This window comes from Microcoleus sp. Pol10D4 (assembly GCF_036701555.1).
Taxonomy (GTDB): domain Bacteria; phylum Cyanobacteriota; class Cyanobacteriia; order Cyanobacteriales; family Microcoleaceae; genus Microcoleus.
The window spans coordinates 1-52,439 of sequence record NZ_JAUBRA010000050.1; the positions used below are offsets into that span (position 1 = coordinate 1).

Sequence of the window (52,439 nt, forward strand, 5' to 3'; positions counted from 1 at the left end):
TAGAGTTGAATTCCTTGACGGGGTAGATTCATATATCTCTTTTTTTGTCAACTTCTAATACTGTACCGACGCTCTAGGCGATCGGCAGAAAAACCCCAAGCAACAAAGTTTCAATCCCTGATAGGGTTTTAGGTTGTTTTCGGCCAAAATGGCAGAGGAAGTCGAGCTTTTTCCAGAGTTTCAATCCCTGATAGGGTTTTAGGTTGTTTTCGGCGTTTAGGCGATGATGAATTTAGCCCTTGGACAAATGTTTCAATCCCTGATAGGGTTTTAGGTTGTTTTCGGCCAGCACCCGGCAAAATCATAGGTCGCGCTTTCCGCGTTTCAATCCCTGATAGGGTTTTAGGTTGTTTTCGGCGCAAGCATTTACACTCGCTGAAAGCGTGATCATCCTAGTTTCAATCCCTGATAGGGTTTTAGGTTGTTTTCGGCTTGATCAGCGCTGAAACCCTTACACCGCTTGATTTCCAAAGTTTCAATCCCTGATAGGGTTTTAGGTTGTTTTCGGCACCTGGTGCAGATTCATCTACAACGGCTACGAACCTGTTTCAATCCCTGATAGGGTTTTAGGTTGTTTTCGGCTTGGTTAAACTCACTGAATTTCTACCAGTAAATGTTTCAATCCCTGATAGGGTTTTAGGTTGTTTTCGGCTCACAACAAGAGCTGATAACAGCTTTGATAACAACTCTGTTTCAATCCCTGATAGGGTTTTAGGTTGTTTTCGGCCGCAACCGGGGGAGGGAAGCCGACCCCGGCCAGAGGTTTCAATCCCTGATAGGGTTTTAGGTTGTTTTCGGCTTCGGCGAAGTCTTTGAATTGCCGTTTATACAAGCGGTTGCGTTTCAATCCCTGATAGGGTTTTAGGTTGTTTTCGGCATGGCCCGCCCTCCCGGCCACGACTAGCTCGCTCGCTCGCTTGTTTCAATCCCTGATAGGGTTTTAGGTTGTTTTCGGCTTACAAGTACCGCTAGTGAGGTCTGGGGGGCGATTGTTGTTTCAATCCCTGATAGGGTTTTAGGTTGTTTTCGGCAGGGCAATTACAAAGAGTTGGAAGAACTCGCCGAGTTTCAATCCCTGATAGGGTTTTAGGTTGTTTTCGGCCTATCATTTTGAGAAAGATATCTCGACTTGGCTTGACGTTTCAATCCCTGATAGGGTTTTAGGTTGTTTTCGGCCTTCTGGAAAAAACTCGATTTCCTCTGCCATTTTGCCGTTTCAATCCCTGATAGGGTTTTAGGTTGTTTTCGGCGTTGCTTCGGCTACTTCCTTAGTGCTGCTTTCTGTTGTTTCAATCCCTGATAGGGTTTTAGGTTGTTTTCGGCTTGACTACATTGCCTGGCATACCTTGTGTCGGCTTCTGTTTCAATCCCTGATAGGGTTTTAGGTTGTTTTCGGCTCGGCAGATGATTCAAACCAATACCACTGAAATGATTAGGTTTCAATCCCTGATAGGGTTTTAGGTTGTTTTCGGCTCACTGCTAGCCCGCCTTGCCAGCCCTTCAGCGTTGTTTCAATCCCTGATAGGGTTTTAGGTTGTTTTCGGCGCCCGGAGCTTGTTTTTCACCGGGGATTTTAAGGGTTTCAATCCCTGATAGGGTTTTAGGTTGTTTTCGGCGCTTCTGCTTCTAGCGCCTTTAAAGTATCTCTTTTGGGTTTCAATCCCTGATAGGGTTTTAGGTTGTTTTCGGCGCGACGATGTGACCAAGTGGCAGCGCGATCGCGTTTCAATCCCTGATAGGGTTTTAGGTTGTTTTCGGCATAATTGTGGATGGGGAAGTTTTACAAAATCTGCGTTTCAATCCCTGATAGGGTTTTAGGTTGTTTTCGGCCTTGTGTTCGTTCATTCATAAAGTTCTCTTATATATGTTTCAATCCCTGATAGGGTTTTAGGTTGTTTTCGGCAAAGCGAAATCTGCTAAGTCAGCAGCACCTAAAAGCGTTTCAATCCCTGATAGGGTTTTAGGTTGTTTTCGGCCCTTGGTTGACTCGATCGGGCCGGACGCGGGTGAGGTGGTTTCAATCCCTGATAGGGTTTTAGGTTGTTTTCGGCCCGAAAGGCATCTCATACTCTGCTGGTAGCAAGTCAGTTTCAATCCCTGATAGGGTTTTAGGTTGTTTTCGGCTCGATCGAACTTTTTTGAGTTCGTTATCAGCGACGTTTCAATCCCTGATAGGGTTTTAGGTTGTTTTCGGCCTGAAATTTAATATCCCGGTTTACGTCGCTACGGGAGTTTCAATCCCTGATAGGGTTTTAGGTTGTTTTCGGCAAAATAATTTATCCATGCCAGAATTCCCGGCAGTCGGTTTCAATCCCTGATAGGGTTTTAGGTTGTTTTCGGCCTGGCAAAGGCTGCCGACTGGGCAATCGACCAGAAAAAGATGTTTCAATCCCTGATAGGGTTTTAGGTTGTTTTCGGCGCAGATTTGAAACCGCTTCCCTGATGGATAAAAGTTTCAATCCCTGATAGGGTTTTAGGTTGTTTTCGGCCTTGGAAATTCTCGGCTATGGGTTCCCAGGTCTGGTTTCAATCCCTGATAGGGTTTTAGGTTGTTTTCGGCCAAGCGAGCAAAGAATGCCCTTCGACTATTTACGGCGTTTCAATCCCTGATAGGGTTTTAGGTTGTTTTCGGCTTCCCTCCCTCATCGCCGGAAGTTGAAGTGCTGGGTTTCAATCCCTGATAGGGTTTTAGGTTGTTTTCGGCAAATCGCTCATTCGCGGCCCGGCTCCTTGATTTGTTTCAATCCCTGATAGGGTTTTAGGTTGTTTTCGGCGTAAAAGATTAGAGTCACGAAGAGCAGCTTTGAATTTTCTGTTTCAATCCCTGATAGGGTTTTAGGTTGTTTTCGGCTAGTGTGCTTTTTTGGGGAGTATACCGGGTATCACTCGTTTCAATCCCTGATAGGGTTTTAGGTTGTTTTCGGCCTTTTTTGTTCTTCCTAGGCGTGTCGGGCTTAGTTTCAATCCCTGATAGGGTTTTAGGTTGTTTTCGGCATTTTTACTTGTGGACTATACCGGGTATCACTCGTTTCAATCCCTGATAGGGTTTTAGGTTGTTTTCGGCTATATGGCATGAGGGTTTCAGGCGTTATGGTTGAGTTTCAATCCCTGATAGGGTTTTAGGTTGTTTTCGGCCATATATCGCCTCAGCCTTTGTTATACTATCTACGTTTCAATCCCTGATAGGGTTTTAGGTTGTTTTCGGCTGTTCCCCAGTGGCGAATTCAAGGACTTTAAAATAGTTTCAATCCCTGATAGGGTTTTAGGTTGTTTTCGGCTTATTAGCGCCTGCTCCTCCGCCTTCGTATTCAATTTGGTTTCAATCCCTGATAGGGTTTTAGGTTGTTTTCGGCATTAAAAAGGCTGTGGTTTAGGGCTTTAGGCCAGGTTTCAATCCCTGATAGGGTTTTAGGTTGTTTTCGGCTGCTTAGATTGTGAATTTTGGCCGCTAGGTAACGCTTTTGTTTCAATCCCTGATAGGGTTTTAGGTTGTTTTCGGCTTGCTCAAGGGCTTATTCTTAACGATAAAGACGGTAGGTTTCAATCCCTGATAGGGTTTTAGGTTGTTTTCGGCCAGCAGCGCTGCGGGCTTGGTCAAGCTGCTTCTGTTGGTTTCAATCCCTGATAGGGTTTTAGGTTGTTTTCGGCACGATCGATGCTGGCGACGTTGTTAACCCGCACGGTTTCAATCCCTGATAGGGTTTTAGGTTGTTTTCGGCTATTGGTCGGGCATAGCTACCGAGGTAAACAGGTTACGTTTCAATCCCTGATAGGGTTTTAGGTTGTTTTCGGCTTTGGCAATCCGATTAGTGTTTTAAGAGTGCCGAGTTTCAATCCCTGATAGGGTTTTAGGTTGTTTTCGGCCCGATCGAGTTAAGCTAATAAAACATAGCTATTTGTTTCAATCCCTGATAGGGTTTTAGGTTGTTTTCGGCTAAATATTTTGCTTAGCTTCTTAATTGCTGTGATGTTTCAATCCCTGATAGGGTTTTAGGTTGTTTTCGGCCTCTAAAAAAGCTTGGTCTATAACTTGAAACTTGAGTTTCAATCCCTGATAGGGTTTTAGGTTGTTTTCGGCGTTATGGTGGCATCAAGATTCTCCTAAGCTTGTTAGCGTTTCAATCCCTGATAGGGTTTTAGGTTGTTTTCGGCTTGGTGCGATCGCCGGTGCCGGTGCCGCGTTATTGTTTCAATCCCTGATAGGGTTTTAGGTTGTTTTCGGCCTTATTTGGTGCAATTGGCTCAAATGGTAGGGATATTTGTTTCAATCCCTGATAGGGTTTTAGGTTGTTTTCGGCAGTCAAAGGTTTTAAATACAAGCGCTCCAGTTGCGTTTCAATCCCTGATAGGGTTTTAGGTTGTTTTCGGCCCACCGTAAAGTTAATTAACGCCGTTCCTTCGGGTTTCAATCCCTGATAGGGTTTTAGGTTGTTTTCGGCCAATCGTTCCTAGTTTTAAAGGCATTTCAAAAGACTCGTTTCAATCCCTGATAGGGTTTTAGGTTGTTTTCGGCATAAAGCTGAAGCAATCCGATCGGGGCGGATGTAATTTATGGTTTCAATCCCTGATAGGGTTTTAGGTTGTTTTCGGCACTGCGCCCATGCCAGTGTGATAAATACCTTCTACGTTTCAATCCCTGATAGGGTTTTAGGTTGTTTTCGGCAATACGCTTGTGGAATTAGCGGCGGGGCTTAATGTTTCAATCCCTGATAGGGTTTTAGGTTGTTTTCGGCTTACCGCTCAATAAGATCCTCAAATTTTGCTTTTGTTTCAATCCCTGATAGGGTTTTAGGTTGTTTTCGGCCGCCGGGGTCTGGGAGGCTTGAAATATAAGGTTTTCAAGGTTCAGTTGCGTCTGACTGCAATCAATATACCGTTTGGCCGATCGCCCTGTCAAGGGGGCAAATTTCAAATAGACCTCAAACTCTTTCCCAGTAAAGCTTTCAGCATTTGCGTCTGACCCGCATGAGGTACAAACCACTGCAAACCCAGTCCTAGTAAAGCTCTCAGCCATTAAAATTCACCTCCTCCGTTCAACACCTACAGCCAGACGCAAAATCAAACCATAAAGATCGTAGTATCGATCGGTGCCCGGCCGCCAATCCGCTCGATCTTGCCCTGACAGCAAGCGCACAAATAGTGAAACAGGATGCTGTCTTCTTCCGACTTAATCACCCTACTCAGACGTTGGCGCATCCGGGCATACTCGGTATCCGTCACGTCGCAATGAAACACCGAATACTGCTTCCATTCCCCATAAGACTTGAGAATCTTGTGAATCTTAGTGCGGCGCTTGTCCTCAGATATATCGTAGCAAACCAAAACAAACATAACTTAATTGCCTCCCTATTTCAGAATCAAAGGTGGATACTTATCAACTTCACCCATCAAATACTTAGCCATCAACCGCCCTTGAATTTCAAAAGCTTCTTGATAAGTACACAACTTTCCCATCACAGGATGCTTAAACTTTGACTGCTTCTTTTCTTCGTAAAGTCGCAAAAAATTGTGCAGCGCTTCTTTTGTTAAAGAAACCGCCCCGCTCAACGGTTCTGCAGTAAAATCATTAGGGGAAACTTTCTGCAAATTTATCGCTTTCAACACTACAGCATCAACTACCAAAGGTCGAAATTCTTCCATCAAATCCAGCGCTAAGGAAGGACGCCCATAGCGCTCAAAATGCAAATATCCCAAATACGGATCGAATCCCACAATATTCACTGCACTTTGAACATCGTGCCGCAGCAGAGAATATCCCAAACTTAACAGAGAATTTACCGGGTCAGTAGGCGGACGGCGGCGGCGAACTTCAAAGCTAAATTCCGGCACGCGAATCAGTTGATTGAAGCAGCCAAAATAAGTCGCACTACCCGCCCCCTCCAATCCTCGCAGAGAATTAATACTGGAAGTTTTGTCAATAGACGCGATGACTTGTTTCAATTGGGCAATGGGTTTTTCAAATTCCTGGGGAGAATATTTGCGCTGAAATTCTAACAAAGAATTGCGGTAATTCTTGAGCTTTCCCCGGACAAATCCCCTAACTAAATGCACGGCTTGTTCCGATTCCCCAGCCGCTTGCCACTGAGCTTTTCGCACAAAAATATTTTTCGTCATTTCCGGTTCCAACCTCCCCAAATAACGTCCGTTTACTGTCAAAAAACTCAAAGGAATGTGACGTTCCAAAAGTTCCAAAACCACAGCCGGCGAAACTGTAGCGCGTCCCAATGCAACAACGCCATCAATCTTAATTAATGGCACGTCCAACAGATTTTTTTTATCAGCTTTAACCGTCAGACGTTCATCGACTTTGCCGATAAAAGCATTCTCTTGAGTAATGTAAACTGTTCCCATTGTGAATTCTCCTATTTGCAGGTTAACTTGCTTCTTGGTAGCGGTTGACTTTGGCGGCAGCTTGGGGCAGACATTGGGTAAAAAGACTGCATCCGGTACACCGAGCGGTGTAAACTGGTAAAGGGATATTGCCCGATCGCCAAAGAGCACCGACTTTTTCAATAGTTGCGATCGCCTCCTGTCTCAAACCCTCAGAAATCTCCACTAATTGCCGCTGATGCGACTGCGCGTAATACACATATCCAGTGGCAATAGTTTTCCCCGTCATCTCCTCTAAACAAAGCGCTTGGGCGCAAACTTGCAACTCGTCGTTATCCCATTCTCCCTTTCGGCCCCGCTTGTATTCGACGGGATAAATCTCACCCTCAGCCGACTCAATCAAATCCGATTTACCAATCAGTCTGTAGCGCTCGGATTTCAGCCAAATCGCCCGCACCTGCCAAGTTTTATCTCGGTTAATCTCGCCCATCGTGTGAACGCGATCGTGCAAACTTGTGCCTTCAATGGTATACTGATTATCGGTGAATTCTCCAGCGCAAGACATTCGCCAACAGCGGTGAGGACAGTAAGAATACTGGTTGAGAGTTGCGATCGAAATGTAATCAAAATCGTTCATAATTTTGATGGTTTGTAGGAGATTAGTAATTGGGAATTAGTTATCCGCCAGTCGGCCAGGGGTTGAAAAATTTAATTCTGCCGTGGGAGCGAAATAATTTGAGGAATTAGTTATCCGCCACTGATCCGCCAGTTCGCCAGGGGTTGAAACCCCTGTCTCATAGCTAAAGTCGGTTGAAACCGACTGAAGAAGTAATTTAATTATTGATGATATTTTGAGCTTCTCGGTAACAGTAAGCGCAAAGGTTGAAACCGAATGAAGCAGTAATTTAATCATTCATTCTTGCAGTCCTCTTCAGAGGACTTTAGCTATTAGGCAGGGGTTTCAATCCCTGGCGGAATATGGGTTTTACGTTCAGTTATCAAGAACTTTTTTAACAACTATTCGTCTAGTCATTCCCATCCCCATCGGAGTTTTTCTCCCCACCCCGCAGTAAACCGCAAAATCAGCCAAAGCATTAATTTGCTTAATCACTAAAGGCTCCACATCTCCCAAAATCCGATAACTAACCTCCCCAACCATGCCAACAAAATCGCTTTGATAGTTAGTCAATTTTTCACTTCGGATATTGACAAATGTCGAAAAAAGTGCATCGAAGGAAAGATCGGGAAGTGCGATCGGGCTGTACTTATTCCAGCGACTGAGGAGACTATTAAAAACGCAATCTCTAGTAGGAATCACGGAATCAAATTTCCCCTGTCGAAAGGTTGTAGGAGTCGCAAAACTGAAGGCAATTAAACGATTAGTTTCGGAAGCGCGATCGTACAATTGAGAGTAATCGCAAGCATTAGCCCAAGGCTGATCTAGTTGGGGCGTGCCGAGAATCTTAGTAATCATCAAATCGGCGGGGCCGAGATGCCACGGCTTCGAGGGATTGAGATTCAGCCAAAGATTAGTTAACTTGCCGAATAAAGTGTCATCCAGCAGAGTAATTCGCCACCAACACAGCGTGTGTTCTGGAATCGATTCTGTATGTTCCCATTGCAGGGAATGGTGTTTTTTGAAAGGGCATTTTTTAGTTTGCAAAGGGCTGAGAGTGAAGGATTTTTGGGCTGTGGCATCGTGGAGGCGATCGCCGAGTTGTTTGTCAACGGAGCTCACGAGGGTGAGGAAGAGGGCGTGCAGGTGTCTTCCGGTGAGGTATCCGGGGGGAATTGGGGCCAGGGGAAGGATGTTGAGGACTAGGCTGTGTGGCATATTGGGTTAATGGTTGGTTGTGTGGATTAGGGTGCGATCACTGTTAAGTCGTCTCCTCTAATGCCTTGGTGTATGTAATAATTACTGATTTTTTCTGACCCGTGTTGCCATACTGATATAATAATTTTTCATCAAACCCATTTGTTTTCAGCTTGATGAAAACTCCCGGCAGTTCTACAAAACCTAGTTCTGGGTTATAGGAATATTCTGGATTGCCATCTGGCATAAATGCACCATCATTGCTTTGATTTATTTTGATGACAATTTCTTTTTGATAGGCAAAGCCCCAGCGTAAACCGCGCATTTCCCAGGATGTATTTTCTTGGTCATAGTAGCGTTCGCAAACATGAGTATTAGCATACTGATTGATATTGTCTTTTTTGATGGTTAAACGGTCAATTGGCACTGTCACTTGAGGCATATTTTCAATTTGGTCGCCATGAGTCCCATCGTCATAAACTAATGTTGCGGATGGTGTCCAACTCCGAGTAACGACTAGCCCTTTTTCGTGAGCGGGTTGACAAGTTAAGTCAGCACTGTAAACATAGTCATGGAGCATGGAGAATAGTTCGACTACTCGGTAATCATCAACGTAGTGCGATCGCACAATACATTCAGAGATTTGAGCAGTATTAAAATCAGTTAGCTGTTGTAGAGTATTTTGATATGTTTCCCATCCAGATTCATCCAGAGTATTAGCAAAATCTTGGATAGTATTCCCCACCAATATCACCTTAGCATCTGGAACATTACCCCGACGATTGCAGCGTCCAGCCCTCTGAATCAAGTTTTCTGGCGGACACATTTCAGAAATTAAGACCTCACTATTCAAATCGCAGCCAACTTCGATCGCACTCGTAGTTATCAAAATGTAAGGCCGATCGTTTTCATCGCGATTTTTGACGTTTTTGTAGCGAGTCGATCGAGAAAATTCTGAGTCCTTTGGAATATCAGAAATCCGACCATGATAAAGGAACAAAAATTGTCCTTGAGTATCAGTATTAAACCCCAACTCATCTTTAACCTGTGTGTAAATTTCGACTGCATCTGTGACAGTTTCAACTACAGCAATAATGCGGCGGTTAGGTTGAGATTTCCACTCTCTTAGAACAATTTGAGCAACTTGAGTTTGGAAATGCAAAGGATTAGTTGAATCGCGGTGAACTTCATTCAGCCATTCAAAAGCTTTTGTTTCATAGCTTTGTTGCTGAAATTCGCGCAGGGCATTAACATTTTCTGGATGATTGATGTAATCAATTACTTTCAGATAATCAAAGCGATCGAGATGTTGTTGTGGCATTGTAGCAGTCATTAAGACGATCGATCGTCCCGCTTCATAAAGCGACTGCACCAAGCTATGAAAGTTCGTGAAAGATATATTATCATAGCTATGAGCTTCATCAACACAGATCACAGTTTTTTCACTATGAGTTTTATCCCGATGAATCCTCAAAGGAAAGACAAATGACTTTTGCTTGTCTCCAAAAGCAAAATAGCGATAGAGAAACTTGTCCAGTGTTGTTAAAATGACATCTCCTTTGTAAAGATGACGGCGAGAATTGATTTTACGATCGACTCGCTCCCCTTTTTGGTAAATTAATCGTTCCATTTTGGAACCCGTATCTACTACTAACGAAAATTCCCGGTTTTGATTTTTAGGTAAGGCAGAAAATGTCTTGATATACTGCTCAATCCGTTGTTTTTGATCTTCTACTAAACTTCGAGCTGGCAAGGGTAAAATTAAGCGATAACCTTGAGCTAAACATGGGAATACAACAGCCTCCATTTTGCCAGAACCAGTTGGAGCTTTGAGTAAAAATGCTGGGTTAGGATTGGCGATCGCATCCCAGACATTTTGTTGCATGGGGTTGGGAATATACTTTCCTTTGCTGAGTGCTTGATACGCAGTCTCACAATTCCAATCCTGAGAACTATCTACTAACGAGTGAGATTTAATCTCAACCAACTTGGGCTGCTCTTTTTTCGCTTTTCCTTGATGAGATTGCCACCATTTTTTGACAATATCGTTGATTTTATCTTGCAGCTTATGAGGCTTATCTAACAAATTTTTTAGCTCTTCCTTGTCCTCTTCACTAAGTTTCAGCGACCAATAGGCAAAAGACAAGGGAATTGCGTCCTTATTAAAAGGAAAAGGATCTATCAGATAAGTTGAATTGTCTGATTTGAACGTGGTATAATCCATGAATGCACGAGACTCTGCTTGTTCATCATTTCCAATTACCCGACAAGCTAACTCGGCCTCAATCTGATCGCACATTTCCAAAATGTACAGTTCGCGGGCATAAGTCAGAGGTTCTTTGGTCAAAATTTCTTCATATTTGTGTGACTCTTTTTTCAACTTGTAAGCATCACGACTAATATCACCCACAGAGAAATCGTGATGTCCTATAGCCAGATACTTTGCCCAAATATCAGGACTATCAGCTAAGAATCTATGCCCCTTGAAGGAGTAAATATATTCTTTAAATTTACCTTCTTTCGTGGCTTTAGCCTCCAGTTTAAATTTAGGCGGTTTGCCAATATCATGAATTCTAGCAGCTTCATCAACTCGTGCTTTTGATTCTTCCCGTTCAGTTTCAGTGTTCCCTGGAAAATCCTCAATTTTCCAAGCTTTGACTAGCTTTCTGACATTACCAACATGATTGCCAAGAGGCTGAAAGTAAACTACATCAGGAATAGGATTAGTTTTGTCTGGGAAAAATACTCGACCGAAATCGAAACTGCGCTGGCGTTTTTGCTTAGACATTAACTTCACCTCTTAACAAGTTAACAAGGGATACGGGGATATGAATTTCTCCATCAGTGTAATAATCAAGAGTTGGAGTATAATCCCCTTGTTTTGGGTAATAGGCAGTAACAAAGGGAATAAATCCATCTACAGGAGTTCGAGTGTTATCTAAAAATCCTGCCTCTTCTGAATCTGTTTCATCATTAGTTTGCCAGTTGTAGCGGTACAAATTGTAGATATCACAGCCGATAAATTGACCGCTTTGCAATAAGGCTTCCATCGGTACAATGGTTGATGGATAAGCTTGAACTGTTTCGCGCCTTAACTCAATAATTTCCGAAACTTTTGTCACTACAGCAAAACCTTCTTTACCCAGTTTGCAACCATAGTTTTTTAATTTTGGGAAATGTTCTAATCCCTGCAAGGATTCGCTGACAACATATCCAACTAATTCCCCGACAATTAAATATTCCCAAGTGTGGAGTTGAAAGTTGGCTTTGTCTTTTTCCACATACAAGCGGGAAAATACATCGTGATTAAATTCGCGCATTCCTTTGCGATATGTTTTATGCACTCCCCGCCAAGTGTTTAAGCTAGGATAGGCTCCTAGCGCAACATAATGACGGGGTAAAGCATAAAATGGGGGGTCATCTTTGTTGATTCGAGTTTCAGGAATTTCTAAGCCTACACTGAGCATTCCTAGCCTTCGTAAAAATCCCGATAGAGTTGTTGGCGGTACAAAAGGATAGGTGGCAATATTGAGAATTGACCCCGGAAGAATGCGGAATGTCATTGCTGCGGTAGGTGTGATGGTGAGTTTTATGCAGTACATAGATCACGCCTGTAAAACGGTTTCAACAAAGTTGGCGGCGTATTCTTGTAATTTCTCTAATGCTGCATTTCCAATCCAGCGATCGAAGTTATGGTTATGGATATGATCCGAATCACTTTCTGGCGTTCTGGCTAGTTGAAGAAATTTATAGATAGCCTCTCCGGGATGAGTTTCTGAAGGGGAAATAATTGGACGTTTGCCTCTGGGAGAGAGATAGCGATCTAAGACTAATAATGGCATAGAAACATCAAAATTAATTTCTTGACCATTAGCTCGAATAATTTGCTCATCATTTTCAGCGATCGCAATTCCCTTGGGATTTCCTGAACCTATGCGCGGCAAAGAATCCAGAAAAGCATAGGCGACAGAGGAAAAATCTCGATCGGTAATACTCAACGCATGATTAGAAACCGGATAGAGAATACCAGGCTGATTGTACTGGCGCTTAAATGGTATAGGTGTTTCATCCTTTTGATTTACCAGACGTGCCGGGTGCATTGCCCGTTGCTTTTCTACTGGGTAGATATCTTGAACAGCAACACCGCCACCGTGAGTAACGCGACCAATTAAAGTGCTTTTTCCGGGGTCAAGTGCGCCATAGGGAGCGCAAATAGGACAGTCTGTTTTGGCGCAAGTTTTAGGAATGCCACATTGTTGTTTATCTCCTAGCAATTCTCCGCTTTTTACAGGTGCCCACAGCAAGCAGCGACGTTCAACTCCTCGCCGTTTGGTTGGAGAAATATAACATTTTTCGATGGATTTTCCATCCTTAGTAGTGAGCTTCACTATCTCCACCAAGTTGACATTGACTTGTACTTCATGTCCAAAATAAAGCTCCTGCGAACCTTCAAGAATGGCATAAATGTCAAAGTGCATACGAGGATTGTTTTCATCGGTTTTGGGTAATCCACTCGTTACTTTGGATTGCTTAACCGTCTCTGAAGTATTTTCAGATTCGTCATTAGTTGTTTGATTTTTTTTTGCAGGCATGATTAGTTTTTCTCCGTTGTAGATTTCAATTTGCGAACCAATTCAGGAAAACGAGTGTAGAGAGAAAGTTTTAAGTTATAAGTTAACTCATTCCACTCTCTGTCTTGACTGTAACCATTTTCAGCAAAGTAGGTATAAGCTCTCATCACATCATCAGCATAAAGAGTCAGCCAAGTCTGCTGTTTCTCTGCATCTTTTCCTTCTCTATTGGTAATTTTCAACTCCTCCAATAAGTTCTTTGTCTGTTCATAAACAAAGTAGTTTTCTGGGTTGCAGTAAAGCCGCGCTTGGACATTAATTTTTTTCTCATCCCCAAGGGTAGCGTAGTAGCAAAAAGCAACCGCGTCATCAACTTTTTCAATAATTTTGCTGACTTCTCTTTCTGCATCTTCTATTTTCATTGCCTTTTGAGCTGTACTTTCCAAAGATTGAGCAAAGGCATAGGTTAAGCCAGTTAAAGCTGTCACATCCCTATATAATTTTGCTCGTTTAGCTATTTGGTTTAATGAATCCATCTTTACTCCTTGTAATTTCAAGTCTTCTCGAATGATTTTCCAGTAGAGTTGGCGAACTTTCTCTAGTTGCAAATAGTTGACTTTAGCAGCAGTCTTGGTCACATCGTATTCAGCAAGAAAGGGTAAATCATCCTCTATATAGCGAACAGCATCGCCCAGAGTCATATTAATTTCCTTACCAGTAATTACAATTGATTGACTGTAACCTTCGATCATTCCCTTGATGAACACTAGATGTCTACTGGCTAGTTGTTTTGACTGACTTCCCTGAATAATTAGCGAGAATTTAAAATCAGCTAAAACCTCAAGAGGAAAGATTGATGCTACTTTGGCTAGTGCATATTGAAGCTGACCGAGTTTCTGGGATGCTAAATCACCGCCACCTGTTCGATCGGAGGCTAAAACTACATATCGACCTGCACTTAAATGTAACTCTTTATTGGTTAACATTCTAATGTAGTCTTTAACTTTGAGTTTAGCAGGTTCACTTTGATTGACAGGTTCAAGTTTCAAAATGATACTTTCATCAGTAACTTTCAGGGGTGAAGCAAAGGCCAAGGCCGAACAGGAAGCACAAATATAGGGTCGATCTTCGCTTGATGATGATTGACGACGCTGGGAGGGTCGCTCGAACATAAATCTGGCTACTTTCCATTTAGCATCTTGGAGACTAACGCCACAGGAGTAACAAAAATGTTTGCCGTCATCTCCCGCCGATCGCACTTCTTTGATACTTGGCTGTTCGCTCAGCAATGGTTCAGGGAATGGATCGCTTGGTGGATTTTCTAAAAGGCGATACATCTCTAGAATACACTGAGTAAAGATGTCTCCACGAGTTGCATTGATCTGGTCTGTAGCCGTTTTAGTGAAAGTTTTAGAAATGTTAACAATATCTTTGAACCGAGCAGAGTTTTGTTCGCGATCGCACTGAATAAACTTAAATGGTTCACCCTCTGACTCTGCAAATAAACGAATCTTTTGCTGGAGAGACTCTTGAGTAAAAATGATTTGAGTAACTAGCTTATCTTGCTGTTTTTGTAACTTGTTTCTCTGTGCTTTCGTTAATCCTGAGTCTGCCAATTCACTTTGGATTTGATTTAGCTCTTGCGTTATAGACTGTTGCTCTTTCAGGACTTTACCAAAGGACTTTTGAAAAGCTTCATTGTACTTTTTCGCTTCCTTTAACTGCATCTCCTCCTTGTCTTGTAACTTTTTTGCTGAAGATGTGCGGTCTTTTGCACTTACTTCGGGATTATCCAGTTCTTTTTTGAGATAGTCAATATCATTTTTACGCTTTGTTTGACGCTTTTCTACCTCCCTAACAACTGCCAAATACCAAGCGGCTAAAACATTAGATTGCTCTGGCGTCAAAATCGGAATTTCCAAGGTACTGAAACCGCGTCCGGCTAGAGTGACACTATTGAGCATGACAATGAATGTCTGTACTAATCCTGGTAAATTGTGCTTGGTATCCCCATAAGTTGAGAAAGCAATATTTTCGATAAACTCTCGCCAATATTGAGTAAAGTCTGCTGGTGCTTTTCGATGGGGAATAAAAACCTGTACGTGATAGTCACTTTCATGGAGTACCGCTATTTGATATTGCTTCTGCAAATACTCTAAAAATCTATCTATGGCGCTTTCAATAGATAATCTGGCTTGTAGCTCTCCTGGTAACGCCGATTTGTACAGAATCTGAGTTTTGCCAATTTCTTGATTTTGATAGATAACGCGATCGCCTGTGAAAGTGAGTTTTGGTAGCTGAGTTTTTTCTTGACTGCGCCTGAGTCTGAGTTCTCTAACTAGACCAGAGTCGCTGAAAGAATGCGCGATCGCTACCGCCTCTGACTGATTTGCTAATTTAGTAATTACTTCTGACCTTTGACGGTCAGAAATAACTTTAGCAGCTAAGGCACTCAAAAGAATGCTGATGTCAGAGTTAGTAATCTCATCCATAGCGTCTTCATTTGAGACTTTTTGAGGCTGTTCATCCAAATCATCAAACAAAGAGAGTTGCTTCCAATTCACAGTCATTTACCTCCAGTAGCTGAATATTAGGAGTAGTAGATACTACCCCCAATATCTGAGAAAGTTTATTTAAGAAGCGCTCGCTTTCGGACTCGTCACCAACCGATATTCGTGGTGCTGTCCTTCTATCCGTCGCTTATCAAACTTGTAACCCCGCTTCTTCAAAACGTGCTGCGTTGCGGAAAACCGATGACTGATTTTTGCCACCAATTCCTCTGTTGAGTGCCACTGCCCATCGGACATCAGTTGCAGTAGGCGATCAGTAAGACTTTCTTTCATGGCAGGCTGCCTTAAGCTGTCAGGCTTTCTTAAGTACAATAAGTAGAGTATTGCAGATTATTATGAATAATGCAAGTATATTTTACCGATGTCTAGGAAAAAAGAAACACTTACACTGTCAGTTCCGCCGGGAACTAAGGAGCAGCTAGAGGAGCTAGCTCGCCGCTTGAACATTTTCTGGGGCAAAAGTCCCAGTCCTTCGGGGTTGATCGTCGCGATCGCCCAACAAACGCCGGAAGTCCGCAAACTCTTTACCCTGAACCAGACTCAGGTGGAAGCGCTACTGCAAGCCACTAAAATCCTGACAGATTCAGGTCACGCCGGACAAGCTCAAACCCTTTTAAGTCTGCTGTTAGACCAAGGAGAGCTTGAAGCGCCGATGCGTCAATCGCTTTGGCAATTAGCTAATCAGCCTAGCGTGGCATGGCGAACTCACGTCGATCAACACCTCAATAACCAGCAACCTTTCCGCCTGCTCTACCTGAACGCTCAAGACGAGGAACTGGAGTTTACAGTGCGCTACGCGGAGATTTCCTTTGAAGAAAAGCGCTTTTACTTGGAAATCTGGTGCGAAGAGACTAACGATCTCAAAAATCCCGACTATCCCGAACTTGTTCACAATCGGTGTTTGCGGTTCGATCGCATCAAGGCTATTGAGCCAATGGACGGAGAGTGGCGCGAGGAAGGCTTAGATTTTTTGAAAGTGTACTTACACTTTTATCGTGGCATGGTAAAAGCTTACGAACGCAGGCAAAAAGATATCAGTGAGGAAGATCAAGTCATCGGAGATGTCCGCCAAGTCGTGCGGCGCGTCTCTAATCCCTTTTGGCTGATTCGGGAGGTATTCCGTTACGGCGAAGATTGCGTCATTGTGTCTCCAGACAGCGTGCGCGATCGCTTCCAACAAAAACTGATCGCCCTCTGCCGCCAGTACAACATCGAAATCCGCGATTAGATCAAAAAAAAGCAGCCTGTAAAGGCTGCTTTGACAAATAAACCGTTGTTGAGTTAGAGGAGAAAACTTTAAATCGAATTCAAATTACCGCTGTTTCCACTCCTGCCTGAGTTTCCACTATTTTCATCTACCGCTGACTCACCTTGCCTTCAGAACAAAACTTCAAATCCCGATTAGAATGCTGCGGAAAGTTCGTTGACTACTTGGACTCGGCCTCTGAGCACCGCCCGCAACAAGCGGTTGACACAGCCTCTGTCTTCGTCATTCAGAGAGTCGTCGAAGGTGGCGGCCATCAAACCGTAGCGATCCGCCAGAGTCAAAACGCCTGTATCGGTTACAGAAGCGAGGATTTCAGAGATAGCGCCGGGGAGGAGTTGTACGGGGTGCATGGCAGTGCGGTTGAATTCGATATATTTATCATCTTCTGGTTTCCTCAAAAGATCGGTGATATTAATGAGGCCGCGAAGGTGATTGTCAGGGGTGAAAGCAAGTGATCCGAATACAGTAAAGTTGTGACTTGGGTCACAGGGCGATCGCCCGACAGCTTAAAACCAACCTCTGGCAGATGCGCCCATACCAGCGGAATTTATACATTGGGTATGATTTCTAAATGAGTTCCACCCTTACCCCCGTAATAAAAATGCTTGATTTTCTCAATCCCATTTTGGGCCGCAAGCCCGATCGCATCAAAGCCAATGTGGAAATCTATACTTGGCAAACCTGTCCCTACTGCATCCGCGCCAAAACTTTGCTGTGGTGGAAAGGCGTAAATTTCACGGAATACAAAATTGATGGCGACGAAGCCGCTAGAAAAGCAATGGCCGAACGCGCTAACGGACGCCGCAGCGTGCCCCAAATTTTCATTAATAACCAACACGTAGGCGGATGCGATGACATTCACAAACTTGATGCAGAAGGACAGTTAGATTCGCTGCTAGCTCAACCAGCAGTTTAAATTAGTGTAGGTTGGGTTTGGTTCCACCTGCTCAACCTACAAATTTACAAATCTTTGGCAAATTTACCTAAATTATCTTGCCGCCATTTAGCATCCGATCGCCTGTCTGTTTGTAATTCTAAGACCCGAATCCCGCTATTTGGTAGCAAATTTAATTTTTCTTTGAACTGTTCCCAATCGTCAATAACCTCGTGTTGCACCCCATAAGTTGCACACAACTGAGCAAAATTTATCTGCTGCGGCGTGGCAAAAAACTCTTCAAAAGGCGGGTCAAATTTGGCAACGGGCAACATTTCAAAAATTCCGCCGCCGTTGTTATTAATTAATATGATTGTCAAATGACCTACAAATTTATTTTTAATTAAAAAGCCGTTTGTATCGTGCAAAAGTGCTAAATCGCCTGTTAGCATGATGCTGCTTTGATTGCGGTGAGCAACTCCCAAAGCAGTTGATAATGTGCCGTCTATACCGTTAGCGCCGCGATTGAAAAACGGTTTTATTTCTAAGTTGTTCGGCTTCCAGAAAAACTCTACATCTCTGACGGGCATACTGTTGGCAATAAATATCGGTGTTCCCGGTGGCAAAATTTGGGAAAGCAGCCAGGAAACTTTGGGTTCGATTATGTTGTTAATTGCTGATATTTTTTGGTCTATTGTTTGTCTGACTTGGATTTCGGTGTTGCGCCAAAGTTGGAGGTATTCGTTTGAGGGAGAGGTTTGAACCCCCCCTAACCCGCCCTTGCTAAGGGGGGGGATTTGAGTTGATTCGTCCTTGTTAAGGGGGGGGATTTGAGGGGGGGTATTAGTGGTAGCAGGGGCTCGATCCCCCCCTAACCCCCCCTTAATAAGGGGGGGGACAAGAGTTAATATAGTTGCGAGATTAGTTGCGAGATTTTCAGGGGAGGTTCGCAGGTGAATGGTTTTGCCGTGTAGCGGATCGAAGTTGTGGTGGCTGGGGTCGATTATGTAGCGTTTTGGTTGGGTTTTGTCTAGCCAGTTTCGCAATTCTTTGCTTGTGGGAAAGTCTCCGATTTGAATGGCGATTTCTGGGGTTAATTTATCTGCTAGTTCGCGGTTTCGCAGGATTAAATCGTAGGTGGAAATTAGATGGGGGTTTAGTTGGGCGTAGTTTCTGACTGGGGATAGTCCTTCTGCTAAAACTGGCCAGTTTAAGGATTTGGAAATTTGGGCGATCGCACTACAGTATTTTCCGGCTAATTGAGGCTGTGCAACGCCTGCAATAATAATCCCTTTGCTGCACTTTTGCCATTGTTGCATTGTACTTTCTGCTCCCCTCCTTAACAAGGGGGGGGTAGAGCTTTCTCCTGCAAAAATTGGTTCTAATCCTGCAAAGAAATGTTCGGGATTGAATTGTGTTTCTAAAGCTTCTACAGCTATGTCTGGAACGGGTACAAGTGGGTCGCGAAACGGGATGTTGAGGTGGACGGGGCCTGGTGTTGGAAATTGCGATCGCTCCCAAGCATACACGATCGTCTGCCGCAGATAGTCTAGCATTCCTCTGGACGCAGAAGGTATCGCTAATTCGGCTTGCCAGTTCGGATAATTGCCGTATATTTTCACTTGGTCGATCGCTTGTCCGGCGTGACAGTCCCGCAATTCAGGAGGTCGATCTGCGGTGAATATTAGCAGCGGGATTCGACTTTCTCTGGCTTCTATTATCGCAGGATAAAAGTTGGCGGCTGCGGTTCCCGACGTACAAATTAGTGCGGTTGGTAAACCGGATTTTTGGGAGATTCCTAATGCAAAAAAGCTGGCTGAACGTTCGTCGAGTATGGGAATAGTTTCTATTTTGTTGTTCTGGGCAAAAGCGATTGTTAAGGGTGCAGATCGCGAACCGGGACAAATCACGGCGGTAGTTAATCCCAACCGCTGCAAAGTTTCTGCTAATACGGAAGCCCAGACGGTATTTGTGTTGCGAAAATCTATTGGCATTGCTAAACCTGAGTAGCTCAACTCTGTATTGTGCTAGGATATTATACTCAAATAATTGTCAGGATACATTTTTATGATTCTTGAGGCGGTTGTGCTTAATGTCAAATCTGGCTGTGAGGGTGATTTTGAGATAGCTTTTAGAGAAGCCTCCAGTCTGATATCGTCTATAGATGGATATTTATCTCACGAACTTCATCGCTGTACAGAAGTTCAAGGAAAATATCTATTATTGGTTAGATGGGAAAATTTAGAAGCTCATACCATTAGATTTAGGAATTCCGACCAATATCAAGAGTGGAAAAGAATGCTTCACCATTTTTACGATCCTTTTCCCATAGTAGAACATTTTGAGGAGGTGAAAATTAATTAACATGACTTACGTCCAACCAAAGAAACCGGGTTTTTACGGAATATTCGGGCTATAACGCGTCTTTTCGTAAAAAACCCGGTTTCTGGGAGCGGATTAAAATTAGCTGAATTAGACTAAAGCATTTAAAAGTGGTTGTAATTTGAGCTGAATTTCTGCTAGTTCTTTTTCCGGTTCGGAACCTGCCACAATACCATTACCAGCATAGAGTATAGCCCGATCGCCGTCGATTAATGCCGATCGAATCCCGACCGCGAATTCCCCATTGCCACGGGCATCGATCCAGCCGATGGGTGCTGCGTAGAGGGAGCGATCACAGGTTTCGCAGCGGCGAATTTGTTCGAGGGCGATGTCTCTCGGAACGCCTGCTACCGCTGGGGTTGGATGCAGTTGAGCTAAAATCTTTAATAAATGAATATTGGCGGGAATTTGAGCTGTGATTGGTGTCCACAAATGCTGAATGTTTGATAGTTGCAGCAGTCGGGGAGTTGGGGAACAATTGGGGGTTATGCCTAGTTTAGAAAGGTGATGGACTATAAAATCAATCACAACTTGATGTTCTCGAATATCCTTCTCACTCTCTAGCAACCCCTGGGCTAGTTTCGCATCTTCTGCTTCACTTTTTCCCCTCGGTGCTGAACCTGCTAAAGCATCGGTTGATAACTGATTGTTGTGAATGCTAATTAAGCGTTCTGGACTGGCACCGATGAAATTTTGACCTTTGCCGTTACTGGTTGAAAATACATAGCAATCTGGATAACTGAGGCGCAAGTTATTTAAGGAATCTATTAAATTGAAAGGGGTTTTAGAAATTACACTTATGGCTTGGTATAAAACAATTTTACTAAAATATTGAGATTTTATCAATTCTAAAGCCGACTTGACTGATGTTTTAAATTGACTGGCCTCATTGACGGGGATTTGTTTCAAAGATATCGAGCTGTCGAACACAGTAGTTAATTTATGGTATTTTATAGAGGCAATTTTATCAAATGTTTGCCAGATATTTTCGGCGATGGTTTTAATGTTTATATCTTTTTCTATGACGGCATTGGCGACGATAATGCAGCTATCTTTCTGTCTGGAAATTTGCCATTTTGGTAAAAATATGGTAGCGGGCGGAAAGTAAGAATTAGCCGCAATGTTCTCATCAAAAAAAGTAAAACTGCAAAAAAAGTGAGGCCCGCTAAATGGCAAGCGTTCCGCACCAATGGTAATTGTATTGGCAAGTGTTGAACGAATAAAATTTTGAGCTAAGGTAAATCGATCGGTTCCTGCTACTGTGAGATGGATTGCCGAATCGAGGGCTGCGATCGCAAAACTTTTGCCGACAATTGGGTTTCTTTTTTCAAAGTAAAAGTGCCGCTGACAAGGTTCGGAAATCTCTTGCAGTACAGCTAGCGGATCGACGGGGTAAATTTCCTGAGAAATACTAACTATTTTTGTGCGATCTTTTTCGGTTAAAGACTGCTGGCAATTTAACAGAAACTGATGCAGTTGATTGCGGTTTTGCAAGAGATTAGCGCGGTGCGGTATTACTGTCATGAAAGCGAGAATAGCAGATTTGTCAGATAGAGTGTGGGTTTGTCCGGCTAAAACCCCTATTTCGATCTAAGCACGGGAGGGCGATCGCAAAACATGACCTTTCGAGTTTCCCGGAAAGTTTGGGCTCAGCGGGGGGCAAAAAACAGACGATCTTCTTCGTTGGCGTAGCCCCCGTAGGGGCGGACTTCGCCAACGCGCGATCAATCGAAACATTTAGACATAAAACTTTAAGATTGAGCGACTCAATTTCGACTCTCATGCGATCGACCCCGCAGAGGTTTGCAGGCGGGCATTACCGGGCGTGCGATCGCCCGCAAAGCCTCTCAAGGGATGCCCCCCACGCACTCAACCCAATACAGAGTAGACTTTCTTCACCAATAAAATTGTAAAATTACTACGCTGCTATCAATTGAATCAAGTTTGTGTAATGACAACAAAGTTAATTGAACGTTCAAATAGTAAATTGTGGCTGGCGGCAATCAAGCCGCCTATGTACAGCGTTGCGGTGATTCCTATTTCAGTAGGAACAGCCATTGCTTTTGCCGAAACTCAAACGATTAATTCGTCAATTTTTTCGACATTTTTAATGTCAGCCATTTTGATTATAGCATGGCTGAATCTCAGCAATGATGTATTTGACTCGGAAACAGGCATCGATAAAAACAAAGCGCATTCCCTAGTTAACTTAACCGGAAATAAAGCTTTAATTTTCGGGCTAGCCAATCTGTTTTTAGCAGTCGGAGTGTCTGGAATCTGCGCCATAAGCTGGTGGCAAAAAGACCCAACAGTAATTTTGCTAGTAGTTTTGTGCTGTGCTCTCGGCTACACTTACCAAGGGCCTCCGTTTCGTCTTGGCTATCAGGGTTTAGGGGAAATAATCTGCTTTTTCACTTTTGGGCCGCTAGCCTTCGCCGCTGCTTATTACAGTCAGACTCAAACTTGGTCTGCCACTAATTTTGCGGCTTCGGCAATCGTGGGAATTACTACGAGTATCATCTTATTTTGTTCCCACTTTCATCAAATTGCGGATGATTTGGCGGCGGGTAAAAAATCGCCAATTGTGCGACTCGGTACAAAGAAAGGTGCCCAGTTGTTGCAGTGGTTGTGCGGCAGCGTTTATGCTTTGACTGTGCTATTTGTGGCTGTGGGAATGTTCCAAATTTGGACTCTGTTGATTTTTGGGAGTTTGCCATTTGCGATCGACCTTTGCCGCCATGTCACAGACTATCACGACCAACCGGGAAAGGTCAGCAACTCTAAGTTTATCGCAGTTACGCTGCATTTTTCGAGCGGATTGCTGCTGGCGTTGGGGTTTGCTTTGTAGATCGGGCGATCGAGAATTTCGGTAAAATGGAGGTATGGTTTGCTAAGTTGAGGGAGTTGGTGGAGTTGGGTGACTTCTCAAAATTTTCTTTAATTTAGCAATCCATACCTCATATTGAATCGTATAATTATATATGGACAAATTTAATAATTATAACTTTCACTATTCCTTAACTGGCAACAAGAATCAGCCGACACTTTTATTTTTGCATGGATTCACGGGCAGCAGTCAAGACTTTAGCAGCGTCATTCCCTTACTTTCTAACAGTTATTGCTGCTTAGCAGTTGACCTGCCCGGTCACGGAAAAACTGAAGTCAACAACGACGAAAGTTGCTACAATATGTCAAATACTGCCCAAGCATTAATCGAGTTATTGGATAATTTACAAATAGACAAATGTTTGTTGTTGGGCTATTCAATGGGCGGGCGATTGGCACTTTACATGACATTACATTTTCCAGAAAGATTCGAGAAAGTAGTGTTAGAGTCAGCTTCGCCAGGATTGAAAACAGAAAAAGAGCGATCGCACCGCCGGCAAGCCGATTTACAGCTAGCACAAAAGCTAGAAAATAGCAACATTAAAGATTTTTTATTAAACTGGTACGATCGCCCTTTATTCAAATCTTTAAAAAATTCTCCCAACTTCGACAAACTCATAGAAAGCCGCTTAGCAAACAATCCCTTAGAATTAGCCAAATCCCTCCGCAACATGGGAACCGGCAACCAGCCCTCTCTCTGGGGAAAACTGGCACAAAATCAAATCCCTCTCCTTTTGCTAGCTGGAGAATATGATAATAAATTTACAACTATAAATACGGAAATTGCCAGCTTGTGTCCAGCCGCCCTTCTGGAAATTGTACCAAAAGCTGGTCACAATATCCATTTTGAAAATATTGATAAGTTTGGATCTGTTGTGAGACAATTTTATGATTAACTAAAAAACCAATGCTTTATCAATTCGAGTTTCGCACTTATCAGCGAAAATTTAAGCGTCCACTGCAAACAAGTCACGGTATTTGGGATATTCGCGAAGGAATTATCCTGCGACTTGTGGGCGAAAATAATCAAATTGGTTGGGGAGAAATTGCCCCTTTGAGTTGGTTTGATTCCGAAAGTTTTGAGCAAGCTTTAGATTTATGTCACCAGTTGCCCGGTAATATTTCATCAGAGATGATTTTTGCTATTTCCGCTGAATTGCCGGCTTGTCAATTTGGCTTTGAGTCAGCACTATCAAACTCTAGATCCCCCCTAACCCCCCTTAATAAGGGGGGGACAAGAAATATTCTCAAAGTCCCCCTTATTAAGGGGGATTTAGGGGGATCGAGACTTCGCCTAAAATCGACATTTATTGCGGGTTCAGTCTTAAGCAGTCACGAATGGACAGAGGTTGGGAATGAGGAAGAAAAAAATCGGTTTAGCGGTTTATTGCCAGCAGGTGAAATAGCTTTGCAGGCTCTGCAAGTGCTTTGGTTAGAGGGATATCGGACGTTTAAATGGAAAATTGGTGTTGCTGCAATTGAGGAAGAATTAAAGATTTTTCATCAGCTAATCGAAGCAATGCACAATTTGTGCGATCGAGAATCGGCATTTTTGCGCTTAGATGCCAACGGGGGACTCAGTTACTCGCAGGCTAAAACATGGCTGGAAGCTTGCGACGAGGTAAAAGCAACTCCCGATTTTTCTGCAGACATTGAATTTTTGGAACAGCCGCTGCCCGTAACACAGTTTCAGGAAATGGTAGAATTAAATGCTATTTATGCAACTCCGATCGCCCTTGATGAATCTGCCGCCAACCTCGATCGCATCCAAGAGTGCTACAACCAAGGCTGGCGGGGCATTTTCGTCATTAAACCTGCGATCTGCGGTTCTCCATCTCAACTGCGAAAATTTTGTCAAACTCACAATATAGACGCTGTTTTCTCATCAGTATTTGAAACCGAAATCGGCAGACAAGCAGCATTAAATTTAGCAACACAATTGTCTTTAAATAAGAGAGCCCTCGGTTTCGGCACCGATTGCTGGTTCGATGACAATCATTCGATTTTAGATTTTAGATTTTAGATTACTCCCACAACTAAATCAAGCGGGTTAGGTAATTGTTTTGAATCGAGAAACTTGGTGAAAGCATCTATGGCAACAAATCTAACAGTAAATATCCTGGATATCGCGGCTAGCTTGCCCGATAATTGGTTTATCGGTTGTGACAGTCGCGAATTTGCCCGAATTGTCGATCGGCTATTTCAAGAAATCACCCAAAATTCCCCACAAAAAACATCCCCAAAAATTTGCATCGCAGAACCAGAACCAGTGCAATTTCTGGCAAGTTTCATCGCCGCCCGCGCCGCCAAATGCCCGATTTTTCTGTGCAATCCCAACTGGGTAAAACCAGAATGGCAACAAGTCTTTGATTTAGTCCAACCCGACTTAATTTTGGGACAATACCCGCTTCCCAACAATCCCCATATCCCAGTCCGCGAAGGCGAACTTCGTGTGTATAGCCGCGAATTCCATTCGCCGACAAAAAGCGGTTCTGATACGATTATGATTCCCACCGGCGGTTCTTCAGGAAAAATCCGTTTTGCTATCCACACTTGGGAAACACTAACCGCATCAGTACAAGGTTTTCAACAATATTTTCAAGTTGACAAAATCAACTCGTTCTGCGTTTTGCCATTATACCACGTCAGCGGTTTAATGCAATTCATGCGTTCCTTTAGTACCGGAGGAAAACTAGCAATTCAACCATTTAAAGAATTAGAAAATGGTAAAAAAAGCGACATCGAACCAGAAGAGTTTTTCATTTCTTTAGTCCCAACTCAACTGCAACGGCTGCTGCAAAACCCAGATACAGCTAATTGGCTTCGACGGTTTCGTGCCGTACTTTTGGGTGGTGCTCCCGCTTGGCCGGAACTTTTAGAAACAGCTAGAAACTATCAAATCAAATTAGCGCCCAGTTACGGCATGACCGAAACTGCCTCGCAAATTGCTACACTAAAACCCGAAGATTTTCTCGCGGGCAATAACAGTTCCGGTAAAATATTACCGCACGCTAAAATAACTATTCGCAGTGCAAATGGCGATATTATGTGCGATAATCAAATCGGAAATATTGCGGTAAATGCTAAATCTTTGGCGTTGGGTTATTATCCTGAACAATTTGCCGATCGCCAATATTTCCAACTAGACGATTTGGGATTTTTTGATAAAAATAACTACTTAAATATCGTCGGACGCAGCAGCGACAAAATTATCACAGGCGGAGAAAATGTATTTCCGGCGGAAGTTGAAGCCGTTGTGCGATCGACTAATTTAGTTGCGGATATTGCTGTAATTGGCTTGCCCGATAAAGATTGGGGTCAAGTCGTTACGGCTATCTACGTTCCCGCTAATTCCGAAGTTACTGTCAAAAATCTGCAAGCGGCAATGGAAGATAACTTGAGCAAGTTTAAGCGACCGAAATATTGGGTAATCGTCGAAAAATTGCCACGCAATTCTCAAGGCAAAGTTAATCGAGAACAATTGCAAAAAATTGCTCTCGAATATCAATAATTATTAGGCGATCGCAATCAATGCAGAAGGCAGAATTTATCATGCTTATTTCCGACTCCTGACAACAGCCAACAGTCAACAGCCAACAGTCAACTGACTAATTACGACAAACCTAATAGCCTTCTCGTCCTCTCCGCTTCTTGCCTTTGAAAATCCATAAACTTTAACATTCGGTAAAGTACCTCTATTTGCCGCAACTTAATACCTGCTTGCTGCGCCACCCGTATCGGATTACCAAAAATCGCCTCAACTTCCAGGGGCCGCGATTCATCATAATCGATTTTCATGCTGGTGCGGTAAGGCTTCATTTTCTCAGTGTATTCGAGCATATGTGGGATAAAGTCATCGGGAATAATGCGATCGCAACTTTTGGCGGCAGCTATCACTTCCCCCATGATTTCCTTGACTAAAATCAGAGTATCGGGATTAGCCATCAGTTCATCTGTTCTGGCATCCAACACTACAGACAGCCCGTTATAAGGAATATTCCAAACTAGCTTTTTCCACCTTGACAATAGCAAATCTTCGCTCATTTTAATAGGAATATGAGCACGTTTAAAGTCCGCAGCAATTTTGTGCAATCTATCAGTAATACCGATTGCTTTGTAGTCTTGGGCATATTCTCCCAGCGTGATAGTGCCGTAATCTAGGTGGCAGATGTGACCGGGCCCAACTTTATAAGAGCAGAGAAAACACAGCCCGCCAACCACTCGTTCTGCACCAACAATTTTAGCTACTTCCGGTTCGGCATTCAATCCGTTTTGCAATACTAAAACCGCGCCGTTATCCTTTAATAAAGGAGGCAAAATTTTGGGCAACAAGTGATTTTGAGTTGTTTTCAGCGCTACAATTACTACGTCGCACTTAGGCATTTTGTGCGCGTCGTGGTAGGCGCGGACGTGGGGGAGGGTGAAGTCGCCTTCGGGAGACTCGACAATCAAACCGTGTTTTTTGACCTGATCGTAATCACTACGTAGCAAAAAATTGACTTCTAAACCTGCTTGTTGCAGTCTAGCACCGTAGAATCCGCCTAAAGCTCCCGTGCCCACAATGGCATAATTGCGATTTGACATAATATCAAAAAGTCAGAAATAATATCAACAAAACAGAAATTTGACTCTCATACCCTGCTATTTTTTAAAGATAGAACTAATCTGAAATCTCAATCTCAAATTTCCTCATCCACTCCATCAAGTCTTCCGATAGCTGTTTTCGAGTTCGGCTAACTGCATCAATGCAAACGTGCTTAGTCAGAGCTTTAGCAGCGCTTCTTCCTGCAACTTCCTCAGAAAATACTTGATAGGCAATTTCAAATTCATCGCCAGTAACTTGTTTGGGCGTCAATTGAATCGTCAGCCGATCGCCCGCAAACATTGGGCGATAAAAATCTACACTAGCATGAATTATGGGAAAGGCAACCTGGGGATTGCTGAAAAATTCTTTGAGATTGATTCCCGATGCTGCTAGAGATGCCTCATAAGCTTCGTGGCACATCGCCAAAACGTTAGCAAAGTAAACGACTCCAGCAGCATCGGTATCTTGAAAGCGAACAGTACGGGTGTAAGTGAAAGGCATTTGAGGTAGTAGCTGGCGATCGCAAATTGGATCTGAATTTTACCAACCATCATATCCGTAAACCCGCACTTTTGGAGAAGTTATTAGCTAAGTAAGTAGGCGCTAATTTTTTATATTGTAAAACTCGCTCTCCTCACTCCTTCCACTGATTTCTTAACCTTTGTTCTTAATCAACATCACGTCTATAATCTTGAGGGCAATATCTTCGGAAATCCCCAATGCACTGTAAAGATCGTTCAAAAGTTGTTCTTCTTCTTCTGAAACCTCGCCATCTGCTAAAGCGATATCAGTTGTCACAGCAAAAACTGTTTCTTTAAGTTCGTCGGGAAGCGTTGCCAAAGCGGCATTAAACAGTACCTCCACTCCTTGCCGTTGCATAACCATCAGCAGGCGATCGAGCATTTTTCTCATCACGTCATCGGGATAACTGCGGAACAGTTGCATCCGAGATAGCGTCATGCTAATCGCTTTACTTTCGCTGTCATTGATGTAACCGTCGGCTGCTACGGCAATTAGCGCGATCGCCGCAAATGCTTCGGCCGGCCCTAACGTTACGTCCGTTTCTTGACGAGTCTGCGATACTTTATCAAATAAACCCATGATATTTTCCTCATTATTTAGTAGTCGATTTATGGAGTCAGGATGGGTTCTGGCTCTGGAGGTTTCTTTGGGGATTTTGATAATTATATCAAATTTTGTTAGTTATTTATTATCAATAAAATTATGAAAAACTTAAGAATTTTTCTTTCGCCATTTGGTGCGGCAAAGGCGGGTTTATTTAGCTCCTGAATTGCCTTCCCGTATTTCAGGTAAAACCCGCCCTGCCAGCGCAGACCATTTACTTGTCAAAAATGGCTAAATCTGCTTTCAGAAAATCAACAAACTGCCGCGCAGTCCTGCCCGATCGCCCATTGCGACGAGTTGCCCATTCTTTAGCGCGGTGCTCCAAATCATCGGGAGCGAGTTTGATTCCAGCAAGTTCTGCCAGATGTCGGACAATTGTTAAATAAGTGTTTTGATCTGCCGGCTCAAAAGTTAAAGTCAAGCCAAATCGATCGCTAAATGAAAGTTTTTCCTGCACAGTATCCCAAGCGTGAACTTCGTCTCCATCGTGGGGGCGAGGTCTGTCGTCAAAAAACTCTCGAATTAAATGCCTGCGGTTAGATGTGGCGTAAACTACCACATTTTGAGAGCGAGCAGTGACATTTCCTTCTAAGACAACTTTCAGAGCTTTAAAAGCATCATCATCTTCCTCAAAGGAAAGGTCGTCCACAAAAATAATAAACTTTTGAGGAACTCCCCGCAACTGCTCGACAATTAGCGGCAAATCTTGCAAATCAGATTTAGATACTTCAATCAAGCGCAGATTGCGAGATCCAAACTCATTTAATAGCGACTTCACCAAAGAAGACTTACCCGAACCGCGGCTGCCGTACAGCAAGACGTGCAAAGCCGGATAACCTGCCAGCAAAAACTCCGTATTTTTCACCAGAGCATCCCGTTGCCAATCGCAGCAAACCAACTCTTTTAAAGTTATGCGATCGGGATGGGAAATACTCGCCAACTGCCCTTCCCGCCACGCAAAAGCGCGATATTCGGCAAACAAACCCGTGCCAAACTGTCGGTAATAAGCTGCCAAAGATTCCGTAGCGCTCGACCATTTTTCTAGTTTTCCGTGCAGCGGCAAATCTCCCTGTTCTGCTACAGTTTCTGAATGCCAAATCGGAGGCACTGCGTCAAGTTGACCCGCTACCCGCACCCACTTGCTCAACTGTTCGCTGCTGCATTCGTAAATATTTTGCAGCACTTCTAAATCATGTCGGGCGGCCTCCACCAAAGCGGGGGGCAAACTTGCAAAATCTGTTTGCTGTGCTCGGCGAGAAAAGGGGTTTTCGTCTTTGAGAATTTCGGAAATCAGAGAATCTTTCCAGCTTAAATTTTTAGCAGCCTGAAGTTTGAACCAGTTCCCGTAAGCTACCTGACATTCCAAACCGCTGACTTCGCTGTGGTGAAGGGCTTGCAGCAAATCGAGAAAAGCTTGACCTGCGGGGCTTTTGAGAACTGATTGATACAGCAGCAGGGATGCTGCTTGGCGCTGGAGGTAACGGATTTGGGCGATCGCACCAGAAGTTAGGGCTGACATAATGGCAATTGTATAACAGTTACATATCCTGACTGGCTTTAATAAATTTTCTAACAATTCGTGACATTAATTGCAGGCTGCGCTGTATAAATTTAGATGCACTTGTGAAATCTGGAGGATTAAAAATGAATTTAGGGACAGCAGCAGCGATCGGCTACGGCATTTTAACACTGGTTGGCGGCATCATGGGTTATATCAAGGCCAAAAGCCAAGCCTCGCTCATTTCGGGCTTGATTAGCGGTTCCCTCCTAATTTTTGCCGGCACCGCGCAGCTTATGGGACAAAGTTGGGGTTTAACATTAGCAGCAGCCATCTCGGCTGTTTTAGTAATAGTCTTTATTGTGCGCCTTGTTAAAACTCAAAAATTCATGCCTGCCGGAATGCTAATTTTAGCTAGCTTAGCGTCTTTGGGCGCGATCGTTTACGAAATCAGCGGTCAATATCAATAATTTGTTGACTGTTGACTGTTGACTGTTGACTGTTGACTGTTGACTGTTGACTGTTGACTGTTGACTGTTGACTGTTGACTGTTTTTAGTGGTCAGTGGTTATTTGTTAATTGTTAGTTGTTCGTTCTAATAACCAATAACCAATAACCAATAACTACTAACCAATAACCAATAACCGGTGACCAATAACTAATGACTAATAACTAATGACTAATGACTAATGACTAATGACTAATGACTAATAACTAATGACTAATGACTAATGACTGCATCAATATACTGCTGAATTTCCCTGATTTGCTGCCGCTGGCATTCGATCCAATCTTTTTCCGCCGCTCGCTGTTCCGGCGTCTCTTTCTGATACCGCGCCTGCTTCTCTAAAAAATTATTGTAGAATTTAATCGCTTTTTCAACTGTTTGAATTGCCAGTTTCATGCGCTCCTCAAAAATTGCTAAAATCACATTTTCCAGGATTGACCCAATCACTTTACAGGAATCTTCAAAATCGACCAAACTGATTCCCAGATTGCTTTTATGAACCAGAGTTTCTACAGGTTCTTTCAGCGTTTCTTTAAAACTCTTCATATAAGAATCTGGCAAATATTTCAGTGGCTCCGTAAACTTCGATACAATCTCCCCGCCTATTGATTGTAGTCGCTCTCTAAATTTCGACTGACTGTTTAGGTCGAAGCATTCAATACAAACTTCAATTTTTTCTATATCAATAGATTGTAATTCTTTAAAAATTAAACTTAGTTCATGCTCCATAATTAAAATCACTCGATCTGCCTGGGAATCCACTTCATTCCGCAACTCTTTGTGCAAATTATCTTTTTCAAAAAAACCAATAGTATCTCTTTGACAGGCTTGAGGGTTTTTATCCCACAAAAACCACTGATTTTTCAACTTGGTCGCCTTGTCGCTCCAAGATTTGCGAACTTTAACAACAGCATCATATTTGCCCTGTTTTCCTAAACTGCGAATTCTCACATCGCATCCGCTTAGTTCGCCAATTTGCTCCCAGACATCAACAGGCGATGCTCCAGCAATTCTCGGCTTGCTATTCCAGACATCCTCAGCCTGAGATACATCTTTGAAACATACCTGAAGTAGCCCCTTGAGTCTGATGGCAGATTGCTTAATTTCGTCAATACAAGGTTCCACATCTAAACTGAGTTGGGTAGCTGACTGTTTAATCTCCACGGATTGATATTCGTCTGCCAACAATCGATCGCTAAACAGGGTAATAGCCTGGAATGCCTTGAGATACTCATTCATTTCCTTTCATCTCTCGTTTCCCTAAACAGCATACAATACACAACATCTGCCTTTTTGAATGGAAACTGAGTCACTACATGGATTATATATTCACCCCTGCAACTCAGGCGCGACTCAATAGTGGCAACCTTGTACAGCCTGCTGCCAAAACAGGAAAATTGCTCCCTGCTGCTAGAGATCCGGTGACAGGGGAGTTTGTGGAGATCGCAAAAATTTTTTATCAATCAAGAAGTGAAACTCTATCCTCGCGCGGAGTTATAGGATTGCTCGCACAGTTAGCCGGAGGTGGCCCCATACAGCCGCTGGTAGCTCCCGTGTACGTGACAGTGGCGCCGTTGCAGGTGGCTCAAACTCATCAGGGGTTTCAAAAAATATACAGAATGCTTAACTGTCTGAAAATTAATTTGGCAGTGATGCAAGCGACTGCTGCTGTCATTGGTATGGGCGCTGTATCGAGCACAGTTTTGTCAGCAGTAAACCTCAACCAAGTATTAAAAATCCGAGAAGAGGCCAAGCACCAGAAGCTAAAAATTAAAGACGGATTTATCGATCTCAGACACATCCTCAAAGATAGGGGAGTAGAGGTGATCCAGCAGATTTTTAAGGTGGCTCACGACTCTAGTTTTGAAATGCACCGCCAGAAACTGGTTAACGGTTATGAGATTTTTTCTAAAGCTATCAAACGTTGTCAGTCAGCCCTGACAGTGCCCGATCTTAAACTTCGGAATTCCGAAATTAATAGCGGGCGGGATATGCTATTTGAGGCTTTAAAAATTTATGATAATTCTAGTTTGTTGGAGGGGCTGTGTTCTGCTGGACAACTCAGGCAAATGGAATGTGTTTGGGCGATCGAGCAGGCGATCGGGGTCACGTTTCACTTGCAGCGGGCCTACGATATGGTGAGCGATCGCCTGGTGGAACTGCAATCAAAAATTCGTCAAAATCTTCTAACTGTTGTTAAAGGATGTCAATCCGAACTCGAACTAGATTTTTTATTTCCCGAAGTTACTAGGATTCTCGGCCATGATTTAAGTGTAATAGAATTTTGGCAAAATGAGGTTGATTGGATGCAAACTTTGTCTCCAAAAGAGCAGCACCAGTTAGCTAGTTTAGATAAACTCGCCGTCGAAACGTTAAAAAGCAGCGTGTACACTACATTCGCGGTATTAGCTGCGGAACCTTCACTTTATGAAAGTTTAAAGCAAAAGTCTCACTTTCTATCCTTGCGCGACCAGCTAACCTTCGCTGTGTCGCCGGAAATCCGCCGGAGATACGAATTTTATGTCAGCCAGCAGGCGATCGCTACTGGTTATCAAGCTTTAGCTGCCTCGAATTGGCAAGAAATATCCGATTTAACTGTCGCTAACCTCTACCACTTTTTTCAAATTCGAGAGAACTCAACTGAAAATTATCCAACCGAGGACGAATTAGAAACTCCTTATTGGCACTTTCCCCCAAACTTAAAAAACGAGCTGAATTATAGCAATTAAATCACCAATGACTAATGGATATTGTTGACTGTTGACTGTTGACTATTGACTGACTTCTTCAGTCGTAGACACAAATTTTCAATTGTTACACTATCTGTAGTAGTAAGGTGTGCACTGCCCACCCTACAAGTATAGTCTGTGCGTCAAGGACTATTTTTCCTTCTTGCTTCTTCCTTCTATCCTTTACATCCGTTACATCCGTTACATAATCCGTTGCCGAACTTCCTTCTTCCTTCTGATTACCTCAACCACAACTTAATAGTATTGTCTTTAGAACCGCTAGCAATAGTTCTGCCATCGGGACTAAAAGTTACCACATAAACTTCATCGGAATGTCCCGTCAAAGTATTCAGCAATTCTCCGGTAGCAAAATCCCAAACTTTAATAGTTTTATCCTTGCTCCCACTCGCAATAAACTTCCCGTCCGGGCTGATAGCAACCGAGACAATATCGTCAGAATGTCCCTGAATAGAGCGAATTAAATCTCCTGTTTCGATATTCCAGATTTTAATAGTTTCATCGTATGAACCGCTAACAATTGTCTTGCCGTCTGGGCTAACAGCAACCGACCTCACGGGCTCGCCGTGTCCCTCAATAGTTTTGAGCAACGCCCCTGTTGCGACATCCACAACTGTAATTTTTTTATCCTTAGAAGCGCTAACCAAACTTTTTCCATCTGGAGTGAAAGCAACAGAATAAACAAAATCTGTATGGTCGGGAAAACTCTGAATCAAACGGCCAGTGGCTGCATCCGAAATCTTTGTGGTGTTGTCTCCGCTACCGCTAGCGACAAGCTGTCCGTCGGGGCTGAGAGCGACAGACCAAACAGAAGCAGTATGGTCGAGACTGCGAATCACTTGCCCTGTTTTCAAATCCCACAGCATGACTCGCCAAAAACCGGTTCCAGTTGCCAGTTTCGTACCGTCTGAGTCAAAAGCAACTGACCAAATAGTGGAGGAATCTCCTGGAAAAGTGCGGATCGACTTGCCTGTAGCTAAATCCCAAATTTGGATGGTTTTGTCTTTAGAGCCGCTGGCTAACATTAAGCCGTCTGGACTGAAAGCAACAGACCCAACGGCATCTGAATGCTGAGCGAAATTTTTGACTTTGGCGTTCTTCCACCGCAAACCTGCTTGGCACTGTTCTTGTAACTCCTGAGCGGACGAATAGGTGCTGGAAGTGTTGGCAATTGTTGGTATTTGGCTGATGCAGTCTTCATAATTACTGGCTTTATAGAGACCTGCAATTTGATTGAGCTGTTGAGATTCTTTTTGGACTAGCTGCTGCCATTCTTGCCATTTGAGATATCCGTAAATTCCGCCGATCGCAGCTAATATAGCCGCCATTGTTGCCCCGGCAAGATAAGGATTGAATTTGCGAGTTTCTTTGGGGACAAGTGCTGCTGGGCTGGCGATCCTCTCCGTTGGCGTAGCCCCCGTAGGGGCGGGCTGCGCTAACGAGAAATCGGTTTTTCCGTTCAGATTTAGCTGCGGGGATACCGCCGGACTTGCCTGCAATTCGAGGTGAGGGGCGCTACTCGCTGGTGACGGATTGGGGTTGCGGTGTCCCTCTAAAACTGTGGATATCGCCTTGTACAATTTAGCAAATAAAGATTTAGGAATGACTAATTCTTCGATTTTTGCGGCATCTTCGTCGGTAAGCCCTAAAACTTGCTGCAAGCGTTTTAATTCGTCGCGAGTTTCCAGAGAAAAGGGATATTCTTGCTGCATTGCTTCTTGCAGTGATTGTTCGTAGCGTTCGCCTTTTTCCCTATATTTCCGGTAAGGGTTCAATACCTCATCTTCGATCGCCTCTGCTTCTTCTGGCAGCAATTCCAGACTGACGCGCAGTTCATCTAATATTCTCCGACCGACGACTGTAATATCACCCCGGCTGCTGCTGCGCCGATCGACTTCTTCGCGATATATTGTTAGCTTGGGAATCCGCGCCCGCGAGCGATCGCCAATTTTCCTCAAATCGGCTAAAGCTTCCGCCGCCGACTGGTACCTCTCCCGAAAATCGTAGCGCACCATATTGTCTAAAACATCGGCCAGCGCTTGGGAACACGTGGCTAAATGCCGCCAAACAATTTCGCCTTTATTAGAATTTTTCAAATCCCGCAGTTTCGGCAAATCGTAAGCCGGCAAACCCGTCATTGCTTGGATGCCAATCATTCCCAAAGCGTAGATATCGCTGTTGAGTTGCGGGTTGTATTGAAATTGTTCGATCGGCATATATTCCAGAGTGCCAATCCGCACCGTTACCGGCGCTTGTCTTTGAGCGATGTGAATTTCTTTCACCGAGCCAAAGTCAATCAAAACTAACTTGTTGTCGGAATAGCGGCGAATTAAATTAGCCGGTTTAATATCTCGGTGAATTACGCCCTGTCCGTGTACAAATACTAAAATTTCTAACAGTTCCTTCAGCAAAGGAATCATTTTTTCTTCAGTTAGAGGCTTGCCCGGTACAATCTCGGTTGATAGCGAGTGACCAGCAACAAAGGATTCAACTAAGAAAAATTCTTCATTTTCTTCAAAATAAGCGAATAGCTGAGGAATTTGGTCATGTTGACCGAGCTTTTCTAGAACCTCTGCTTCTTTTTGAAAAAGACGGCGCGTAGTATTAATTAATTTTGGTTCGGTAGTACCGGGACGCAGGTGCTTGACAAAGCACTGCGGTTCTCCAGGACGGCGAATATCTTTGGCAAGATATGTTTGTCCAAATTCTCCTGTTTCTATGACTTCAATGATTTGATAGCGTCCATCTAAAAGTTGGCTCACCATGATAATAACGCAGCCTTTTTTTGGTTGATTTTCGCAAGAAACAGTTGCACTGTTGAGTCACTTGTCTTTGAGTTTCGCTCCCTAAATCCTCGTTTTTCAGGGGTTTGAGGGGAGCGAAAGAATGTTCTTGTCCCCCCCTACTACCCTTTTTTTATGGGTTTGGGGGAAGCGACGAGCTAATAGTTCTTCCTTCTTTTTTCTTCTTTATTTCTTCTTCCATACATTATTTTTTCAACATCTGCAAAGCTTGATATCCTAAAAAGAAAAATCCCAAAGCACCAAGTACCGCTATCCCGTTCGCCAACACATCGACTGTCACAAATTCGCCCATTCCAATATCCTCTGACAACTGATATCTATCCTCGGCTTTTCGGTCGCTGTCTGGGTGAGGGGTCTTGCCCCTCGCTGCGGGCGAGCCGAAAGATGCTCACAAATTATAGCAAAAGAGGCGGTCAATCGATTTTAGATTTTAGATTTTAGATTTTAGATTGAAGCATTGACCCCACGGATGAATCCGGGGGCTTGTATCCTGGATGCTTTCGGTCAAAATAACTTTTCGGGCGATCGACTAGCTTTGTGTTTTAATATTTTTTAATATTTAGGGTGACAAATCGTGTACCGAAAATTTGAGCTCAGTTCGCTTTGATATTGTTAACCCTGCTAATCTTTTCTCTAATCGTAAGTACAGCTTACAGTAAGAATTTGCGCCGATCAGTCAAAAATGCGCCTCGAACCGACAGAATTTCCGCAATACCCTAACCGAAACCCGCCGCGCAGTTCTCTAAAGTTTCGGTAATCGTACCAGGATACAACGAGGCAGAGAATATTCGGGATTCCGCGATCGCCATGAGGGAGAGTACACCGCTGTCTGTGGACAACTTAGAGGTTTTAATTGTAGACGATCGATCGACAGACGACACCAAGGCGATCGGGCAAACCCTGCAACAGCATCTCAACGCCCCCGGCTTAAAATATTAGCAGGTCAACCGCAACCCACCAACCACTTACCTGGTTAACTATGTGTTTATCACTAATCGTAATTTGACAGCATTACACTTTGCGCCACTTGGGTGCATAGATTTCTGAATGTCCTACAAAATACTGTGGTTGGGAGGTTTGGGAGGTGCGTTAGTGGCGGCGATTGCGATCGGTTCTGCGATTAAAACCGAAACTGGTTGGGGTGGACTTGGCGCGGTAGAACTTTGCAAATTAAGAGTTAATTAAGACTTACGCATGGGGTTCCAGAAACCAGTTTTTTTTGCGATTCTCAATAACCCTTTTATGGGCGGGTTCTCCTGCCCAACCCCTACTCCCCACAATAAAACTCACTCTTTGTGGAACAGGCCGGAAAGCCGGTTCTTGAGAATGGTGTAAGATATTTTATACTTCCGCATACACAAAAGCAGGTACGCGCTTGTAAGCAGGCGTGCCCGATCGCTTTTCAATCTCCGGGTGAAAAATCACATTAACTTCAGGATAAAACATCAAAGCAGCACCCTCACGAACCGCCCCGTAAATCACCTCGACATTTTCCATTTTCCCCACATTTCCCTGCACCGTAACCCGCTGATGTTCTTGAAAACCCGTGCTTTCTGCATCCGCACGATTCATCAAAATGCAGTTGCGGTGTGGCATTCCCCGGTACTTGTCATCAATTTTGTAAACGACAGTATTGTGCTGAGAATAGCTGCGTCCCGTCATCAATGCCACTACAATACCCTGTGTTGATTCCGATACTCCAAACTCTTTCGCTTCCGGTAATTTCAGCTTAGGTAAAGGCGTCACAAACATCTTCGCTTTCCCAGACTCGGTAGGAAATTTAGGTTCTGTAAAAATGCGACCACTGATGGTAAATTCCTCTTGTGTTTCATCAATTGTCGCCATCTTTTCATAGCCAGGAATAGTTTTAGCAATCAATTGGCGAACGTATTTTGTGTCTTGAAGTCTGCGCCAATCCACAGGGAAATCGCCGTGAATCCTGCTGGCTAATTCTGTCAAAAAATAAACTTCAGGAATCAAATCCGAATTCTGGAGATGAGTTTCACCCTCATCATTTAAACGCACAAAGTTATTCCCAGATTCTACCGTTGTTTTGTGGGGGTTTTCAAAGCGATTCAGCACCGGAATCACAATTGTATTGTGCTTTGCCAATCCGTGAAAATGCCCTAAATTCGGTTTGGTTGCAAGGTAGATAACGGTTTCAACATTGCTTAAAGCGCGTTTTGCCTGAGTTAAATCTGGATTTGCCCCATACAAGTTGCCGCCCAGACAGATCAGGGTATCGACTTTGCCTGCATCTGCTGCTTCAATGAGCGATCGAGTGTCGTAGCCCTTAACAGGACTGAGAGGACGATTCAATAACTTTTCTAAAGCTTGTTGAATTTCTTTTTTCAGCTTCACAGTGACGCCCATAGAGCCGAATCCTTGGACGTTTGAGTGTCCTCTGACTGGCATTAATCCCGCCCCTTGTTTCCCAACATTTCCCGTCAGCAAGGCAGTATTGGCAATGCTGAAAACGTTATCTACACCGTTATCGTGTTGGGTAATTCCCATCGCCCAACCAAAGACAACTCGCTGGGACGTGCCAATAATTCTGGCTGCCGCCTCAATTTCTGCTTGGGAAACTCCGCAGGTTTTAGTAATAGTTTCCCAAGCGGTTTCGCGGGCGTGCTGTACTACTGCTTCCCCGCCTTCTGTATGAGCTTGCAAATAGCTTTCGTCCAGCAATCCTTGTTCGATTATAGACTTTTGAATCCCTACAAATAGCGCTGTATCGCTGCCGGGAATTGGCTGCAAGTATAGCGAGGAAATATCGGAACCGGGGATGAGCGACTTGACGGGAAATGCGGGAGAACCAAACTTGACTAACCCGATTTCCATCACCGGGTTGATTACAATTATTTTACCGCCTTTGTCGCGAATTTTAATCAATTCGTTCATCAAACGGGGATGGTTGTAGGAAGAATTGCTGCCCGCGAGTACGACGCAATCTGCTTCCTTCAAGTTTTCTAGACTTACTAACGAGGTGCGGGTGGCAAACATTTCGCTTAACCCGATTGTCGAGGGAGCGTGGCAGAGATCGGAACAATCTGCTAAGTTATTGGAACCCATCGCCCGCATCATCAATTGCAGCAGAAAAGCCGCTTCGTTGGAAGAGCGACCGGAACTGTAAGATGCCACTCTTTCGGGGGTTTTGCGAAAAGCAGCTTCGGCAATTTGATAAACTTCTTGCCAAGAAATGCGATCGTAATGGGATGAACCAGCCCGCAAAATCATCGGAAAACTCAGCCTTCCCAACCTATCGGCTTCCATTGAAGTTAATTGCTGAAGTTGTGCAATACTCTGCTGTTCAAAAAATTGAGTTGAGATAGCCGGCTTGATTTCAGCGGAGATTGCTTCGACGCTTTTCATGCACCGCTGAAGTTTTTCGCCCTCTTCATTTGTAAAACCTCCTTTCTGCCCGCCAGTGCCCCAAGAACATGACAAACAAGCACTTTTGTGCAGCAAAGTTTTCCAAAGTTTCGGCCCTTCCGGGGACAATGTATGTTTTGCCCAATATTCTATTACGGGCAAACCGCCACCTATCTCTGGTGTTTCCTCGTTTGTCTCGTTGAATGGCGGGATTGGTTGGACATTTTGAGAATTGACATCCATGTGGTTTACCTTTTGTTTGAATTGCGGATTAGTTGAAGAAAGGCAGCCGGAGCACAAGGCATTCGGCAGAATGAAATAAAAATTTTGAAGGCAAGAATTTTGTTATTTTTCAAAGCAATTTTTTTGAGCGCACTGTACAATACAATTCTGCCGCAGACCGACTTACTTCTATTGACTCGGCGGGGGAACCGCCAGAGGAGTTAAATTTATTACTCGAATTTTACCGCAAATTTACAACAGAAAAAACTACTCAACAGATATAGCGGTTCTCACAAAAGTGAGGTATGCCCTATGCCCTATGCCCTATGCCCTATGCCCTATGCCCTATGCCCTATGCCCTATGCCCATGAGTACCTCATCTTTCGCTCGAAAGGCTATAGATGTTTTAATCTCTATTCAAGAATAGGTTCGCAGTAAGGACTTTAATCCTCATTCACAGGAAGAGAGAGGAGTGAAGTCCTCACTACAAACCAGGTTTACTTCCTCTTTTTTAAGGCCTGCTTCCCAAACCCAAGACACAGCAGTCGATCGCCCTCAGCAACATTCGGGTCATTCTGCAAATAATCTCCCAACCACTCGCAACTGCGAGCAATGATATTATTCAGTTCCAAATTCTCCAAAGGCAACAGAATTACATTCCTATCCCTACTAGCAAAACCCAGAGTTTTGCTATCCGAACCAAAAGTAACGCTCAACACGCGATCGCTCGATTCCAAAGTCTTAGATAGAATAGCCTTCTTGCCACCCAAATCCCACAGCTTAACAGTATTTCCCCCACTCGCCGCTGCAATCAACTTCCCATCGGGACTAAAACTCACGCTTTCTACAGTATCGCTGTGGTCTAGTTTTTCAGTTAAATTTGCTACCTTTCCATCAAACCCCCACAAGTAAACTTTTTTGTCACCGCAAGCAGCAGCAATAGTCTTGCCGTCTGGACTAAAACTCACATTTTTAACGCTGTCCTCGTGGTCGAGAGTTTTCAAAATCTTCGCCGACGAACCGTTAAATTGCCACAGGTAAACTCTCTTTTCTCCGGTAATTTCAAAAGCCTTTTTCTTCCCGTTTGCCTTGTCCTCAGCAGCGGTAGCAGTAGCAATAGTTTTGCCGTCGGGACTGAAGCTAACGCTAATTACTGGATTGCTGTGATCAAGTTTTGCAAACAAAGTTGCTTTAGAACCGTTCCAGCGCCAGAGGTACAATTTGCGATCGGCACTTGCGGCAGCAATTATCTTTCCGTCGGGACTAAAACTTACGCTTCTGACAATGCCGCTGTGGCTGAGAGTATCTAACAGTTTGCCGTTTAAACTCCAGACTTTCACGGTTTTGTCATCGCTGCCCGAAGCAACAGTTTTATCATCAGGCGAAATGCTGACCCAGGTAACAGAATCCTTGTGACCTTCTAAGATTCTGAGTAAACTGCCGTCAGCCCGCCAAAGTCTCACTGTTTTGTCGCCACTAGCAGAGGCAATTGTTTTGCTGTCAGCGCTAAAACTGACTTTGTAAACCCAGTCTCCGTGTCCCAATAAAATCTTATTCAGCGGAGTGCTGTCCGGTTTCCAAATTTTCACTATTTTGTCCTTACTTGCGGAAGCAATAGTGCCGTCACCGCTGAAAGTTACGGATCTTACGTCGTCTTGATGTCCTCGAAAAGTGTTGAGCAAAGTGCCGCTGCGACTCCAAACTTTCACCGTATCGTCTGCACTGCCGGTGACGATTTGTTTGCCATCGCGACTGAAACTCGCGCTGACAACTTCATCGTTGTGTCCTTTGAGAGTTCTGATTTCCTCACCGTTTCGGTTCCAAATTTTGGCTGTGGTGTCGGCACTTGCCGAGACGAGTTCTCGACTGTTTGGACTGAACTTAATGCTGTAAACAATGTCAGAATGTTTGGTTAATGTTTTGGGATTAATTCTAAATTTCTGCGTTTTACTTTCTCGGTTCCAAAGTTTGACAGTTTTGTCAACACTTGCGGAGGCAATTGTTTGGCCGTCGGGACTGAAACTGACGCCGAGTACCCAGTCTTTGTGTCCGGTTAAGGTTTGCAGCAGTTGTTTGTTCGCAAGGTTCCAGATTTTGACGGTGTTGTCGTGACTAGCGGAAGCTAGGGTTTTGCCGTCGGGACTGAAACTGACGCTGGTGACGATATCGCGGTGGCCGGATAAAATGCCAATCGCACTTTTGTCGCTATCTACTTGCCAAATTCTAATTGTGCGATCGGCACAACCAGTAGCGATCGTTTTCCCATCAGGACTAAAACTAACACTCGTCACGCTATCTGGGTGATTAAAAGTTTTTAATAACTTACCTTCTTTGCTCCACAATTTAACAGTTTTGTCAGCACTTGCCGAAGCAACTGAATTGCCGTCGGGACTGACACTCACATCCAAAACAAACTTGCTGTGCTGCTCGAAACGGTTGCGTTCTTGCACCCCCGAAACTGCTTGCCTGAGTCTTTCTGCAATTTGAGTTTTAGTCTCCACAGGCAGCGCTGTACTTTTCAGAGAATCACGACCAATTTTGATACTATTTCCCAACACTCCTAATTGGTTTTTTTCATTAGAAATAACCAAAGCTTCCGACGCCGAATTCAGGGCATCAGTGCGACTTTTTTCTGCTTCTTGCCGTGCGCTTTCTGCTAATTTTGCTTGCTCGAATGCCATCCCCGAAACACCTGCGAGTACAAGCACTCCTACAACCGCGGCCCGCAATTGCCATCTCCGAGTGTGGTAAAGTTGAGCTTCCGCTTGATACTGTTTGTCTCTAGCTTCCGACAGCAAAGCATCTTGCTCTCTGTCTTTGCGGATTTGTTCAATTTCATCTCGGTTAATTTGATTTTGCTTTCGCAGTTCCTCAAATTCTGCCTTTTTATCTAATTCTTGCTGCTGGCGAATGAAGCTAACTAAATAATCGTGAACGAGCTGATAAAGCTCAGCAGGCAGTTCCGTCCACCGAAAAACTAAACCAGAGTTTACTAACAGTTCTAATACTAAATCTAATTTGTCAGCTTCAGCAAATGTAGCTAAATTTGAGGCTAATTCTGCGCGGGTTTTTAGGGGACGAATCTCCTCTTCATCTGTGAGCAAATACAATACTCTGCGTGCAGCTACTTCATTTTCCGGACCGCAATCTTTGATGACTTCTTCGAGAAACCTTTCTACTAATTTTTGTTTGGGATTGTTGCCTAGTTCCTGATATTGACTTAAAGTTCTAATGTTCTCTTGTTGCAGTTGAGCGCCGACAAGTTGTAGTTCGATCGGGCGAACTTCTCCCAATTCTCCAGCTAAATTTTTGACTAATTCTTCGATCAGCTCCGGTTCTAAGTAAAACTGCGCTCGCTCAGTTAAAGTGCGAATTACCGATCGCGCATCGACCAGCGAAAAATTTCCCAAATAAAACAGAATGTTTTTGCTGAGAATGTCGTCCAAAATATCATTGTTAACGAATCCTGTCGGGTTTTTGGGTCGGGAAAATTCCAGCAAATAGTGCAGGTAATCTTCCCGCAAACACAGGACGACTTTTAAGTATTTGATTTTCAAGCATTGCCGCAAAAAATCAAAAAATATTTGTCTTTCCGCTGGCTCTTTCCACACGAAAAAAAATTCTTCAAATTGGTCAAATATCAGAACAGTCACTAAATGCTCTGAGTTTCTTTGCAGCTCCTTGATAATGTTTTCGTATTCGATCGCCTGTTGTTGTATGATTAATTCTACTGGCTGTGACTGCTCCCTTTGCTCCTCATTTTTCGCAGCCGAGCCACAGTGCAATCCTGAAATAAAATTTTCCTCGCCTGCGCCTGCTTCTACGGTCAAATCTACCGGAGCAGTTTCTGGTACTGTTTCGGCAATTTCCGGATCGAATATTTCAGCTTTCTCAGCAGATAACTGTCGGGTCAATTCCCGCGGCCAGTTGTTGTAAACTTGCAGCACTACGGGCAAAACAGTCCGCATTTCTATTTTTTTTTGTTTGAGAGCTGGTACTAATCCTCCCGTGACTATTGAACTTTTGCCAACTCCAGACTGACCGTAAATTACTGTCAGTTTGTCGGGGGTATTGTTCATCCTATATATCAAGCGGTTGAGGTCTTGCTCTCTGCCGGAAGCTGTAATTTCGTCAGCAATAGTAGCAGCGCCGGCAAGAGTTTCGGCGACGGAATTAACCGCTTCTCTGTGCGGCTGCAACTTTCCGGCCCCAATAAAAGCTCGGAACCGATACGTGTGTTCCACCGATCGATAATCTTGCTTAATTTGAAATGCTTCGAGATATTCTCCCCGCTGAAAATAGAGCGATCGCAGCATTTCTAAAACCCGCAAATACAGTTGCGGGTTGTAGCAAGGTTCGGTTTCCGAGCGAGCAAGCTCTAAATGCGCGATCGCCTCCTGCACCTCACCCAACTGACTCTGGGCCTCTGCTAAAATTAACAGATACAAGCCTAGATGCTGCGACTTTACAGGGGTTCCCTGTCCCGTCGCTTCTAAATTTGATTTGAGAACGTCTAGAGCGATTAAAGCCCATTCTTTCGCCCCTTGCCAGTTCTTTTGCTCTAAGGCTACTCTAGCCAAAAAGCCGTAATCTTGAGCCAAATTAACTGCTGAATTTTTCATATTTTCATGTAACCTCCGAGCTTTGATAGCTAAATTCCAGAGTGCATCCCAATCGTCTAAATGCTGCAATACTTCGCCAAGTTGATTGATGAATATACCAACGGCATCCGGCCGCCCCGCGCGTTCTAAAACATCAATACATTCCTGAAAATAATTCTTAGCTTCCGTCCAGTAAGGGCGGTTGCCGTTGCGGTGTTGTTCTGCTTGGAAGCGGTAGCAAAGACCGATGTGGAATAGCAGAATTCCCTCTAACACCGGTGCTGGGTGAACAGTAAATAACAAATTGCTAAATTCTGTTTTTTGTCCAATAAATGCTACTTGATGCTTCCAAAAGCTGAGGCTTTTTTGATACAATTCAATAGCCGCAGGGATGCGGTGACAAGCATATTCGTGCCGCCCGCGAATAAATTGCAAACTCGCTTCAATAGCTGGTTCTAATCTGATATTGCAAGTTTGCAAGTCTTGGCTAGCCGACTCTAGTTCACTCAAAGAATTGGCTCCGAGAATGGCAGAATTAGTTAAACGCCAATTGCCACTTTCTAAAATGTTGGAAAAAATGCGATCGGCACTTTTGCCCAGGAAATCCACCAAGTCGTCGGGGCCAATCACAAATTCAACAGTGGTCGTCCAAGTCTCGATATCTGTTACTAACCGAATCAGTTTTTTTAAAATTTTGTCTGTCACCCACAGCACCACCGGAAAGGGAAAATTATTCCGAAATTCTTCCCTCACGTAGTTGGTAGAAGTCAACAGTCGATCGATCGCACTTACCGATTCCAATCCAAACACCATTAAAGCTGACGGGTGGCTGCAGGAAACTTTGGTTTCTATAGTCGTGTAAAGAGTTTTAACCGATGGCGGGAGGACTATTTCTCGAATCTCGATCCCAGACTCTTCCCGCAATTGCCGTGCCGTTTGCTCTCTCATCGCACTGTAATTGCACCGTACCAAAATCAGCGAAAATTGCCCCTGAGACATTCTCAGAGTCCGGGTGAGAGTTTGCAGCGAACTTTTGTTTTGCTGGGCTGCGGTGTCTTGCTGGCAGTGCGAATTAATCATAATTAATATTTGAAAAAGTTTCTCAGGATAGGTGCTGTCAACTGCCGAAAAAAGGAAGTTCGGCAACGGATTTTTTAACGGATGTAACGGATGGCAGTTCGGCAACGGATGTAACGGATGTAACGGATGGCAGGAATAGACCGCAGGGGGAAAGTGGAATTAAGAACGTCCTAACCTTTTTGGCGGTTGCTCTAACTAAGTTTACTTTTACCCGTTGTGACGTTTGTCAATCACAGCGAAGAATCACATGATTAATTTTATTTCTGCCCTTTTGGGCGATTTCCCATCACTGGGAACTATCAATTAGTTAAGTTTATTTCAGCCTGCATACTTATTATTTTAGCCGATCGCCATTAAAGCATACCCAAAAAAATACATACTCTGTTATTCGCATCTTCCCAGCAAAATCAACCGAATTTTACTGAAATCTTGATAATTTCTCCAATTCTACCCAGCAAAAGAGTCTTTGTTTGCGGGGCTCCCAGCCATCGCCCAAATCGCCCAAATCCGATTCAGTTATTCGCATATCCCGGAAATCCGGCATTCCCGGGTTGACTGGCCCCTCGCCGCACTGAGATAAACTACCGGGGGCGGCTCATCAATTACAGCTTGAAGATTGTTTGTCATAAATTTACTAATCTCGATATCTAAAGTAGCTGTAAACTCAGGTTCATCCCAATCCTCGCTTTCTTCAATACTGATGGTTGTTGGTGGCCCAATATCAAAATCTAGCTCATCGCCAAAATCTGAAACTTTCTTAATTGGATCTATTTTCTGAGCGGTATCAGTGGCAAAAGCTTGAGTTGTATTGGCTATTAATACGATCGGCAGTGCTACTATGGCACTTATTGTTTGTCGCGCCGAGATTTTCCTCATGGCATCCTCCTGATATAAACTAAACTTTGGTGCTGCTATACATTCAACATCCGTCGCTACTTTAGAGCGCTGTGAGTCGATTTTAGATTTTAGATTTTAGATTTACTCCACAGATGAATCTGAGAGCTTTAACTAGGGTCTAAAATTGTGGCTTGCTTAACACTCTTGTAGTTCGCAAGTATCCGTTTTTGAGCAGAGTCATTAATTAATAGTGGTTTATTTTTCCACAGGATATAACCTTATCTGTGACTGTTTGTGGCAAGTTTGCTTAACGGAGCATATCCGGTCAACTGTTTGCCTTTGTATTTACTACGTGAAAACTCTTAAACAGTCAGGTTTTCCCGTTAAGTAATTCCCCAGCCTTTGCGAGTGTTTATCTCAGACTCAAAGCAAAGTGGGTGAGAAGTTCGATCGCACAGCAGTTTTGGCACAGCAGTTTTGGCACACCAGTTTTGGCACACCAGTTTTGGCACAGCAGTTTTGGCACTCCCGCGCTGCCACCAGCAAGCTGATGTGACATACCACAGCCACCGAATATCTGTCAATACTTATATCTTAACATTTCTAAGTTGTTGCATAATTCTCGTTACCAGGAAGAGCCTGGTAATATCAAATCCGTTAGCATCGGAATAGTAAATTCGAGTTCACTGTTGACGGTTGACTGTTGACGCCGTGAACAGTGAACAGTCAACCGTCAACCGTCAACATCATTCCGGTGTAACCGGAAATGATATAACGCAGCTTGGCGAGGCAGAGCCTCCAGCCAAGTCTAGAGGACTCCTATTTCGTCAAGCCGTGTTCGAGGGCGAAGCGAACCAACTCAGTACGGCTGTTAGTACCCGTCTTGCTAAACAAACGGCTGACGTACTTTTCCACATTACGCACGCTAGTTTCCAAGCGGCGGGCAATTTCCTTATTCATCAAACCTTGAGCAACCAAATCCAAAACACTTTGTTCTCGCGGAGTCAAATCAATTTTAATCGGCGAAGGACTTTGGGCGATCGAACTCCGCCCACTCAGCAAAGACTCAATTCTCGCCATTTGGCTTGTCAAAGCAGCAATATCTGGACTTTCAGCATTTTCGCTCGTCTCCTTAGCAGCCGCGCGGCGGGCCAGCAAATTGGTTACTATTGCTACTAACTCGTCGGGATCAAAGGGCTTAGAAAGATAAGCATCGCAGCCTGCTTGATAGCCTTGAATCCGATCGCTCGTCATCCCCTTAGCCGTCAAAAACACCACCGGCAAAGCTTTATAGCGAGGATCTTCCCGCACTTGCTTGAGAAACTGATAACCGTCCACCTGCGGCATCATAATGTCTGAAATCACCAAATCGGGGTTGTACTGCTGCAAGAGTTCCCACCCATCCCGAGCATTACTGGCAACCTCAACCGCAAAATCGCTATCTTCCAAATAAGCTTGTACTGCTTCCCGCAAGCCCGGTTCATCATCTACCAATAATAATCGTGCTGACATAGTTGTTACCCTTACGCTTTACCACTATTTTTTAATTTAGCCGAATTTAAGTCTTATTGTCACTCTATCCCTCGAAGGAACTTAAAAAATTGTTTTTCAACTCTAGAGTTTTGAGTTGTGTTTTGATCTAACGATTAAAAAGTTGTTAAATCTTTAATTCAAAACTCAAAACTCAAAACTCAAAATTATTCTTGAACCTTTCTAGTTAAACTTTTGAACGATCGGTCAAAATCTCATAACCAGTTTCCGTCACCAACACAGTATGCTCAAACTGAGCCGACATAGCATTGTCAACGGTTACAGCAGTCCACTTGTCAGAAAGCGTCCGAGTGTACTTAGAACCCGCATTCACAATCGGTTCGATCGCCAATGTCATGCCCGCTCGCAATTTCACATTCGGCATTTCCCGCGTGCGGAAATTGAAAACCGACGGTTCCTCGTGCAAATTTCGCCCGACACCGTGGCCGGTAAACTCCTCAACGATGTTAAAACCGTTGCTTTTGACATGATCTTCGATCGCACCAGCGAGATCGAGCAAATAGGCTCCAGCCTTCACTTGTTCGATGCCTTTATAGAGAGCTTCTTCTGCGACTCGGATTAATTTTGCAGATTCGGGAGTCACTTCCACAACTGCGATCGTAATGCAAGAATCGCCGTGAAAACCTTGATAATATGCCCCCGTATCTACCTTAAGAACATCTCCGGCCCGAATTACTTTTTTGGCGCTGGGGATGCCGTGAACAACTTCGTTATTAATGCTAGAGCAAATCGATCCCGTGAAACCGTGATAGCCTTTAAAACTGGGAGTTGCCCCCATAGCACGGATGCGTTTTTCGGCATAAGCATCCAAATCAGCAGTAGTCATTCCCGGTTTCACCATTTGGGAAATTTCTTTGAGTACCGTTGCAACGATTTTCCCTGCCTGTCGCATAATTTCGATTTCGCGTTCCGACTTAATTTCAATGCCTCGACGCTGTTTTTTGACTTGGGGTGCTTGAGTTGGGCTAGAAAGCAGACTGCTAAAAATATTCATGTATTGATTGGCGGGTAATTTTGTACTTTGACTGCAGGTTGAAGCAAAAAAACGGCAAATATCCAGTTTTTTGTGGAAAAACGGGTGTCTTGTTCCGAACTGTCGATCGCTTGTCCTTTTAGCTAGCTTAATATTTTTCTCAGTAATCGGCACGGGATTGGGGGGTCAACAAAGCGGTTTCAACCGCCGAGCCCGTCGGTTCAGGATTTCCGAGCATTCCTGTGAGGTTAGCAATTGCGGCAATTAACTTATTTATGTCAACTGGTTTAGATAAGTGCATCTGGAAACCCGCTTCCAGCGCTTGCTGGCGCTCTTCCTCTCTCGCGTAGGCCGTCAGAGCGATCGCAGGCATCTTTCCACCCCTGAGCCTTTCCATTTCTCTCACCCGCCCGATCAGCTCATAACCGTCTGCTTCCGGCATTCCAATGTCGCTCAGCAGCAGATCCGGCAAATAACTCTCTAGTGCAGCTAGAGCCCCGGCCACCGATGCGGCCGATCGCACTATAGCTCCTTCGTCCTCGAGTAAAGCAATCAAAAACTCCCGCGTGTCATCGTCATCATCCACCACCAGCAATTGCAAATTAGCCAGAGTGGGGAGGGTCTGGGTCTGGTCATTGAGGTGCGACCAATCATCGTCAGCAGCGAGGGCGTTCCTCTGTGCAAGAGGTAGAACCACCGTAAATTTCGCACCCGCGCCCGGATTATTCTCTGCTTGCACCTTACCGCCGTGCTGTTCCACCAAGTGACGGACGATCGCCAATCCCAGTCCCAAACCCCCGTAAGACCTAGTTGTGCTGCTATCAGCTTGGCGGAAGCGATCGAAAACATAAGGCAAAAAATCAGGAGCGATACCAATGCCGCTATCAATTATCTCAATTTGAGCCTCATCTCCAACAGACTCTAACCGCACCTGTACTTTACCCTCTTGCGGACTAAACTTAATCGCATTTGACAGCAAATTCCACACAATTTGCTGCAAGCGATCGAAATCGCCGATAACTTCACCTACATTTGGACTGCACGTTAATTCTATAACTATTGATTTTTCCTCAGTCAGCGGCTGCAAAGAATCTATTGCCAGCTTAATCGCAGATTCCAACCGAATCGGATGCTTATTTAAATTTAGTTTTCCCCGCAGAATCCGCGAAACATCTAAAATATCTTCGATGAGTTGAGATTGAGATTTAGCATTGCGCTCAATTGTTTCTAGGGCTTTCTCTATAGTGTCCTGGTCAAATGTTTTGGTACGAAGCAGCCTAGACCAGCCGAGAATTGCATTTAAAGGAGTACGGAGTTCGTGAGAGAGAATAGCTAGAAATTCATCCTTCATCTGGTTAGCTCTCTCCGCTTCTTGCCGCGCCACTTGTTCGCGGATTAGTCTGCCGCGTTCTTCCTCTGCTTGCTTACGGTCTGTGACATCTCTAACCGTACCCACATGACCGATCAGTTTTCCCAAATCAGAAAACATTGGCGACGACTGTACATTAATCCAACGCACAGTTTCGCTACCAGCTAATCGAAACTCATTAGAATATTCGTTGCCTTCTTTAATCCAAGCTAACCAATCGGCTACTACGCGCTCGCGATCTTCTGGATGAACTTCCCGCTGCCAAATCTCTGCTAAACTTTCCTCTAATGTTAACCCGCAAATTGCTTGACAACGGGGATTGATGTAAGTACAGCGGCCTTCAACGTCAGCTACGTAAATTCCTAGCGGCGAACAAGCACACAAAGTGCGAAACCGCTCTTCACTTTTACTTAGTTCACTATTAACAGCAGCTAACTGTGTTGCTTGCTGTTTCACCTCGACTGTTTTTTGGAACAATTCCACAAATACCCCCACCTTCGAGGTCAATATTTCCGGTTCCAAGGGTTTGAACAGGTAATCCACCGCACCCAAAGAATAACCTTTAAACACGTGGGTGTCATTACTGCTGAATGCTGTGATAAAAATAATCGGAGTCGATCGCGATCGATCTCTAGAGCGAATCAATGTTGCTGTCTCAAATCCATCCATTCCCGGCATCTGCACATCAAGCAAAATTACCGCAAAATCTTCATTAAGCAGACATCTCAGAGCCTCCGCGCCCGAATTAGCTTGTACTAGATGATAAGAGGGGCTGTTGAGGATAGCTTCTAGAGCTACCAAATTTTCTGGGCGATCGTCAACTAAAAGGACATTTACTTGATGGGGGGAGTGCAGATTCATAATTTTTTTAATCTTTAATTCTTAGCAAATTGACTAAACAGGGAGCAATTTTAGAGAGGGGTAAAATCCAGTCTACTTCAACATTTGCGATCGCGGAGGCTGGCATGGTCGCGCATAGAGCCGAAGCCGGTTCCTCCACAAATGTCAATCCTCCCTCAGCTTTAATTTTTGCCAGCCCTTCAGTGCCATCAGAATTAGCTCCCGTTAAAATTATGGCGATAACTTTCTCCCCAAAGGCATCTGCAGCAGACTCAAACAGCACATCGATTGAGGGCCGCGCGTAACAGACAGGAGCCTCAGTTGATAGTGCAAATGTAGGAGTTCCGCGATAGGGGATTGGGGATTTTGAATTATGGATTGACTCCACTGCCACGCCCCCCCATTCTGTAAAGTCGTTTTCATAAAGGCTAAACTCCTCCTCAGAGGGCGATTCTATTAGCAAGTGATAGTCAGCAGGAGCCAAGTAAACCCGTCCAGGTGCGATCGGCTCTTTGTCTTGGGCCTCTGTGATTTGGAGAGAGCTTTGCTGTTGTAAAAAATCAGTAAGCCTATTCTGAGAACTCTTATGGCGGTGTTGGACAATAACTATAGGCAAAGGAAAGCTTTTGGGCAAATCTGCCAGCAGAACAGTCAGAGCCTCTAGCCCTCCCAAAGACGTGCCCACAACCACTATTTCAAAATTTTTTTTATTTAATTCTCCGGTAGAGTTTATCACTACTTTCAAGTGCTTCATAGTATTTTTCATAAGGTGTAAAAATCAGAGACTCCTGATGGCCCAGGCCTAAAACTCCAAACATTACCAAGCTCTCATAAAAAAGCTTGTGTACCCGCTCTTGGAGGTGTGAATTGAAATAAATCAGCACATTACGGCATAAAATAACATTAAATTCATTAAAAGAGTTATCCGTTGCTAGGTTGTGGTGAGCAAAGACAATATTATCTTTAAGTGAAGAGCGAAAAATCGCATTTTCATAGGCAGCAGTGTAATACTCAGAAAACGCTCTCTTGCCCCCCGCTTGGTGGTAGAGTTGCGTATATTCTTGCATTTGTTTCAGCGGGAATATCCCTGTTTTGGCTGTTTTCAAAACTAATTCATTCATGTCCGTAGCGTAAATCCGACAACGGTCATACAGTCCTTCTTCTTGCAGCAAGATAGCCATAGAATAGACTTCTTCTCCCGTTGAACATCCAGCGTGCCAAATCCGAATAAAAGGATAAGTACGCAGCAGCGGCACCACTTTATTTCTGAAACTCAGGTAAAAGCTGGGATCACGAAACATCGCCGTTACATTGACAGAAATGTCCAGCAATAAACGGTCTAGGTAAGCCGGATTGTGAAGTACCTTTTCCTGAAGTGCAGAGACAGTGGTGAGCCGTTCCGAGCGAATAGTGTTCCAAATACGGCGCTTGAGAGAGGCAAGAGCATAATTGCGAAAATCGAATCCGTAATAGCGAAACATTCCCTCTAGTAGGAGTTGAATTTCGATTGTTTCAAGTTCATGGCTTTCGGGCATTTTTAATGACTAATTGGTTAGGGGGCATTGTTGACTGTTGACTGTTGACTGTTGACTGTTGACTGTTGACTGTTGACTGTTGACTGTTGACTGTTGACT

40 protein-coding genes and 1 CRISPR repeat array are annotated in these 52,439 nt (G+C 44.0%); of the genes, 11 read left to right on the forward strand and 29 right to left on the reverse strand.

From position 1 onward, the window contains the following. The first annotated feature begins 107 nt into the window (after positions 1–107). Positions 108–4,804: a CRISPR direct-repeat array (repeat unit 37 nt; unit sequence GTTTCAATCCCTGATAGGGTTTTAGGTTGTTTTCGGC). Between the two features lie 254 nt (positions 4,805–5,058). From cas2 to QUA36_RS21925, 10 genes are all read right to left on the reverse strand, one after another. After that, on the reverse strand, positions 5,059–5,331 hold the full coding sequence (cas2, locus tag QUA36_RS21880) for a CRISPR-associated endonuclease Cas2 (RefSeq protein WP_333165245.1): 273 nt from the start codon (positions 5,329–5,331) through the stop codon (positions 5,059–5,061). Between the two features lie 15 nt (positions 5,332–5,346). After that, positions 5,347–6,351, reverse strand: coding sequence for a type I-D CRISPR-associated endonuclease Cas1d (gene cas1d / locus QUA36_RS21885; RefSeq protein WP_333459091.1), 1,005 nt, complete (start codon positions 6,349–6,351; stop codon positions 5,347–5,349). Between the two features lie 22 nt (positions 6,352–6,373). Further along, positions 6,374–6,967 carry a CRISPR-associated protein Cas4 gene (cas4, locus tag QUA36_RS21890; protein ID WP_333459092.1) on the reverse strand — a complete coding sequence of 198 codons (594 nt, stop codon included), beginning with the start codon at positions 6,965–6,967 and terminating at the stop codon, positions 6,374–6,376. 36 nt (positions 6,968–7,003) lie between these two features. Next, positions 7,004–7,243, reverse strand: a complete 240-nt coding sequence (locus QUA36_RS21895; protein WP_333459093.1) for a hypothetical protein — start codon at positions 7,241–7,243, stop codon at positions 7,004–7,006. 78 nt (positions 7,244–7,321) lie between these two features. Then, entirely contained in the window at positions 7,322–8,164 is an 843-nt protein-coding gene (gene cas6, locus QUA36_RS21900; protein WP_333459094.1) for a CRISPR-associated endoribonuclease Cas6, read from the reverse strand. 43 nt (positions 8,165–8,207) lie between these two features. Beyond that, positions 8,208–10,931: a CRISPR-associated helicase Cas3' gene (cas3, locus tag QUA36_RS21905; protein WP_333459095.1), complete on the reverse strand. Its 2,724-nt coding sequence runs from the start codon at positions 10,929–10,931 to the stop codon at positions 8,208–8,210. Then, a complete protein-coding gene (locus tag QUA36_RS21910) occupies positions 10,924–11,745 on the reverse strand; it encodes a hypothetical protein (RefSeq protein WP_333459096.1) in 822 nt (273 codons plus the stop codon). The genes cas3 and QUA36_RS21910 overlap by 8 nt, the downstream gene beginning before the upstream one ends. Before the next feature lie 3 nt (positions 11,746–11,748). Continuing rightward, complete coding sequence (locus tag QUA36_RS21915) at positions 11,749–12,735, reverse strand: hypothetical protein (RefSeq protein WP_333459097.1); 987 nt, start codon at positions 12,733–12,735, stop codon at positions 11,749–11,751. A gap of 2 nt (positions 12,736–12,737) precedes the next feature. Then, positions 12,738–15,278: a hypothetical protein gene (locus QUA36_RS21920; protein ID WP_333459098.1), complete on the reverse strand. Its 2,541-nt coding sequence runs from the start codon at positions 15,276–15,278 to the stop codon at positions 12,738–12,740. 69 nt (positions 15,279–15,347) lie between these two features. Continuing rightward, positions 15,348–15,557, reverse strand: coding sequence for a hypothetical protein (locus QUA36_RS21925; RefSeq protein ID WP_333228775.1), 210 nt, complete (start codon positions 15,555–15,557; stop codon positions 15,348–15,350). Between the two features lie 88 nt (positions 15,558–15,645). On the opposite strand from QUA36_RS21925, the gene QUA36_RS21930 reads away from it, so the two are divergent. Continuing rightward, on the forward strand, positions 15,646–16,512 hold the full coding sequence (locus QUA36_RS21930) for a WYL domain-containing protein (protein ID WP_333459099.1): 867 nt from the start codon (positions 15,646–15,648) through the stop codon (positions 16,510–16,512). Positions 16,513–16,685: 173 nt separating this feature from the next. On the opposite strand, the gene QUA36_RS21935 is transcribed toward QUA36_RS21930, so the two are convergent. After that, positions 16,686–16,901 (reverse strand): hypothetical protein, encoded by a 216-nt coding sequence (locus QUA36_RS21935; protein ID WP_172188518.1) that lies wholly within the window; start codon positions 16,899–16,901, stop codon positions 16,686–16,688. A 251-nt stretch (positions 16,902–17,152) separates the two neighbouring features. Here QUA36_RS21935 and grxC point away from each other — a divergent pair, with 251 nt between their 5' ends. Continuing rightward, positions 17,153–17,467, forward strand: coding sequence for a glutaredoxin 3 (grxC, locus tag QUA36_RS21940; protein WP_333165275.1), 315 nt, complete (start codon positions 17,153–17,155; stop codon positions 17,465–17,467). Positions 17,468–17,511: 44 nt separating this feature from the next. Here grxC and menD read toward each other — a convergent pair whose 3' ends face one another. Next, on the reverse strand, positions 17,512–19,419 hold the full coding sequence (menD, locus tag QUA36_RS21945; protein ID WP_333459100.1) for a 2-succinyl-5-enolpyruvyl-6-hydroxy-3-cyclohexene-1-carboxylic-acid synthase: 1,908 nt from the start codon (positions 19,417–19,419) through the stop codon (positions 17,512–17,514). A gap of 73 nt (positions 19,420–19,492) precedes the next feature. Here menD and QUA36_RS21950 point away from each other — a divergent pair, with 73 nt between their 5' ends. Next, a complete protein-coding gene (locus tag QUA36_RS21950; protein ID WP_333165277.1) occupies positions 19,493–19,789 on the forward strand; it encodes an antibiotic biosynthesis monooxygenase in 297 nt (98 codons plus the stop codon). A 108-nt stretch (positions 19,790–19,897) separates the two neighbouring features. On the opposite strand, the gene QUA36_RS21955 is transcribed toward QUA36_RS21950, so the two are convergent. Then, complete coding sequence (locus QUA36_RS21955; RefSeq protein ID WP_333459101.1) at positions 19,898–21,331, reverse strand: isochorismate synthase; 1,434 nt, start codon at positions 21,329–21,331, stop codon at positions 19,898–19,900. A 427-nt stretch (positions 21,332–21,758) separates the two neighbouring features. Between QUA36_RS21955 and menA the strand changes: the two genes are divergently transcribed. The 4 genes from menA to QUA36_RS21975 all read left to right on the forward strand — a co-directional run bounded on the left by menA (position 21,759) and on the right by QUA36_RS21975 (position 26,204). Then, complete coding sequence (menA, locus tag QUA36_RS21960) at positions 21,759–22,655, forward strand: 2-carboxy-1,4-naphthoquinone phytyltransferase (protein WP_333459102.1); 897 nt, start codon at positions 21,759–21,761, stop codon at positions 22,653–22,655. Positions 22,656–22,788: 133 nt separating this feature from the next. Continuing rightward, positions 22,789–23,589, forward strand: a complete 801-nt coding sequence (gene menH / locus QUA36_RS21965; protein ID WP_333459103.1) for a 2-succinyl-6-hydroxy-2,4-cyclohexadiene-1-carboxylate synthase — start codon at positions 22,789–22,791, stop codon at positions 23,587–23,589. 11 nt (positions 23,590–23,600) lie between these two features. Next, a complete protein-coding gene (locus QUA36_RS21970) occupies positions 23,601–24,716 on the forward strand; it encodes an o-succinylbenzoate synthase (protein WP_333459104.1) in 1,116 nt (371 codons plus the stop codon). A gap of 69 nt (positions 24,717–24,785) precedes the next feature. After that, complete coding sequence (locus QUA36_RS21975; protein ID WP_333459105.1) at positions 24,786–26,204, forward strand: 2-succinylbenzoate--CoA ligase; 1,419 nt, start codon at positions 24,786–24,788, stop codon at positions 26,202–26,204. 101 nt (positions 26,205–26,305) lie between these two features. Here QUA36_RS21975 and QUA36_RS21980 read toward each other — a convergent pair whose 3' ends face one another. The 4 genes from QUA36_RS21980 to QUA36_RS21995 form a co-directional block, all read right to left on the reverse strand. Continuing rightward, positions 26,306–27,277 carry a putative 2-dehydropantoate 2-reductase gene (locus QUA36_RS21980; protein ID WP_333459106.1) on the reverse strand — a complete coding sequence of 324 codons (972 nt, stop codon included), beginning with the start codon at positions 27,275–27,277 and terminating at the stop codon, positions 26,306–26,308. A 76-nt stretch (positions 27,278–27,353) separates the two neighbouring features. Continuing rightward, positions 27,354–27,779 (reverse strand): thioesterase family protein, encoded by a 426-nt coding sequence (locus QUA36_RS21985; protein ID WP_333459107.1) that lies wholly within the window; start codon positions 27,777–27,779, stop codon positions 27,354–27,356. A 153-nt stretch (positions 27,780–27,932) separates the two neighbouring features. Further along, the gene (locus tag QUA36_RS21990; RefSeq protein WP_333228792.1) at positions 27,933–28,379 is read right to left on the reverse strand and encodes a tellurite resistance TerB family protein; all 447 of its coding nucleotides are present in this window, start codon (positions 28,377–28,379) and stop codon (positions 27,933–27,935) included. A gap of 238 nt (positions 28,380–28,617) precedes the next feature. Further along, positions 28,618–29,922 carry an ATP-binding protein gene (locus QUA36_RS21995; RefSeq protein ID WP_333228794.1) on the reverse strand — a complete coding sequence of 435 codons (1,305 nt, stop codon included), beginning with the start codon at positions 29,920–29,922 and terminating at the stop codon, positions 28,618–28,620. Positions 29,923–30,047: 125 nt separating this feature from the next. On the opposite strand from QUA36_RS21995, the gene QUA36_RS22000 reads away from it, so the two are divergent. After that, positions 30,048–30,371 carry a TMEM14 family protein gene (locus QUA36_RS22000; RefSeq protein WP_190735279.1) on the forward strand — a complete coding sequence of 108 codons (324 nt, stop codon included), beginning with the start codon at positions 30,048–30,050 and terminating at the stop codon, positions 30,369–30,371. 251 nt (positions 30,372–30,622) lie between these two features. Here QUA36_RS22000 and QUA36_RS22005 read toward each other — a convergent pair whose 3' ends face one another. Then, the gene (locus tag QUA36_RS22005; RefSeq protein WP_333459108.1) at positions 30,623–31,648 is read right to left on the reverse strand and encodes a hypothetical protein; all 1,026 of its coding nucleotides are present in this window, start codon (positions 31,646–31,648) and stop codon (positions 30,623–30,625) included. A 77-nt stretch (positions 31,649–31,725) separates the two neighbouring features. Between QUA36_RS22005 and QUA36_RS22010 the strand changes: the two genes are divergently transcribed. After that, the gene (locus tag QUA36_RS22010) at positions 31,726–33,138 is read left to right on the forward strand and encodes a hypothetical protein (RefSeq protein ID WP_333459109.1); all 1,413 of its coding nucleotides are present in this window, start codon (positions 31,726–31,728) and stop codon (positions 33,136–33,138) included. Positions 33,139–33,377: 239 nt separating this feature from the next. Here QUA36_RS22010 and QUA36_RS22015 read toward each other — a convergent pair whose 3' ends face one another. Then, positions 33,378–35,921 (reverse strand): protein kinase domain-containing protein, encoded by a 2,544-nt coding sequence (locus QUA36_RS22015; protein ID WP_333228800.1) that lies wholly within the window; start codon positions 35,919–35,921, stop codon positions 33,378–33,380. A 223-nt stretch (positions 35,922–36,144) separates the two neighbouring features. Then, complete coding sequence (locus QUA36_RS22020) at positions 36,145–36,270, reverse strand: hypothetical protein (RefSeq protein WP_333165309.1); 126 nt, start codon at positions 36,268–36,270, stop codon at positions 36,145–36,147. 497 nt (positions 36,271–36,767) lie between these two features. Between QUA36_RS22020 and QUA36_RS22025 the strand changes: the two genes are divergently transcribed. Together QUA36_RS22025 and QUA36_RS22030 are read left to right on the forward strand one after the other, a co-directional pair. After that, the gene (locus QUA36_RS22025) at positions 36,768–36,899 is read left to right on the forward strand and encodes a glycosyltransferase family A protein (RefSeq protein WP_333459110.1); all 132 of its coding nucleotides are present in this window, start codon (positions 36,768–36,770) and stop codon (positions 36,897–36,899) included. Positions 36,900–37,007: 108 nt separating this feature from the next. Beyond that, the gene (locus tag QUA36_RS22030; RefSeq protein ID WP_333459111.1) at positions 37,008–37,145 is read left to right on the forward strand and encodes a hypothetical protein; all 138 of its coding nucleotides are present in this window, start codon (positions 37,008–37,010) and stop codon (positions 37,143–37,145) included. 156 nt (positions 37,146–37,301) lie between these two features. On the opposite strand, the gene QUA36_RS22035 is transcribed toward QUA36_RS22030, so the two are convergent. The 9 genes from QUA36_RS22035 to QUA36_RS22075 all read right to left on the reverse strand — a co-directional run bounded on the left by QUA36_RS22035 (position 37,302) and on the right by QUA36_RS22075 (position 52,340). Further along, complete coding sequence (locus QUA36_RS22035) at positions 37,302–39,575, reverse strand: FdhF/YdeP family oxidoreductase (RefSeq protein ID WP_333459112.1); 2,274 nt, start codon at positions 39,573–39,575, stop codon at positions 37,302–37,304. Between the two features lie 476 nt (positions 39,576–40,051). Beyond that, positions 40,052–45,235: an nSTAND1 domain-containing NTPase gene (locus tag QUA36_RS22040; RefSeq protein ID WP_333459113.1), complete on the reverse strand. Its 5,184-nt coding sequence runs from the start codon at positions 45,233–45,235 to the stop codon at positions 40,052–40,054. Between the two features lie 516 nt (positions 45,236–45,751). Beyond that, positions 45,752–46,111: a hypothetical protein gene (locus QUA36_RS22045; RefSeq protein ID WP_333161972.1), complete on the reverse strand. Its 360-nt coding sequence runs from the start codon at positions 46,109–46,111 to the stop codon at positions 45,752–45,754. 344 nt (positions 46,112–46,455) lie between these two features. After that, positions 46,456–46,656, reverse strand: a complete 201-nt coding sequence (locus tag QUA36_RS22050) for a hypothetical protein (RefSeq protein ID WP_333459114.1) — start codon at positions 46,654–46,656, stop codon at positions 46,456–46,458. Positions 46,657–46,891: 235 nt separating this feature from the next. Then, entirely contained in the window at positions 46,892–47,584 is a 693-nt protein-coding gene (locus QUA36_RS22055) for a response regulator transcription factor (RefSeq protein ID WP_333038110.1), read from the reverse strand. 205 nt (positions 47,585–47,789) lie between these two features. Continuing rightward, a complete protein-coding gene (map, locus tag QUA36_RS22060; RefSeq protein ID WP_333459115.1) occupies positions 47,790–48,617 on the reverse strand; it encodes a type I methionyl aminopeptidase in 828 nt (275 codons plus the stop codon). Positions 48,618–48,756: 139 nt separating this feature from the next. Then, positions 48,757–50,826, reverse strand: a complete 2,070-nt coding sequence (locus tag QUA36_RS22065) for a response regulator (RefSeq protein WP_333459116.1) — start codon at positions 50,824–50,826, stop codon at positions 48,757–48,759. Positions 50,827–50,833: 7 nt separating this feature from the next. Further along, positions 50,834–51,541, reverse strand: coding sequence for a chemotaxis protein CheB (locus tag QUA36_RS22070; protein ID WP_333459117.1), 708 nt, complete (start codon positions 51,539–51,541; stop codon positions 50,834–50,836). Further along, positions 51,513–52,340 carry a protein-glutamate O-methyltransferase CheR gene (locus tag QUA36_RS22075; RefSeq protein WP_333459118.1) on the reverse strand — a complete coding sequence of 276 codons (828 nt, stop codon included), beginning with the start codon at positions 52,338–52,340 and terminating at the stop codon, positions 51,513–51,515. Before QUA36_RS22075 ends, QUA36_RS22070 begins: the two co-directional genes overlap by 29 nt. Positions 52,341–52,439: the final 99 nt, after the last annotated feature.

Coding starts and splice junctions, on each gene's coding strand:
- QUA36_RS21975 (WP_333459105.1), top strand. CDS start 24,786: ATGGCAACAAATCTAACAGTAAATATCCTGGATATCGCGGCTAGCTTG.
- QUA36_RS22000 (WP_190735279.1), top strand. CDS start 30,048: ATGAATTTAGGGACAGCAGCAGCGATCGGCTACGGCATTTTAACACTG.
- QUA36_RS22065 (WP_333459116.1), bottom strand. CDS start 50,826: ATGAATCTGCACTCCCCCCATCAAGTAAATGTCCTTTTAGTTGACGAT.
- QUA36_RS22005 (WP_333459108.1), bottom strand. CDS start 31,648: ATGAATGAGTATCTCAAGGCATTCCAGGCTATTACCCTGTTTAGCGAT.
- menA (WP_333459102.1), top strand. CDS start 21,759: ATGACAACAAAGTTAATTGAACGTTCAAATAGTAAATTGTGGCTGGCG.
- map (WP_333459115.1), bottom strand. CDS start 48,617: ATGAATATTTTTAGCAGTCTGCTTTCTAGCCCAACTCAAGCACCCCAA.
- QUA36_RS21925 (WP_333228775.1), bottom strand. CDS start 15,557: ATGAAAGAAAGTCTTACTGATCGCCTACTGCAACTGATGTCCGATGGG.
- cas2 (WP_333165245.1), bottom strand. CDS start 5,331: ATGTTTGTTTTGGTTTGCTACGATATATCTGAGGACAAGCGCCGCACT.
- QUA36_RS22030 (WP_333459111.1), top strand. CDS start 37,008: ATGTCCTACAAAATACTGTGGTTGGGAGGTTTGGGAGGTGCGTTAGTG.
- QUA36_RS21950 (WP_333165277.1), top strand. CDS start 19,493: ATGATTCTTGAGGCGGTTGTGCTTAATGTCAAATCTGGCTGTGAGGGT.
- cas3 (WP_333459095.1), bottom strand. CDS start 10,931: ATGTCTAAGCAAAAACGCCAGCGCAGTTTCGATTTCGGTCGAGTATTT.
- QUA36_RS21935 (WP_172188518.1), bottom strand. CDS start 16,901: ATGCACCCCGTACAACTCCTCCCCGGCGCTATCTCTGAAATCCTCGCT.
- QUA36_RS21955 (WP_333459101.1), bottom strand. CDS start 21,331: ATGACAGTAATACCGCACCGCGCTAATCTCTTGCAAAACCGCAATCAA.
- QUA36_RS21910 (WP_333459096.1), bottom strand. CDS start 11,745: ATGTACTGCATAAAACTCACCATCACACCTACCGCAGCAATGACATTC.
- QUA36_RS22025 (WP_333459110.1), top strand. CDS start 36,768: ATGAGGGAGAGTACACCGCTGTCTGTGGACAACTTAGAGGTTTTAATT.
- QUA36_RS21980 (WP_333459106.1), bottom strand. CDS start 27,277: ATGTCAAATCGCAATTATGCCATTGTGGGCACGGGAGCTTTAGGCGGA.
- QUA36_RS21915 (WP_333459097.1), bottom strand. CDS start 12,735: ATGCCTGCAAAAAAAAATCAAACAACTAATGACGAATCTGAAAATACT.
- QUA36_RS21995 (WP_333228794.1), bottom strand. CDS start 29,922: ATGTCAGCCCTAACTTCTGGTGCGATCGCCCAAATCCGTTACCTCCAG.
- QUA36_RS22015 (WP_333228800.1), bottom strand. CDS start 35,921: ATGGTGAGCCAACTTTTAGATGGACGCTATCAAATCATTGAAGTCATA.
- QUA36_RS22045 (WP_333161972.1), bottom strand. CDS start 46,111: ATGAGGAAAATCTCGGCGCGACAAACAATAAGTGCCATAGTAGCACTG.
- QUA36_RS21970 (WP_333459104.1), top strand. CDS start 23,601: ATGCTTTATCAATTCGAGTTTCGCACTTATCAGCGAAAATTTAAGCGT.
- grxC (WP_333165275.1), top strand. CDS start 17,153: ATGCTTGATTTTCTCAATCCCATTTTGGGCCGCAAGCCCGATCGCATC.
- QUA36_RS22040 (WP_333459113.1), bottom strand. CDS start 45,235: ATGATTAATTCGCACTGCCAGCAAGACACCGCAGCCCAGCAAAACAAA.
- QUA36_RS22035 (WP_333459112.1), bottom strand. CDS start 39,575: ATGGATGTCAATTCTCAAAATGTCCAACCAATCCCGCCATTCAACGAG.
- cas6 (WP_333459094.1), bottom strand. CDS start 8,164: ATGCCACACAGCCTAGTCCTCAACATCCTTCCCCTGGCCCCAATTCCC.
- QUA36_RS22055 (WP_333038110.1), bottom strand. CDS start 47,584: ATGTCAGCACGATTATTATTGGTAGATGATGAACCGGGCTTGCGGGAA.
- menH (WP_333459103.1), top strand. CDS start 22,789: ATGGACAAATTTAATAATTATAACTTTCACTATTCCTTAACTGGCAAC.
- QUA36_RS21985 (WP_333459107.1), bottom strand. CDS start 27,779: ATGCCTTTCACTTACACCCGTACTGTTCGCTTTCAAGATACCGATGCT.
- QUA36_RS22075 (WP_333459118.1), bottom strand. CDS start 52,340: ATGCCCGAAAGCCATGAACTTGAAACAATCGAAATTCAACTCCTACTA.
- cas1d (WP_333459091.1), bottom strand. CDS start 6,351: ATGGGAACAGTTTACATTACTCAAGAGAATGCTTTTATCGGCAAAGTC.
- QUA36_RS21990 (WP_333228792.1), bottom strand. CDS start 28,379: ATGGGTTTATTTGATAAAGTATCGCAGACTCGTCAAGAAACGGACGTA.
- QUA36_RS21930 (WP_333459099.1), top strand. CDS start 15,646: ATGTCTAGGAAAAAAGAAACACTTACACTGTCAGTTCCGCCGGGAACT.
- QUA36_RS21895 (WP_333459093.1), bottom strand. CDS start 7,243: ATGATTAAATTACTGCTTCATTCGGTTTCAACCTTTGCGCTTACTGTT.
- QUA36_RS22010 (WP_333459109.1), top strand. CDS start 31,726: ATGGATTATATATTCACCCCTGCAACTCAGGCGCGACTCAATAGTGGC.
- menD (WP_333459100.1), bottom strand. CDS start 19,419: ATGCCAATAGATTTTCGCAACACAAATACCGTCTGGGCTTCCGTATTA.
- cas4 (WP_333459092.1), bottom strand. CDS start 6,967: ATGAACGATTTTGATTACATTTCGATCGCAACTCTCAACCAGTATTCT.